The sequence below is a fragment of the Bradyrhizobium forestalis genome, from assembly GCF_002795245.1.
GTDB lineage: Bacteria > Pseudomonadota > Alphaproteobacteria > Rhizobiales > Xanthobacteraceae > Bradyrhizobium > Bradyrhizobium forestalis.
Map to the genome: position 1 here is coordinate 1 of NZ_PGVG01000024.1, position 52,096 is coordinate 52,096.

General features: G+C 64.9%; 68 protein-coding genes (1 of these 68 cut by a window edge). 29 read left to right on the plus strand and 39 right to left on the minus strand.

All coding sequences use genetic code 11. From position 1 onward, the window contains the following. The first annotated feature begins 63 nt into the window (after window positions 1-63). Entirely contained in the window at window positions 64-579 is a 516-nt protein-coding gene (locus tag CVM73_RS24960) for a ParB N-terminal domain-containing protein (RefSeq protein WP_100234499.1), read from the plus strand. A gap of 157 nt (window positions 580-736) precedes the next feature. Next, window positions 737-1,405 carry a phasin family protein gene (locus CVM73_RS24965; RefSeq protein WP_100234500.1) on the plus strand — a complete coding sequence of 223 codons (669 nt, stop codon included), beginning with the start codon at window positions 737-739 and terminating at the stop codon, window positions 1,403-1,405. Window positions 1,406-1,535: 130 nt separating this feature from the next. Here CVM73_RS24965 and CVM73_RS24970 read toward each other — a convergent pair whose 3' ends face one another. The 3 genes from CVM73_RS24970 to CVM73_RS40725 form a co-directional block, all read right to left on the minus strand. Then, window positions 1,536-1,814: a hypothetical protein gene (locus CVM73_RS24970; RefSeq protein WP_146006655.1), complete on the minus strand. Its 279-nt coding sequence runs from the start codon at window positions 1,812-1,814 to the stop codon at window positions 1,536-1,538. A gap of 165 nt (window positions 1,815-1,979) precedes the next feature. Continuing rightward, window positions 1,980-2,276 (minus strand): cytosolic protein, encoded by a 297-nt coding sequence (locus CVM73_RS24975; protein ID WP_100234502.1) that lies wholly within the window; start codon window positions 2,274-2,276, stop codon window positions 1,980-1,982. Between the two features lie 18 nt (window positions 2,277-2,294). After that, window positions 2,295-2,507 carry a hypothetical protein gene (locus CVM73_RS40725; protein WP_245452421.1) on the minus strand — a complete coding sequence of 71 codons (213 nt, stop codon included), beginning with the start codon at window positions 2,505-2,507 and terminating at the stop codon, window positions 2,295-2,297. A gap of 298 nt (window positions 2,508-2,805) precedes the next feature. On the opposite strand from CVM73_RS40725, the gene CVM73_RS24985 reads away from it, so the two are divergent. Next, window positions 2,806-3,831, plus strand: coding sequence for a hypothetical protein (locus tag CVM73_RS24985; protein ID WP_100234504.1), 1,026 nt, complete (start codon window positions 2,806-2,808; stop codon window positions 3,829-3,831). A 103-nt stretch (window positions 3,832-3,934) separates the two neighbouring features. Here the strand turns inward: CVM73_RS24985 and CVM73_RS24990 are convergent, their stop codons facing one another. The 7 genes from CVM73_RS24990 to CVM73_RS25025 all read right to left on the minus strand — a co-directional run bounded on the left by CVM73_RS24990 (window position 3,935) and on the right by CVM73_RS25025 (window position 9,081). Beyond that, window positions 3,935-4,975 (minus strand): acyl-CoA desaturase, encoded by a 1,041-nt coding sequence (locus CVM73_RS24990; RefSeq protein WP_100234505.1) that lies wholly within the window; start codon window positions 4,973-4,975, stop codon window positions 3,935-3,937. A 523-nt stretch (window positions 4,976-5,498) separates the two neighbouring features. Next, window positions 5,499-6,005: a hypothetical protein gene (locus CVM73_RS24995; protein WP_100234506.1), complete on the minus strand. Its 507-nt coding sequence runs from the start codon at window positions 6,003-6,005 to the stop codon at window positions 5,499-5,501. Between the two features lie 209 nt (window positions 6,006-6,214). Further along, window positions 6,215-6,496, minus strand: a complete 282-nt coding sequence (locus CVM73_RS25000; RefSeq protein ID WP_100234507.1) for a hypothetical protein — start codon at window positions 6,494-6,496, stop codon at window positions 6,215-6,217. Window positions 6,497-6,567: 71 nt separating this feature from the next. Beyond that, complete coding sequence (locus CVM73_RS25005; RefSeq protein ID WP_100234508.1) at window positions 6,568-7,104, minus strand: helix-turn-helix domain-containing protein; 537 nt, start codon at window positions 7,102-7,104, stop codon at window positions 6,568-6,570. Window positions 7,105-7,375: 271 nt separating this feature from the next. Next, complete coding sequence (locus CVM73_RS25015; RefSeq protein WP_100234510.1) at window positions 7,376-7,993, minus strand: cell envelope biogenesis protein TolA; 618 nt, start codon at window positions 7,991-7,993, stop codon at window positions 7,376-7,378. A 48-nt stretch (window positions 7,994-8,041) separates the two neighbouring features. Beyond that, complete coding sequence (locus tag CVM73_RS25020) at window positions 8,042-8,563, minus strand: VOC family protein (RefSeq protein ID WP_245452422.1); 522 nt, start codon at window positions 8,561-8,563, stop codon at window positions 8,042-8,044. 167 nt (window positions 8,564-8,730) lie between these two features. Then, the gene (locus tag CVM73_RS25025) at window positions 8,731-9,081 is read right to left on the minus strand and encodes a c-type cytochrome (RefSeq protein ID WP_146006656.1); all 351 of its coding nucleotides are present in this window, start codon (window positions 9,079-9,081) and stop codon (window positions 8,731-8,733) included. Between the two features lie 213 nt (window positions 9,082-9,294). On the opposite strand from CVM73_RS25025, the gene CVM73_RS40485 reads away from it, so the two are divergent. Both CVM73_RS40485 and CVM73_RS25030 read left to right on the plus strand, forming a co-directional pair. Next, window positions 9,295-9,468, plus strand: coding sequence for a hypothetical protein (locus tag CVM73_RS40485; protein ID WP_167407038.1), 174 nt, complete (start codon window positions 9,295-9,297; stop codon window positions 9,466-9,468). A gap of 110 nt (window positions 9,469-9,578) precedes the next feature. After that, entirely contained in the window at window positions 9,579-9,929 is a 351-nt protein-coding gene (locus tag CVM73_RS25030; RefSeq protein ID WP_100234511.1) for a zinc ribbon domain-containing protein YjdM, read from the plus strand. Window positions 9,930-10,024: 95 nt separating this feature from the next. Here CVM73_RS25030 and CVM73_RS25035 read toward each other — a convergent pair whose 3' ends face one another. The 3 genes from CVM73_RS25035 to CVM73_RS25045 form a co-directional block, all read right to left on the minus strand. Then, window positions 10,025-10,279, minus strand: coding sequence for a hypothetical protein (locus CVM73_RS25035; RefSeq protein WP_100234512.1), 255 nt, complete (start codon window positions 10,277-10,279; stop codon window positions 10,025-10,027). 170 nt (window positions 10,280-10,449) lie between these two features. After that, complete coding sequence (locus tag CVM73_RS25040; RefSeq protein ID WP_100234513.1) at window positions 10,450-10,653, minus strand: hypothetical protein; 204 nt, start codon at window positions 10,651-10,653, stop codon at window positions 10,450-10,452. A gap of 152 nt (window positions 10,654-10,805) precedes the next feature. Further along, complete coding sequence (locus CVM73_RS25045) at window positions 10,806-10,970, minus strand: Flp family type IVb pilin (protein ID WP_167407048.1); 165 nt, start codon at window positions 10,968-10,970, stop codon at window positions 10,806-10,808. Between the two features lie 305 nt (window positions 10,971-11,275). On the opposite strand from CVM73_RS25045, the gene CVM73_RS25050 reads away from it, so the two are divergent. Next, window positions 11,276-12,595: a M15 family metallopeptidase domain-containing protein gene (locus CVM73_RS25050; RefSeq protein ID WP_100234515.1), complete on the plus strand. Its 1,320-nt coding sequence runs from the start codon at window positions 11,276-11,278 to the stop codon at window positions 12,593-12,595. A 4-nt stretch (window positions 12,596-12,599) separates the two neighbouring features. Here CVM73_RS25050 and pdxY read toward each other — a convergent pair whose 3' ends face one another. Both pdxY and CVM73_RS25060 read right to left on the minus strand, forming a co-directional pair. Further along, the gene (gene pdxY / locus CVM73_RS25055; RefSeq protein ID WP_100234516.1) at window positions 12,600-13,418 is read right to left on the minus strand and encodes a pyridoxal kinase; all 819 of its coding nucleotides are present in this window, start codon (window positions 13,416-13,418) and stop codon (window positions 12,600-12,602) included. A 59-nt stretch (window positions 13,419-13,477) separates the two neighbouring features. Then, window positions 13,478-14,113, minus strand: a complete 636-nt coding sequence (locus CVM73_RS25060) for a TetR/AcrR family transcriptional regulator (protein ID WP_100234517.1) — start codon at window positions 14,111-14,113, stop codon at window positions 13,478-13,480. 97 nt (window positions 14,114-14,210) lie between these two features. On the opposite strand from CVM73_RS25060, the gene CVM73_RS25065 reads away from it, so the two are divergent. After that, window positions 14,211-14,876 (plus strand): O-methyltransferase, encoded by a 666-nt coding sequence (locus CVM73_RS25065; RefSeq protein ID WP_100234518.1) that lies wholly within the window; start codon window positions 14,211-14,213, stop codon window positions 14,874-14,876. 179 nt (window positions 14,877-15,055) lie between these two features. After that, the gene (locus CVM73_RS25070; RefSeq protein ID WP_100234519.1) at window positions 15,056-15,400 is read left to right on the plus strand and encodes a DMT family transporter; all 345 of its coding nucleotides are present in this window, start codon (window positions 15,056-15,058) and stop codon (window positions 15,398-15,400) included. Window positions 15,401-15,425: 25 nt separating this feature from the next. On the opposite strand, the gene CVM73_RS25075 is transcribed toward CVM73_RS25070, so the two are convergent. The 5 genes from CVM73_RS25075 to CVM73_RS25095 form a co-directional block, all read right to left on the minus strand. Further along, complete coding sequence (locus CVM73_RS25075; RefSeq protein WP_167407049.1) at window positions 15,426-15,743, minus strand: hypothetical protein; 318 nt, start codon at window positions 15,741-15,743, stop codon at window positions 15,426-15,428. A 73-nt stretch (window positions 15,744-15,816) separates the two neighbouring features. Further along, a complete protein-coding gene (locus tag CVM73_RS25080; protein ID WP_018322958.1) occupies window positions 15,817-16,023 on the minus strand; it encodes a hypothetical protein in 207 nt (68 codons plus the stop codon). A gap of 247 nt (window positions 16,024-16,270) precedes the next feature. Next, window positions 16,271-16,552, minus strand: coding sequence for a hypothetical protein (locus CVM73_RS25085; protein ID WP_167407050.1), 282 nt, complete (start codon window positions 16,550-16,552; stop codon window positions 16,271-16,273). 171 nt (window positions 16,553-16,723) lie between these two features. Continuing rightward, a complete protein-coding gene (locus CVM73_RS25090) occupies window positions 16,724-17,719 on the minus strand; it encodes an SH3 domain-containing protein (RefSeq protein WP_100234521.1) in 996 nt (331 codons plus the stop codon). A gap of 141 nt (window positions 17,720-17,860) precedes the next feature. Further along, complete coding sequence (locus tag CVM73_RS25095; RefSeq protein ID WP_167407039.1) at window positions 17,861-19,774, minus strand: FAD-binding monooxygenase; 1,914 nt, start codon at window positions 19,772-19,774, stop codon at window positions 17,861-17,863. Window positions 19,775-19,873: 99 nt separating this feature from the next. Here CVM73_RS25095 and CVM73_RS25100 point away from each other — a divergent pair, with 99 nt between their 5' ends. Together CVM73_RS25100 and CVM73_RS25105 are read left to right on the plus strand one after the other, a co-directional pair. Continuing rightward, window positions 19,874-20,338 (plus strand): MarR family winged helix-turn-helix transcriptional regulator, encoded by a 465-nt coding sequence (locus CVM73_RS25100; RefSeq protein ID WP_100234605.1) that lies wholly within the window; start codon window positions 19,874-19,876, stop codon window positions 20,336-20,338. Between the two features lie 117 nt (window positions 20,339-20,455). Then, window positions 20,456-20,887, plus strand: coding sequence for a COG4315 family predicted lipoprotein (locus CVM73_RS25105; RefSeq protein WP_100234523.1), 432 nt, complete (start codon window positions 20,456-20,458; stop codon window positions 20,885-20,887). A gap of 49 nt (window positions 20,888-20,936) precedes the next feature. On the opposite strand, the gene CVM73_RS25110 is transcribed toward CVM73_RS25105, so the two are convergent. Next, window positions 20,937-21,554, minus strand: coding sequence for a L,D-transpeptidase (locus CVM73_RS25110; RefSeq protein WP_167407040.1), 618 nt, complete (start codon window positions 21,552-21,554; stop codon window positions 20,937-20,939). Window positions 21,555-21,853: 299 nt separating this feature from the next. On the opposite strand from CVM73_RS25110, the gene CVM73_RS25115 reads away from it, so the two are divergent. Next, window positions 21,854-22,879 (plus strand): hypothetical protein, encoded by a 1,026-nt coding sequence (locus tag CVM73_RS25115; protein WP_167407041.1) that lies wholly within the window; start codon window positions 21,854-21,856, stop codon window positions 22,877-22,879. Window positions 22,880-23,471: 592 nt separating this feature from the next. Next, window positions 23,472-23,702 (plus strand): DUF6894 family protein, encoded by a 231-nt coding sequence (locus tag CVM73_RS25120; RefSeq protein WP_025035960.1) that lies wholly within the window; start codon window positions 23,472-23,474, stop codon window positions 23,700-23,702. A gap of 1 nt (window position 23,703) precedes the next feature. Here CVM73_RS25120 and CVM73_RS25125 read toward each other — a convergent pair whose 3' ends face one another. Further along, a complete protein-coding gene (locus CVM73_RS25125; RefSeq protein ID WP_100234525.1) occupies window positions 23,704-24,486 on the minus strand; it encodes an SDR family NAD(P)-dependent oxidoreductase in 783 nt (260 codons plus the stop codon). A 128-nt stretch (window positions 24,487-24,614) separates the two neighbouring features. Here CVM73_RS25125 and CVM73_RS25130 point away from each other — a divergent pair, with 128 nt between their 5' ends. Then, window positions 24,615-25,007 carry a hypothetical protein gene (locus CVM73_RS25130; RefSeq protein WP_100234526.1) on the plus strand — a complete coding sequence of 131 codons (393 nt, stop codon included), beginning with the start codon at window positions 24,615-24,617 and terminating at the stop codon, window positions 25,005-25,007. A gap of 110 nt (window positions 25,008-25,117) precedes the next feature. Further along, on the plus strand, window positions 25,118-25,366 hold the full coding sequence (locus CVM73_RS25135; RefSeq protein WP_100234527.1) for a hypothetical protein: 249 nt from the start codon (window positions 25,118-25,120) through the stop codon (window positions 25,364-25,366). Window positions 25,367-25,387: 21 nt separating this feature from the next. Here CVM73_RS25135 and CVM73_RS25140 read toward each other — a convergent pair whose 3' ends face one another. From CVM73_RS25140 to CVM73_RS25160, 5 genes are all read right to left on the minus strand, one after another. Then, the gene (locus tag CVM73_RS25140; RefSeq protein ID WP_100234528.1) at window positions 25,388-25,573 is read right to left on the minus strand and encodes a hypothetical protein; all 186 of its coding nucleotides are present in this window, start codon (window positions 25,571-25,573) and stop codon (window positions 25,388-25,390) included. Window positions 25,574-25,749: 176 nt separating this feature from the next. Next, window positions 25,750-26,031 carry a cell division topological specificity factor MinE gene (gene minE / locus CVM73_RS25145; protein WP_035703963.1) on the minus strand — a complete coding sequence of 94 codons (282 nt, stop codon included), beginning with the start codon at window positions 26,029-26,031 and terminating at the stop codon, window positions 25,750-25,752. After that, on the minus strand, window positions 26,028-26,843 hold the full coding sequence (gene minD, locus CVM73_RS25150) for a septum site-determining protein MinD (RefSeq protein ID WP_100234529.1): 816 nt from the start codon (window positions 26,841-26,843) through the stop codon (window positions 26,028-26,030). Before minD ends, minE begins: the two co-directional genes overlap by 4 nt. 21 nt (window positions 26,844-26,864) lie before the next feature. After that, window positions 26,865-27,563 carry a septum site-determining protein MinC gene (gene minC, locus CVM73_RS25155; RefSeq protein ID WP_100234530.1) on the minus strand — a complete coding sequence of 233 codons (699 nt, stop codon included), beginning with the start codon at window positions 27,561-27,563 and terminating at the stop codon, window positions 26,865-26,867. A gap of 265 nt (window positions 27,564-27,828) precedes the next feature. Continuing rightward, window positions 27,829-28,833: an ABC transporter substrate-binding protein gene (locus CVM73_RS25160; protein ID WP_100234531.1), complete on the minus strand. Its 1,005-nt coding sequence runs from the start codon at window positions 28,831-28,833 to the stop codon at window positions 27,829-27,831. 100 nt (window positions 28,834-28,933) lie between these two features. Here CVM73_RS25160 and CVM73_RS25165 point away from each other — a divergent pair, with 100 nt between their 5' ends. From CVM73_RS25165 to CVM73_RS25190, 6 genes are all read left to right on the plus strand, one after another. After that, the gene (locus tag CVM73_RS25165) at window positions 28,934-29,581 is read left to right on the plus strand and encodes a TetR/AcrR family transcriptional regulator (protein WP_100234532.1); all 648 of its coding nucleotides are present in this window, start codon (window positions 28,934-28,936) and stop codon (window positions 29,579-29,581) included. Window positions 29,582-29,665: 84 nt separating this feature from the next. Beyond that, window positions 29,666-30,436, plus strand: a complete 771-nt coding sequence (locus CVM73_RS25170) for an ABC transporter permease (protein ID WP_100234607.1) — start codon at window positions 29,666-29,668, stop codon at window positions 30,434-30,436. A 31-nt stretch (window positions 30,437-30,467) separates the two neighbouring features. Further along, entirely contained in the window at window positions 30,468-31,505 is a 1,038-nt protein-coding gene (locus CVM73_RS25175) for an NAD-dependent epimerase/dehydratase family protein (RefSeq protein WP_100234533.1), read from the plus strand. After that, a complete protein-coding gene (locus tag CVM73_RS25180) occupies window positions 31,492-32,313 on the plus strand; it encodes a GNAT family N-acetyltransferase (protein WP_100234534.1) in 822 nt (273 codons plus the stop codon). Before CVM73_RS25175 ends, CVM73_RS25180 begins: the two co-directional genes overlap by 14 nt. 6 nt (window positions 32,314-32,319) lie before the next feature. Further along, window positions 32,320-33,375 carry a dihydrodipicolinate synthase family protein gene (locus CVM73_RS25185; protein WP_100234535.1) on the plus strand — a complete coding sequence of 352 codons (1,056 nt, stop codon included), beginning with the start codon at window positions 32,320-32,322 and terminating at the stop codon, window positions 33,373-33,375. After that, complete coding sequence (locus tag CVM73_RS25190) at window positions 33,363-34,145, plus strand: ABC transporter ATP-binding protein (protein WP_100234536.1); 783 nt, start codon at window positions 33,363-33,365, stop codon at window positions 34,143-34,145. The genes CVM73_RS25185 and CVM73_RS25190 overlap by 13 nt, the downstream gene beginning before the upstream one ends. Window positions 34,146-34,293: 148 nt before the next feature. On the opposite strand, the gene CVM73_RS25195 is transcribed toward CVM73_RS25190, so the two are convergent. The 3 genes from CVM73_RS25195 to CVM73_RS25205 form a co-directional block, all read right to left on the minus strand. Next, entirely contained in the window at window positions 34,294-35,385 is a 1,092-nt protein-coding gene (locus tag CVM73_RS25195) for a TRAP transporter substrate-binding protein (RefSeq protein ID WP_100234537.1), read from the minus strand. A 121-nt stretch (window positions 35,386-35,506) separates the two neighbouring features. Further along, window positions 35,507-35,764: a hypothetical protein gene (locus CVM73_RS25200; RefSeq protein WP_027572180.1), complete on the minus strand. Its 258-nt coding sequence runs from the start codon at window positions 35,762-35,764 to the stop codon at window positions 35,507-35,509. 69 nt (window positions 35,765-35,833) lie between these two features. Beyond that, window positions 35,834-36,787 (minus strand): DUF2778 domain-containing protein, encoded by a 954-nt coding sequence (locus CVM73_RS25205; protein WP_100234608.1) that lies wholly within the window; start codon window positions 36,785-36,787, stop codon window positions 35,834-35,836. Between the two features lie 201 nt (window positions 36,788-36,988). Here CVM73_RS25205 and CVM73_RS25210 point away from each other — a divergent pair, with 201 nt between their 5' ends. Next, entirely contained in the window at window positions 36,989-37,426 is a 438-nt protein-coding gene (locus CVM73_RS25210; protein WP_100234538.1) for a DUF1810 domain-containing protein, read from the plus strand. Between the two features lie 3 nt (window positions 37,427-37,429). On the opposite strand, the gene CVM73_RS25215 is transcribed toward CVM73_RS25210, so the two are convergent. Together CVM73_RS25215 and CVM73_RS25220 are read right to left on the minus strand one after the other, a co-directional pair. After that, on the minus strand, window positions 37,430-38,206 hold the full coding sequence (locus CVM73_RS25215; protein WP_100234539.1) for a crotonase/enoyl-CoA hydratase family protein: 777 nt from the start codon (window positions 38,204-38,206) through the stop codon (window positions 37,430-37,432). Window positions 38,207-38,242: 36 nt separating this feature from the next. Then, window positions 38,243-38,725: a tautomerase family protein gene (locus tag CVM73_RS25220; RefSeq protein ID WP_100234540.1), complete on the minus strand. Its 483-nt coding sequence runs from the start codon at window positions 38,723-38,725 to the stop codon at window positions 38,243-38,245. Window positions 38,726-38,850: 125 nt separating this feature from the next. Here CVM73_RS25220 and CVM73_RS25225 point away from each other — a divergent pair, with 125 nt between their 5' ends. The 3 genes from CVM73_RS25225 (at window position 38,851) to CVM73_RS25235 (ending at window position 42,422) form a co-directional block, all read left to right on the plus strand. Then, the gene (locus CVM73_RS25225) at window positions 38,851-39,438 is read left to right on the plus strand and encodes a TetR/AcrR family transcriptional regulator (RefSeq protein ID WP_245452425.1); all 588 of its coding nucleotides are present in this window, start codon (window positions 38,851-38,853) and stop codon (window positions 39,436-39,438) included. 15 nt (window positions 39,439-39,453) lie between these two features. Then, a complete protein-coding gene (locus CVM73_RS25230) occupies window positions 39,454-40,239 on the plus strand; it encodes a 2-keto-4-pentenoate hydratase (protein ID WP_100234542.1) in 786 nt (261 codons plus the stop codon). A 101-nt stretch (window positions 40,240-40,340) separates the two neighbouring features. Next, window positions 40,341-42,422, plus strand: a complete 2,082-nt coding sequence (locus CVM73_RS25235) for a methyl-accepting chemotaxis protein (protein ID WP_100234543.1) — start codon at window positions 40,341-40,343, stop codon at window positions 42,420-42,422. Window positions 42,423-42,629: 207 nt separating this feature from the next. On the opposite strand, the gene CVM73_RS25240 is transcribed toward CVM73_RS25235, so the two are convergent. Together CVM73_RS25240 and CVM73_RS25245 are read right to left on the minus strand one after the other, a co-directional pair. Beyond that, window positions 42,630-43,220 carry an NADPH-dependent FMN reductase gene (locus CVM73_RS25240; RefSeq protein ID WP_100234544.1) on the minus strand — a complete coding sequence of 197 codons (591 nt, stop codon included), beginning with the start codon at window positions 43,218-43,220 and terminating at the stop codon, window positions 42,630-42,632. A 50-nt stretch (window positions 43,221-43,270) separates the two neighbouring features. Further along, a complete protein-coding gene (locus CVM73_RS25245) occupies window positions 43,271-44,218 on the minus strand; it encodes an AraC family transcriptional regulator (protein WP_100234545.1) in 948 nt (315 codons plus the stop codon). A 288-nt stretch (window positions 44,219-44,506) separates the two neighbouring features. Between CVM73_RS25245 and CVM73_RS25250 the strand changes: the two genes are divergently transcribed. From CVM73_RS25250 to CVM73_RS25260, 3 genes are read left to right on the plus strand one after another with little or no spacing between them, the layout of a single operon-like run. After that, window positions 44,507-45,613 (plus strand): DUF2336 domain-containing protein, encoded by a 1,107-nt coding sequence (locus tag CVM73_RS25250; protein WP_100234546.1) that lies wholly within the window; start codon window positions 44,507-44,509, stop codon window positions 45,611-45,613. Continuing rightward, entirely contained in the window at window positions 45,610-45,939 is a 330-nt protein-coding gene (locus CVM73_RS25255; RefSeq protein ID WP_100234547.1) for a PilZ domain-containing protein, read from the plus strand. The genes CVM73_RS25250 and CVM73_RS25255 overlap by 4 nt, the downstream gene beginning before the upstream one ends. A 36-nt stretch (window positions 45,940-45,975) precedes the next feature. Further along, window positions 45,976-47,097: an HD-GYP domain-containing protein gene (locus CVM73_RS25260; RefSeq protein WP_100234548.1), complete on the plus strand. Its 1,122-nt coding sequence runs from the start codon at window positions 45,976-45,978 to the stop codon at window positions 47,095-47,097. 30 nt (window positions 47,098-47,127) lie between these two features. On the opposite strand, the gene CVM73_RS25265 is transcribed toward CVM73_RS25260, so the two are convergent. Continuing rightward, entirely contained in the window at window positions 47,128-47,331 is a 204-nt protein-coding gene (locus CVM73_RS25265) for a hypothetical protein (RefSeq protein WP_100234549.1), read from the minus strand. Window positions 47,332-47,463: 132 nt separating this feature from the next. Beyond that, window positions 47,464-48,141 (minus strand): nitroreductase, encoded by a 678-nt coding sequence (locus CVM73_RS25270; protein WP_100234550.1) that lies wholly within the window; start codon window positions 48,139-48,141, stop codon window positions 47,464-47,466. A 118-nt stretch (window positions 48,142-48,259) separates the two neighbouring features. Between CVM73_RS25270 and CVM73_RS25275 the strand changes: the two genes are divergently transcribed. Next, window positions 48,260-49,225 carry an alpha/beta hydrolase gene (locus CVM73_RS25275; protein WP_100234551.1) on the plus strand — a complete coding sequence of 322 codons (966 nt, stop codon included), beginning with the start codon at window positions 48,260-48,262 and terminating at the stop codon, window positions 49,223-49,225. On the opposite strand, the gene CVM73_RS25280 is transcribed toward CVM73_RS25275, so the two are convergent. Further along, complete coding sequence (locus CVM73_RS25280; RefSeq protein WP_100234552.1) at window positions 49,222-49,686, minus strand: cupin domain-containing protein; 465 nt, start codon at window positions 49,684-49,686, stop codon at window positions 49,222-49,224. The two genes, CVM73_RS25275 and CVM73_RS25280, sit on opposite strands and share 4 nt — an antisense overlap. A 203-nt stretch (window positions 49,687-49,889) precedes the next feature. On the opposite strand from CVM73_RS25280, the gene CVM73_RS25285 reads away from it, so the two are divergent. After that, window positions 49,890-50,138 carry a hypothetical protein gene (locus CVM73_RS25285; RefSeq protein ID WP_100234553.1) on the plus strand — a complete coding sequence of 83 codons (249 nt, stop codon included), beginning with the start codon at window positions 49,890-49,892 and terminating at the stop codon, window positions 50,136-50,138. Window positions 50,139-50,321: 183 nt separating this feature from the next. On the opposite strand, the gene CVM73_RS25290 is transcribed toward CVM73_RS25285, so the two are convergent. Then, window positions 50,322-51,197 carry an MBL fold metallo-hydrolase gene (locus CVM73_RS25290; RefSeq protein ID WP_100234554.1) on the minus strand — a complete coding sequence of 292 codons (876 nt, stop codon included), beginning with the start codon at window positions 51,195-51,197 and terminating at the stop codon, window positions 50,322-50,324. Between the two features lie 71 nt (window positions 51,198-51,268). Continuing rightward, window positions 51,269-52,096, minus strand: the 3' portion of a protein-coding gene (locus tag CVM73_RS25295; RefSeq protein WP_100234555.1) for an ABC-F family ATP-binding cassette domain-containing protein. 795 nt of this gene lie beyond the right edge of the window; the window shows 828 of its 1,623 coding nt (coding positions 796-1,623); its start codon lies off the right edge, out of view; its stop codon occupies window positions 51,269-51,271.

Consider the following 52,096-nt stretch of genomic DNA (forward strand, 5'->3'; position numbering starts at 1 on the left):
CCCCTAAACTCCCACCCCCACCGGCATCAGTTCCGTCGGGCCCGGTAGAAGCGGAGTCAAACTATGCCCACACCGGAAAGCTTCCCGATCGAGAAGATCTTCGTTCCCACGAAGCAGAGGAAAGCCATCAAGCCCGAGATCGTCGCGGAGATCGCGGAAAGCATTCTGGAGATCGGACAACAGGCCCCCATTTCCGTTCGGCGCGACGGAGACCGCATCGTTCTGGTCGAGGGACTGCATCGGCTCGAAGCCTGCAAGGCGCTCGGCGAGACGACCATTCTCGGTGTCCTGGTCCCGGCCGAGCTTGCTCAACACAAGCCGCTGCTCGCCGAGCGACCGGAAGTCGAGGCAGAGCGCATCAAGATGGCGCGATTGAAGCAGTTGCGCCTGGAGAAGGAAGCCGCAGAGGCATCGACTTCTGCCTTGAAGGGCGTCAGGCAGGCGGAAGCGCCGCGCACCCGTCCGGCGAAAGGCGTCCGCGACAATCCGAAGGCATCATCGGGCCGGACTGCGAAATCGACACCGAAAACATTGTCGGACTGGATCACGCAGCAAAAGAGCAGCGGCGGCCGCTATTGATGGCCGGGAGCAGCTCGTAGGATGGGTTGAGCGGAGCGAAACCCATCAACAGCAACCAAGACAATGATGGGTTTCGCAAGGGGTCAACCCATCCTACGCGCTGGATCGGCTAGGTCTTGCCGGATGCATCGAAGGTGCAGCGGCAAAATCTCACCACATGGCCGCCACGCAAGCGACAGCCCACAATCGCGATTTCAGCGCAAACGCGGCGGAGGCTCGCGGCTTCATCGATATTCAGGAGCCATTTGCAATGTTGAGTGCGGTGGACAACAAGCCAACGGGAAAATCCGGCCGGCGCGGCGGCAAGAAGAAGGCCCGACATCGGACCGGGGCCGGCGAGCAACGCGCAAGTGCAGCGCATCAATTGCCGGATGCCTCGGCGGAGACCAGGCAAGAGAACGAGCAAGAGCCCGAGCAAGTGACCGAGCAAGAGCCGAGCCGCCACATCAGTGCGGAGATACCTTCGGCTGCAGCCTTGCCGGGCAAGGCTTCCGGGATGGAGATCGCTGCAAGCCCGCCCGTCGCACCGATCGAACCCTTCCAGGCCAGCACGCAGGCGATTGCCGACGCCTATAGCGGCTACATCAGGACGTCGCTCGAGCACGCCTGGAGCTTCCTGGGAAAGCTCGCGACGGCGCGCTCACCCGTCGAGGCCTTTGAGCTTCAGATGGAGTACGCGAAGCACGCGTGCGATTCGTTTGTCGCCGAATCCCAGAAGATCGCCGAGTTGCATGAACAACTGACCAGACAAAGGGTCATGCATCTTGAGGGGTTCGTGGCCAGGCTCACCCAGACGACGCTCGAAATCCGCGCGATACGTCAGTAACGACAGCTGCGTATTCCAGCGCCGCGGGGCCGGAAGCCCGTAGGATGGGCAATATCCTTGCGAAACCCATCATTCGTTGAGGGGCTTCGCTCCGCTCGACCACCCTACGCGCTTAAGGACCGCCTGGAGTTCAGTACCCTGACTTCGAGCCGGTGGTCGGCCTCGTGCTCGCGCCGGTGGTTTGACCTGGAGCGTAGCTCGACGCGCCGGGGCTGGTGCGCTTCGCGGACTTCGCGTGATGCTTCTTCTTATGCCCAGGAGCGTAGCTGGAAGCGCCCGGCTCGCCCGTCTTGGAACCCATTTGCTGCATCTCATGACCTGGCGTCTTGCTCGATACACCCTGAGCAAACACGGCTGGGGCTGTAGCCATGACAACGGCAGCCGAAAGCGCGATGATCGTTGCTTTCATGTTGTCCTCCTCTAACAAGCCCCCCCAAGAGAACGGAATGAGCCAGCGCCCGTTCCCCTCAGCGAACGTTCATGGCGAGACCAGCGCCGCTCAACTGGTCCCTTTCGCCGCCGCAACGCCATGAACGGGTTTTTCGAAACAGATCATGCCGCAAGGCAAAACCGATCACGACTGTTCGATCAGGATCGGTGAACCGAGCTCTTCGAAACGAAAGAGCTGAAACACCCGCTGGCCATTGAAGTCGAGCACTCTCAAATCATCGGTCTCGTGCAGGTTGCTTTCAACCGCCTGAAAGTGCCCGCCGTAGCGCTCCCTGGCGAGCGACAAGGGAACCTCGAACGCGACGAACTTGCCGATACCTTTTTGCCTGAGCACCCCAAGAAGCTTCAGGTCGTTCAGGGACTCGTGCGAGGTGAGAACAAGCAGCGGACCGCTCGCCGTAAGCAGCAAAAGCGATTTCATCGGATCCTCCTTTGCACCCTACCTGATCTTCGCCAGGCACTCCTTCAGGCGCTCCAGCTCCGTACGAACCTGTGCCTCCATGGCGTCTTGCAATGCGAGGATACCCCTGCTGGACAATTCTGCAGAGGCCTTTCTGTCCAGATTCTGCTTCCAATCCCGGATGCCTTGCTTGGTGGCCCGTAGGGCCTCCGACGTAGTCTTGGCGTATTCCTTCATGCAGGCGTCGGCCATTGAGCATGTCTGGCACTCCTGGGCGGCGGCCGGACTTGAAAGAAGCAGGGCGAGTATCGCGGTAGGGACCCTCATTGCGATTCCTCCCACGATAGCATAGCACGTCGTAGGGATACCTGGGGAAGCAGCCCCCGGCTGTTTCAGCGCCAGAAGATTCAAAGCGATCGCGCGACAGCGCCGTGTCGCGCATCGTGTGCCGAGCCCGCCATAATTTCTCCTTTGCACGCGCGTTGTGTCTGATAGCGGCGAGACCTATCCTTCCCAGCGATCGGACTGCCTCCCATTGACGCCCGACCGGATGGAGAGTGCATCGGTGCCTGAGACGAACGACCCCAAACCTGATACCGGCAAGCCAGATGCCGTCACGCCTGATGCCGTCAAGCCGGGCGAGGCGCGCGCCGACGGCGGGCTGGCGCGGGCCTACGACCGGATCAAGAGCGCAGAGGAAGACCTTGCGCGGCTGGACCGGCTGGTTTCCGGAATGGAACGCGACAACGAAGGCCCGCGGGCCTCGCACGCGAGCCTTGGTGCGATCGCAGCCGCCACTCCCGGAAACAAGGCGCCGACGCCGGATGCCGAGGTTCCGAATGCCAAGGTTTCAAATGCCAAGCCTCGCGATCAAGGCTTGAAGGGAGACCGGACCATGATGCGTGCCTTGGCCGGCCTCGTGCTGGCGGTCGGCCTGCTCGGTGCCGCCTTCGCTTCGCAATATCGCGATGAGGCCAGGTCGATCAGCATGTCGATCATGGCACGATGGGCTCCGCCGGCCGCGAGCAGCACCGCGCAAGCGTCCGCGGCGGAAGGTCCGGCGCAGCCGCCGGCCGTATTGCTGGCTGCTGCGGATGAGCCGAGCCCGGTGCCCGCGCCGCCGGTCGCCAAGGAAACGGACAGCACCCCAAAGCCCGGCGCCACGGCGCCTGAGGCGTCATCGTCCGAACTCGCGCAATCGCTCAAGGCCATCACGAGCGAGCTCGCGAACATCAGCGGCAAGCTCGAGCAACTGAAAAGCCGCAACGAGCAGACCCTGCGTGAGCAGGCCGACACCATCCAGCAGCTCAAGACGGCGCAGGAGAAGGATGCGGCGGACAATGCGCGCCTTGCCGCGCAGGTGCAGGCGCTGCAAACGCAACTGAGCGCGTCATCGGCATCATCGGCGCCTGCAGGCGCCAAGCCTGTCGTGCGCAGTGTGAACAACGATACGGCTGCGCGTGCCCGGGCGCACGTACCAGACGCTGCGCCACGGCGGCCTAGGCCGCCGCCGCGAGGCCCCTGGATGCCGCCGCCCTACATGGCCGATCCTTATTACGGCGATCCGGATTGGTGAGCCCGCAAGGCGCCGGCTTGTTTCCCGAACGTGCGATTGGATTTGAAACCTGACGAGCTGCGGCTTCGGCTCGCCTTCGATCGACGGCGTTATTCGCGCAAGCCTACCTTCCAGCCGAGCGAAGGTCTTCTGCGACGCCGTCGAATGCGTTCTGACTCGCGACGGCCCCACCCTGCTCCACATCGGTTGCTGTCGACTGCTGACGCTTGCCGACTCCAAAAATATCATGCACCAGCCCGAGCTTGCCCAGCCCGAGAATGATCAACCCATTCATATCGATCTCGTACCAGGCGTGCGACAGATACGCATCGCGCGGAAAGCGATGATGGTTATTGTGCAGCCCCTCCCCGAACGTCAGCAGCGTGGTCACCAGCTCGTTGGTCGTGCCGTCATTGGTCTCGAAGCGGCGGTAGCCGTAGCGGCCGTCGCTGTGGCAGACCGAGTTGACCAGCGAGGTGGCCATGGTCATGAGGTAGCTGCGGAACAGGCCGGAGAACAGGATGCAGCCGACCATCGTGTGCACGCCACTGAGGGCGTAGCCGATGGCGCCGGGAATGATCAGCGCCGACAGCGCGTACCAGTACCAGCGTGTCCTGGTGAAGAACATGGCGATCGGGTCGGCCAGGATGTCCTTGGCGTAGTAGGCGGCATCGGTGGTCTCGCGGTCCCACACCCAGCCGCCCTGCGCATGCGACATGCCCTTGGCGAAGCTGGTATAGGGATGGCCGGCGCCGTCATAATAGGGGCTGTGAACGTCGCCGGGCCTGTCGGAGTGAAGATGGTGCCGCCGGTGGTTGCTCACCCATTTCAGGATCGAGCCCTGCACCGCCATCGTCGCGAGCGCGGCGAAGATCGTCCGCATCACCGGACCGCAGCGAAAGCTGCGGTGCACGAAGTAGCGATGCATGAAGCCGATCCCGATCGTGGACAGCACGAACGTGCCGGCGAAGACCGAGACCTCCACCCGGCCGATGCCTTGCCAGAACGCCCAGACCAGCGCCGCGATCGAGCCTCCGATCATGATGGCGAACGAGATGTAGGAATCGCGAAACTTGGCGTCGACCACCGGGCCTTCGACAAGCACGCCCGGTGGCATTTTCGGCTCCGCCGCTTGCTCGGACGCCACGCTCTCAACCACGGTCATTTCAGCCGATCCATTCACGCAGATGCACTCTTCTGCGGTGCAGCGTACAGCCGGGGGTTGTTTCTCGCAAGGACCCGGGTCGGCCTTGGCAGCACGGAGCTGCGGCCTGAAACGACGCGGCCAGACAGAGAGGGCAATGCACCGTGGCGACGCCTGAACGCACGCCTCGTCCTTCGAGACGACCGCTTCCGCGGTCTCCTCAGGATGAGGCTACGCTGCACGGTGCCCGTTGAACCTGCTGTCACGCATTCCGTCCTCATCCTGCGGAGCCCGCCTCAAGCGGGCGTCTCGAAGGGATGGCCGCAGGACCCGCTCTCAAATGCGAGAGCTCGCCAGGGTCAACGCGATGAAGCGGCAATTTCTGCGGGCTTGCGGCGGACGACGGCGGTTGGATGACAAGCTGCAGGCCGCAGGATGGGTGGAGCGACTTGGCTCGACGAGCGAACGCAATCCGCATCGACGCGCGCGATGGCCGCTTCAGCCAGAGCTCAACCCATCCTGCGAGCTACACTCTACGCCCGCCTCACGGTATCTCGCTCATCGTCACCTTGGCGGCGATCCCGGTCAGCTCGGGCTCTTGCGGCGCAAGCTCCTCATCGGAGGATGGGCCGAACGAGACTTCGGTCATTCTGCGCTTGACCTGCTCGCAGGTCTTGCGGACGTCTTCGGTGAACAGCGCGCATTCTTCGATGCGCTTGAAGATCTTCCGTCCCTCTTCACGATACCCCGCCGCCGTTTCTCGCATGAAGGCGATCGCATCATGAACCTGGGCTGTCAGCGCCTCGCATTTTTGCGCGGCGTCGATCAACTCGGTGCCCATGGCCTCGATCTCTTTTGCAGCGGACTCATAGTCGCGAATGACCGCCTCTGCACTGAGCGCGCCGACGCGCGACACGCCCGCGGTGTGCTCGACGTAATCAGGTAGCGCAATTGAAGTAATAGAGCTTCCCGAGCGGATCGACGCAATGTCCGCTTCGAGTTGGACCAAGTTTACACCGTCCCGTCTGCGCAATTGTTCAACACTTGCCATGACTGATCCTCCCAATAAGCGCCCAGAACCCCAAGCAGCATTGGGTTTATTACGGGGATAAGTGCCGTTCTACCCCGATCTGTCCTTGACAGTCTCAGGTTTGCCGCTTTTCGAGAGCGCTGAACGCTGCACGCAGCGATGGTAGGGTTACAAGCGTAAACCTCTGGGAAGAAGGAAGGTTTCGCGCGAACTTGGAATGTGATCGTGACTCACCACCAGTACGGCCATCGCCATCCCTCATAGCGAACGTACGACGGCACCAGCGGCGGGCCGTACGGATCGACCCGGTCGTCTTCAGGGCGATAACGATATCGTGGAACGACATTGTAGTCCCACGGCGTCGGCCGCAGCACGGGCGCCGTGACGATCAGCCTCTGCTGCGGCTCACGAACGACGACAGCCTTCCGCGTCCGGGCTTCAGCACCCGTCATCCCAAGGCTGCCCAGCACCAGCGCCGTTCCGAGCGCACACGCGACGGTCTTTTTCTTCATGTGTTGGTCTCCTTCCCCAAGGAGAGTGCAAAAGGACGCGAGGCAAGGCAAGCCAATTCGCGCGCGAACGCCTACGCCGCATCCACATCCTCAGGCGCCGCGCCGGCAACGAGCTCATCGAGACCGACCATCAACAAATCTGCGATGTGCATCAGCTGGTAGAGCGGAATGTCCGCCTCGCCCTTCTCGGCCTGCGCCAGGAAGCCCGGCGCGACGCCGATGTGCTCGGCGAGCTGAGCCTCGGTGTAGCCGCGGGTCTCGCGCGCAGCCTTGACACGCGCACCGATGCCGAGCCGGTGCCGGGCCTGCTCCTCCGCGGTCATCATCACCGCCTGCTCGTCCGCGCCCGCATAGCCGTCGACGAACGCACTGCCGATCAGCCGGCCCTTGCGCCAGGCGACCCGGCAGTCCTTGCGCAGGCCGCTTCTGAAGATCAACGTGAACCGCTCGGCGACCCACAGCGACGAGTTGAGCTCGAGGCGCGCGCCGGTGCCGGAGACATCGCGGACCGTGCAGGGCACGCTGACGGTGCTGCCGCTGCCGTTGTCGAATTCGACCATGCCGGTCCTCAGCGTGTGATGCCTGACGGCGGCGCGATGATCGCTCATGACAGCTCCCAAAAGCTTGCGGCGGCGAAGGGCATATCCGACGCGGGCATATTCGGGGCAAAGGTACCGCAGAATTTTCCTGCAACTCTTAAACGGCAAGCGATGCGGCCGAGACCGGACGGCATGGTAAAGGAATTCCTCCCCATCTGCGTCACCTACTCGCGTGTCGCAGCCTCGTAGCCCGGATGAGCGCAGCGACATCCGGGGAATGGCGCGGCAACAAAGGTCCCGGATATCGCTTCGCTCATCCGGGCTACTTGCTACTTGCCGATCACTCTCGCGCGCGGCGCAGGGCCTCTTCCAGCTTCTTCCTCTGCTTGTCCCAGCGGGCCTGCTCGGCCTCGGCGCGCTCGTCGAGCGCGGCTCGCTCGGCTTCGATCTCCTCGGCCTTCGCTTCGTGCTCGCGCCTCGCCTTGGCCAACGCCGCTTCGGCTGCAGCAACCGCCTTGTCGCGGCGCGCGCGCTCCCTGGCGCGGGCGGCCTCGTCCTTGCGACGCTCGGCCTCGCGCCGCCGCTCCTCCTTCTCGAATGCCGCGGCCGCCTTGCGCGCGGCCCGATCGTCGATCTTGCGCGCTTGTTTCTTTGCGGTCTTGGCCGGACGCTTCTTGAGCTCACGTCTGGGCCTGGCCTCGCCCTCGCCGAGATCGGCCGGCAGCTCCGCGCTCTCGGTGAACGGACCGTCCGAGCCGATCGGACGCCTGAGCACGACACCCGGCTTCGCCATCGTCGCGGCGATGATATCAGGATCATCGGTCTCCTTGGCGACGCCCTGATGGAAGAGATTGGAGCTGGCGCCCCAGGCCTGAAGCGCCGCCTTCATCGAGGGGGCGGCGATCGCCTGATCGTAGAAGCCGAGCGAGGTCTGGTAGGTCTTCAGTTTCTTTGGCATGTCGCTCCGATTTGTAGCTTCGCTGTCCGCCAGCGATCGTAGCCCGGATTACGAGCTCCCAAGCAACGCGTCATACCCTTGCGCGCTGAACGCCAGCAGACAGAAGCCATGCCCGAACGGATCGGCCAGCATCGCGATCCGCCCATAGGGCGCATCGCGCGCGGGCGCCTCCAGGATCGCACCCGCGCCGAGCGCACGCGCAACGGCAGCATCGACATCGTCGACGACGACGTCGATATGCACAGGCGTCCAGTGCCGCTCATAGCGGCGGCGGTCGCCGCCGGCGCCGACCGTGCCGGCCTGCTTGGACAACAGATAAACCGGCGCCGGCCAGCCGAGCAGCTCGACGAAGTCGGCGCCGAAGCGGCGGCCGACCGTCAGGCCGAAGGCCTCGGTGTAGAAGGTTGTCGCTGTCCCGACATCCGGGACATCGATGTTGAGGAGGAAGGTCATGGCGGGCTCGTCGCGCGTTGCGGAGCGAGCGTAGCCCGGATGCAGCGTCAGCGTAATCCGGGATGGTGCCGCATCTTCAGTGCCGGATTTCGCTGACGCTCCATCCGGGCTGCGCATGAAATTCCTCGCCACCGGACAAGCGCCACCATGGCATCATGCCACTGTTTTGCCCGACGGAGCAAACGCTATTCGGAATCGCCGAAGTCCGAAAAAATCCCGAGCGATTCCAGAGCGATGTCTACTGTGCATGGGGTTGTTTTCGCCAAATTGGTCTGGCCGCGCCCTCAGTCCCCCCTCAGGCTCAGGATGTAAGCCGAAAGCGCCTCGGCCTGTTCCGGCGAGATCACGAGGTTCGGCATGTTCTGGTGGCTGGTCCGCCAGAACACCTTCAGCGACAGCGCGGTGGTGCCGTGCCGGTCGGCGATGGCCTGGAAGCTTGGGGCCTCGTCGAAGAAACCGGCCATGTGCGGTTCGACGGCGTGACACGACTGGCACCACGCCTGCGCCAGGCGATGGCCCTCGGCGATCGTGCGCGAGGAGGCCCCGGCGGCGGTATGGACGAGGCTGAAGAGAAACAGCACCGACAAGGCGATGAGGATGGCGATGCCAATGGAGATTCGAACACTGTGCGACATCGCCAAGCCTCACCGCGATTGACATTCTGAACCAGCCTAGATTTGCACCGCCAGGCCAGGTTGATCTGCGTCAAGGAAGCAGCGGATGGCTGCTCCCACCGTTTGATACGGCTCAACTCGCGAGGGCGACATTGCCTCATTGATCGGGCCGGTCGCCAAGATCACGGCGATCGCATAGGCTCAGCGCTCATGCGAGGGTCAGGAGACATCACCATGAACGGCAATCGCTATTACGGCGTCCGCGTCGAGGGCGCGAAATACGGCGTGGGATTCGGCTCGGCGCTCGCCATCGCGATCTCCTACACAGACAACCATTCGATCCTGTGGGCGATCATCCACGGCATCCTGGGTTGGCTCTACGTGATCTTCGTCGCGCTGTTTCGGTGATATCGCACCGGCAAGGCGAGACCAGCCGGCGCCGTTCGCAGCTTTTCCTTGCTTTCCCGGTCCCCGCCTCTACGGTCGCGCCGCGAACGAACCGCGAGACGAGACCAGTCATGACCGACACGATGAAATGCCCGACCTGCAACTCCGAGCACGCCTACCAGGACCGCGATCTCTGGGTCTGCCCGGAATGCGGCCATGAATGGAGCGGCGCGGCGGAAGCGGCCGCAGATACGGCGCAGGATGCCGGCGTGCGCGATGCCAACGGCAATGTGCTCGCCGACGGCGACAGCGTCATCGTGATCAAGGATCTCAAGATCAAGGGCTCGTCCTCGGTCGTCAAAGGCGGCACCAAGGTGCGCAACATCCGCCTGCAGGACGCCAGCGACGGCCACAACATCGCCTGCAAGATCGACGGCATCGGCGCGATGAATCTGAAATCGGAGTTCGTGAGGAAGGCGTAGCTCGCGCCAGCTTCACCGCTGCAACGTCGAAGAGGCACGTGAGGCAGTGGATCCCGCCTCTCCGCGGAACCCACCTGCCTTCACGCGATGTCAGTTCAGCGGGCCGCGCCCGTGGTGACGTCAGCGGTCTTCACCTTGCGCGGGCTGAGCACCTTCGCCTGGTGGGCGGAGGCGACCGTGGTGGGCGCCGCGACCTGCTGCTCGACATGCGCAGCACCGAGCACGCGCACCTGCATGGGGGAGACCGGGAAACCGTTGGCCTCATAAGTCGGCAGCTCGGCGGCGACCGCCGCGGTACCGCCCGCGATCGTCAGGATGGCGGCGACGATCGACAAAGTCTTCTTGTTCATTGGTGATGCTCCAAGGATGAGAGTCGGAGCATATTTAGGCGCGCTTTGCTGCAATGCGACATACTTTGTTGCATTGCAATACCGCACTAGATGCATGGCGATATGCCTAATGCGTACAAGGCCTTGGACGAATCACGCCGGCTGCGACATGGCGCTTTTATGGGCGGTGCTCAGCCACCGAGCACGTTGCCCCAGCCATCGAAGAGATAGGTCTTCCAGGCCACGGTTCCATCCGCGCCGGGCCGGCTGGCACGCCGGTAGTCATCGGCCTGATCGGCAGTCCAGGTGATGATCGTGTCCGAAAGACGATCATGCAGGATGGCGGGCTCGGTGGGATCGAAGTCGGTCATAGGACGAAGCGAGGAATGTGTCATGGCGCCTCCAACGCTCCGGCCGCCGCAAAGTTGCGGCAGGGCGTCGGGCAAAACATCGCATCAGACAAAGGCGAATTGAGCGATGCAACAGAACTGTCATTGCACGCGCAGCGACGCTGCGCGTCCATGACGCGAGGCGGAGGATGCCGAGCCTATTTCAACGCCGTCGCCAGTGATTGCAGCTTTGTGACGAGATCGGTGCCGAGAGCGTAGACGACCTCGATGATGGCGAGCGCGATTCCGGCTGCGATCAGGCCGTATTCGACCGCGGTGGCGCCGGATTCATCGGCGACGAATTTGGCCAATATGCATGTCAAACTCACAGGCGACTACAATCCAAGATTGCGTAAGTGCAATCGTTGCAAATTGACGACAATGCCGCGTGTAGCCGTCCTTTTCACACAGGTTCCGCCGGGACTGTCACGGAACCCGCGTTGCACCTTGGCAACACCCGCCGCGAAAAGCCCGCATTCGTCGATTTGCGCCATTGCGCTGCCACACCGTCCCCCGAACAATCGACGCGCTGCGTGCCTTTCCGTGCAAGCCTGTTTTCGTCAAGACTGTTTGCATCATGACTGTTCGGACCGGATGGTTCGAACAGAACCGTTTGGAGGCAGGGATCATGAACGATCGGCGGTCTCTTCTGGTGGCGGTATCGTGCCCCTCGGCCGTTCTCGCCGCCTGGTTGGCGTTTTCTCTCTCCGCCTATGCGCCTGCCCTGATCGAGAACAGCAGCGCCAATGCAGCTGCCGTCTCGCGCGCCAAGGATCGCGCCAAGGATCTCGGCCGCATCGACCTGGCCGACGTGCCGCGCGCTGCCACCATCGAGGACGGCATCGCCTTGACCGCAGACATCGCCGCCGCCGTCGCTGCGGCGCCTGCCCCGGCAGAGACAGCGCAGGCAACAACGAACGAGGGGCCCGCCTCCACCATCAAGCTCGCCTCGGCCGACCCTGTGCTGATCCTGCCGACGGAGGCGGCGCCCGCGCCGCAGATTTCGCCTGAACCGGAGTCCATCATCAGCGAGGCTGCCCCCGCCCCTGCGCCAGAACCCGTCAAGCTCGCATCAGCCGATCACACCGAGATCGTGACGACGGACACACTGTCCCCCGCGGCGATCGCGAGTGGCCCCGTCGCGCCTGCGAGCAACGCGTCACCGCCTGCCGACACCATCGCCGTGCTCGACGAATGCTTCATCGTCGATGCCTGCATCGACCGCTATCTCTGGGCGCTTTATCAGCGCACCGCCAAGGAAGACACGATCAGGGTTCAGGAGCGGCGCGCCGTCACCGTCAAGCGCAAGGGCAAGACCGTCACGGTGATGCGCAGCTTCACGAAGCTGGTCGATCAGGACTTCACCTGGAAGGATCCGAAGGCAGCCGAGCGCGCCGGCATGTCAATGATGGACTACGTCATCGGCGGCATGGACAAGAGTTTCAAGCAGAAGCTGTTCCGCACGCTGCTCGCGGCCGAAGCCGCGGGCCTGTCGCCTGGCATCACCAGCGCATTCCGCGACGATTACCGCCAGTCGATCGCGAGCGGCCTGAAGGCCGCCTCCGACCGTTCCTATCATGGCGGCAGCACACGGGGCGGTTATGGCCACGGCATGGCGGCCGACATCGTCAGCACCCAGGGCAATAACCGCGCGCAGCGCTGGGTCTCGACCGAGATCCTGTGGAAGTGGGTCGACGCCAACGGCAAGGCGTTCGGCATCGGCCGCCCCTATCTCGACCGCGATCCGCCGCATGTCGGCCCGATCGACGGCCAGGAATACATCTCGAAGCGTGGCACCTCCGATCGCAAGGAAGTTGCCAGCGCCAAGCCGAAGAAGCCGCGGGCTGTCGCCAGCGCCAGGCCGCCGAAGGCCCATGCCGCGCGCGAGCAGAAGAGCCCGGCCAAGCCGCAGAAATCGGCGCAATCCGCGACCAAGCGCGCAACCTGACCGGTTACGGCTTGCGTCCCGCCGTCGGCAACGGCACGAGCCGCATCTCGGCGGAGCCGGTCTCCTGCGTGCGCACCAGCACCGCAAAGATCGTGTCGACCGCAAGCCGTACCGCCGACTCCATCGCTTCGCCCTTGGCCAGATTCGCCGCGATCAGCCCGGTGAGGAGGTCGCCGGTGCCATAGGGGCGGATCGGCAGGCGCGGTGTCGCAAAGCGCGACAATCGCCCGTCGGCGCACAGGATCGTCTCCACCTGCCCCGCCGCCGTATCAGCGAGCGTGCAGCCGGTGGCGACGACGTCGGTGCGTCCCGCCCCTGCCAGCGCCGCGCACGCCGCACTCAGGCCCTTAGCATCGGCGATCGTGGCTCCCGAGAGCAATTCGAGCTCGAACTGGTTCGGCGTCGTGAGGTTCGCCGCCGGCAGCAGCCGGTGCCGGACAACGTCCAAAATGCCGTCCGCGACATAGACGCGGCCGTCGTCGCCGATCACGGGATCGCAGAGATAGACGAGCTTCGCATTCCGCGTGCGCGCCCGCTCGACGAAATCGGCGATCACAGCGGCATTGCCGGGCGAGCCGAGATAGCCGGTCACGAGCACGGCCGCCTCGTCGACGAGACCGCGCTCCTCCACGCCCTTCAGGAGATCGGCGACGAGCTCGGTCTCCAGCACCCGCCCGCGCAGGCTCGGATAGCGCGGATGGTTGGACAGCAGCGTGGTCGGCACCGCCGCAACATTCACGCCCTCCGCCTGCATGGCGTAGGCAGCCGCGCTGTTGCCGACATGGCCGTGGACCACTTGGCTCTGAATGGAGATGACGAGCATGAGAGAGGTCCGTAAGGTCAATCGTCAGACGACGCAAGAGCGCCCCGGTTCACGAAAGATCATACTGCGCGTGCAAGCTCCCCGAGATAGGCGCAGAACATGTCGGCCAGCCCGTCGGCATGACGCGCGATCTCGGCCTCGCTCCGCGGTGTTTCCGAAAATCGCTTGCCGATCTCGCTGAGCGTCGTCGTGATCAGCTCGCCGGCGAGGCTGCGCGTCGCATCGGAGGCTTTTGGCAGCGCCTCCCGCATGAAGGCATCGACGATGCCCTTGCCGGCCGCCCGCACCTCCTGCGCCTCGGGCGCGTCGCGATAGAGCGGCGCGGCGTCACTGAGGGCCGTGCGGATCGCAGCCTCCTCGCACACGGAGCGGATGAAGGCATGGACCAGCGCGCGCAAACGCGCCGGTGGCGGCTTGGCCTGATCCGCGAGGATGCCGCGCAGCAGCTCGCTGGTGCGCCGCCACTCGTCGCTCTGCAGACGAAACAGGATCGCGGCCTTGTTTGGAAAATATTGATAGAGCGACCCGACGCTCACCCCGGCCCGCTCCGCCACCCGCGCCGTGGTGAAACGCTGCGCCCCCTCCTTCGCCAGGACCTGAACAGCCGCATCCAGGATGGCCGCCACCAGCTCCGTCGAGCGGGCCTGTTGCGGCTGTTTTCGTGAGGAAATTGAACGGCTTCGACGGTCGGCCATGGCGCCTGCGAGCAATGCGAATAGGAAATGCGACGAATTAGTCGTATTTCCGTCTGCATGCAAGCACGCGCTTCGCCACGAACTCTGGAGACACCAAATGACCACATCAACCATCACATCGCTTGCGCCGCTGCTGGATCGACTGTTCGACGAGGCCGAAGCAGCAAGCGGCGCAACGCTGGCCGCCGTCACCGATCTGTCCGATGCCGACCGGGCGCGGATGATGCGGAGCAAGACCGAATATCGCCCCCTCTATGCACGCCTAAAGGACGCGCCGCTCGCGGTCTCGCGCGAAACCGGAGCGCTGCTCTACATGCTGGCGCGCAGCTCGCGCGCCCGATCCATCGTGGAGTTCGGCACCTCATTCGGCATCTCGACGCTGCACCTTGCCGCAGCCTTGCGCGACAATGGCGGCGGTCGTCTCATCACCAGCGAGTTCGAACCGTCCAAGGCAGCGCGGGCGCACGGCAACCTCTCGGCCGGCGGCTTGATCGACCTCGTCGATATCCGCGAAGGCGACGCGCTGAAGACGCTCAGCACCGACCTGCCCGATACGATCGATCTCGTGCTGCTCGACGGCGCCAAAGGGCTCTATCCGGATATCCTTGATCTGCTCGAGGACCATCTGAGGCCGGGCGCGATCATCGTCGCCGACAATGCCGACGACAGCCCCGACTATCTGGCACGCATGCGCAAGCCTGGAAGCGGCTACATGTCCACGGCCTTCGCCGACGACGTCGAGCTGTCCGTGCGAATCAGCTAGCGCCGCATCGAAGCATCTCGACGCCGCCGCACGATTCATCGCGGGGCGGCAATCGTGTTGCCTCGACCCAGGTCGACGAGTCCCGTCCGCATGATGTCGCAGGTTCGTCACCGACACATGATATCGGCTCGCGGCAAAAAGCCCGTCCCACGCGGTCTCTTTCTTACGCCGAGAGGCTCATGACCTCCGCCTTCAATGCCTACGCAGCTCTCGCCCTCGCCATCGTGTTCGAGGTCACCGCGTCGGCGTTGCTGCAGCAGTCCGCGCAGTTCACCCGTCCCTGGCCAACGCTGGCGATGGCGCTGTTCTACGTCGCCTCGTTCTACGCGCTGTCGGTGGCGATCCGGGTCATCCCGTTGAGCATCGCCTATGCGATCTGGGGCGGTGTCGGCATCATCCTGACCGCCACCGTCTCGTTCGTACTGTTCCGCCAGATACTGGACGCCGCAGCCTTCGTCGGCATTGCGCTGATCGTATCAGGGGTCGTGATCATCAACCTGTTCTCGGAGACTACGGTGCGTTGATGCCGGAACGCCGCGGCGCGCGCGGTTATTGGCTCTGCACCGGCTTGGGCGGACGCGGCGCAGAACGGGGTGCCTTTGCACCGGGCTTGGCTGCGGCCCGGAGCGGCGGCCCATCGACCGACTCCAGATAGGCGGCAAGTGCCTTGGCCGAGTCGGAGCTGGTCGCGTAATGGTCCTTCAGGAACCAGGACAGCGTCAGGTTGAAGCGCCCCTTGGCAAGACCGCGTGGGCTGCGATGGCAAGACGCGCAGCCGTCAGCGAAGAGCTTCGCGGGCGATTTGCCGGCGTCGAGATTCTGCGCGACGGCGGCGGTCGCCGTCAGCACTGCGGCTGCTAGAAGCATCAGGGGCGCGGTCAGCTCGCGCCCCGGTCGAAACAGCGACGTCAAATGTCGTCCCCCTCGCCCCGTCTTGCGATCAGGCTGCGGACAGCTGATCGAATTCGGGCGGCGCATAGGCCTTGCCGTCCTGGTCGGTGATGACGACCCGCCACCCCTCACTCGCCCACACTTTCGCCTTCGCCACGATGAGCAGCCGGCTCTCGCGGGCGAAACTGTACTTCTCGTTGTCGCGTTCTGCGACCATCTTGTAGGCCAATTCGCATCCCCTTGCGTCGCCCTGCACCCGGCCTCCTCGTGGCAGCGGGCTTTGGCGGCAATTCGCCGGGAGCGTGGCAATTTGGTGCCATCCGCAGGCGGTATGGCCGGCCCCGTGCCATTGGCAGCGGAGCCGATCCTGCTGCGTCGGATCGGCGCCAAAGCATGATCCGGCCCCGAAGGGCCGCGTCAGCGCAAGGTGCGGAGCGGTTTTCCCTCGCGACAAACGCGGAACGCGTTTGCGCGGAGGTCATGCTTAAAAAATGACCTAAGCGCTAGTGCACGCGGATAATATGGGGGCGGCCGAGATTGATCAGGCCTTGCACCGCCGAGAGGCGGTCATCGAGGGCTGCAATGGTGAGCAGCAGATTGTTGCGGCGCTCGTCGAGCAAACCCATCTCGGCGCCGGTGAGCTTCGTGCTCGCTCGTTCCTTGTGGATCGCTTCGAGGGATTTGCGCAGTCCGGCAATCAGGCCGGCCAGCTGTTTGGCCTCCTTGGTCATCGACCGCTTCGCGACATTTTGCTGACGGCGCGTCTCCGCTTGGCTCTGTCTCATCATCATCCTCCGGTGCCCCGCTGCCCCGAGTGGATGCGCACAGCTTTGGGTAGACATATTACGATCGATGAAATCTGCCCGCGAAGAACTTTCTTAAATTGTACGCGCACGGAACCCGGATCAAATCAGCAGAAAGCCCGGCGCCAGGGCCGGGCTTTCCTTGAGGCAGCGCTAGTGCTTCTCGTGACCGCCGCCATGACCGCCGGCCGGGCCTCCGCCGCCACGTGGCGCAGCATTGATGTGCGGAGCGCCGCCACCACCGCCGCGCGGCATGGCAGGTGCAGCCGCGCGCGGCGCCGGCATCTGCGCGCGCGCGTTCATCGGCACACCGTGACTCACATTCGGCTGCGCGACATGCGGCGTCTGGGGCCGTGCGGCAGGTGCAGCCGACACACGCGGCGCTTCGTGCGCGCGCGCCATCGGCTGGGCACGCACCGCAGCGCGGCTCGCGGCTTGGTCGTGCATCATGCGTGCCTGAGCATCGCGCGGATTGCGAGTCTGCACATTGGTCCGCTCATGCACGAGGCGCTCGCTCCGTCCGGCACGCGTCCGGTCGGCTGTCACTGCAGTGTCGCGCCTTGCGATCGCAGCGTCGCGCTTCGCGATCCCAGCGTCGCGCCCTGCGGTCGCGGCGTCACGTCTGGAGATTGCGGCCTCGCCCTTGCCGCGCACGCCGCTGCGTTCGAGTGCGACCGCCGCATCGCGCGTTGCCGCGCGACCGATGCGGGCCGCGCTCGGATCGAGCGTCATCCGCGTCGCGAAGCGCTGATGCGAGCTCCAGTAATTATTCCAATACGCATGGCGGTGGTACCAGGGACGTCCCGAATAGTAGCTCGACCAGTACGAGGTCAGCACGAAGGGCACGACGGGAACGTCGATCTCGTCGACATAGTCGGGGAGATAGACGTAGTGGTTGCGATAGAGATATTCGAGATATTGCGATGACACCCAGCCGCGATCGTCGGAGAAGCTGACGTCGCACCAGGCATTGCCGCGCAGGCAGCCATGGATGTTGACGCGGGCACCTCCGGGGATGCGATCGACCAGGGGAAAGCCCGTGCCCGGTCCGGCACGCAGGCCGGTCGAGACGGTGACGATGCCCGGCGCGGCCAGCGCGGCCGTCGGGACGAGCAGCAATGCAGCAAGTAAAACGCTCTTGAGTTTCATGGCGTGTTCCTCCTCTAGGAGGCGGAACGCGCAAGCGGAACGGGCGTTCCGCGCAGGGCGGTCGCAGCCGTCGAAAGATTGAGATGCAGGCCGCGCGCGGTTCAATATTCATTCGCCGTTCATCGGCACGCTGTCGGCCCGTCAATTCGCCTGCCGCATGAAGCCGTCGAAGTACGACGCAAGCGCGGCAAAGTCATCGAGCGGCAGCACGTTCGCGACAAACTGGTCTGGCCTCACCACGACCATGCAGCCGGCTTTTCGATCGATGCCGCGCATTGCGAAGACGTCGTGGCCGCCCTTGAGATCCGGACAAAACATCTTCTCGTAGTCGATCAGGCCATAGCGGCCCTTGCGCGGGAGCAGCAGCGGTGGCATCGCCGCGACAGCGAGCTCGCGATGATCCTGCTGGAAGATGGCGCGCAGGTCGATCACGCTATCGATGTCTGCGCCAACAGGCGTGTATCGCCTCATCGGCGATTCCCGGGCCTCGGCCAGGAAGTTGCACAGCGCGCGAATGGCCGATCCGCCAGCCGCGGGATCTTCCGCAGGCGAGAACGCGTAGATGCGGAAGCGGCCATCAGCCTGCGCCGCGTGGCCGAGATGCACCGGCTTGGCGTCCGCCAGCCGGATCACCGGCGCGGAATGGAAGCGCTTGCCGATGACGAGGCCTTGCGCGAGATGCTGATGCGACGCCGCACCGGTGAACACCGATGGCGTGTAATGCGTCGCCGTGCCCGCAGTGTAGCGTCCGTGCCGGACAAAATAGTCCTGCGTCTTCGCCGCATCGGCGCCGCCGGCCTTGGCGGCGGAAGCGAGAATTCCCGCCCATTCGCGATCGAAGTCGATCAGCTCCTTCGCGACCGCCTGGCGCTCCGCCGAATAGGAATGCAGCAAGCCCGGCGCACACTGCCTCCGCAGCACGGCGGCGAGCTTCCAGCCGAGATTGAAGGCATCCTGCATCGAGACGTTCATGCCCTGCCCCGCCTTCGGGCTGTGAGTATGGCAGGCATCGCCGGCGATGAAGATGCGCGGCAGGCGCGTATCGATCTCGGCCTCCGGCACGTCATCGAACCTGTCGGTGAGGCGCTGGCCGATCTCGTAGACCGACCACCAGGCGATTTCCTTCACCTCGAGCGTATGCGGCTTCAGGATCCGCTGCGCCTTGGCGATCACGTCGTCAGCGGTGATGTTGCGGCTCGCAACGCGCTCGCCGACATCGAGCTTGGCGAGCTCGACATAGATGCGGACCATGTAGCCGCCTTCACGTGGAATGATCAGCAGGCTGCCGTCCTTGGCCGACTGAATCAGGGATTTGAAACGGATGTCCGGAAAATCCGTCACCGCCAGCACATCCATCACGCCCCAGGCGTGGTTGGCGGAATCGCCATGCAGCTCGCGCCCGATCGACTTGCGCACCGTGCTGCGTGCGCCGTCGCAGCCGACGACGTAGCGTGCCCTGATCGTCTCGACCTTGCCCGCGTTCACGGCATCGACGCGTTCAAGGCGCACGGTCACGGCATGATCGGCGGCCGGATCGACATTCAGATCAAGCACGCGCCGGCTGTAATACGGCTCGAGCTTCGCCGGCGATTTGCGCATGACGTCGAGAAAGCAGTCATGGACGCGCGCCTGGTTGAGGATGACGTGCGGGAATTCCGACAGCCCGTCCTCGACGTCCTGCACCCGGCCGCTGCGCGTGATCTTCTCCGGCGTCCGCTCATCCGGCTTCCAGAACGTCGTTTCATTGACCCAATAAGCCTCCTTCAGCACGCGCTCGCTGAAGCCATAGGCATGGAACATCTCCATGGTGCGGCAGGCGATACCGTCGGCCTGACCGACCAGCAGGCGGTCCGGCTTCTGCTCGACGATACAGGTCTTGATGTCAGGGAATTGCGCAAGCTGGGCGGCGAGCGTCAGGCCGGCAGGCCCGCAGCCGACGATGAGAACATCGACCTCGCCAGGCACGGCGCCCGCCGCCCCCGATGCCTGGACGCGCGCGGCGGGATCGGCAATCTCAGGGTCGCCCGGCTGAAATCCATTCAGATGGAATTGCATGAGCACCTCTCCCGCGAGCGTTCTTGATATTGATCAGTATGCTGACTATCAGTATACTTGTCAACGATCGCGCATCTCCGGCCTAAGGAGCCGAACTCGGTGAAAGACAACAACGACATGCCCGGGCATCTGGCGCGCCGGTTCCAGCAGATCGCGGTCGCGGTGTTCCTGGCCGAGGTCGAGGATGCCGGCTTCGATCTCACGCCGGTGCAGTACGCCGCGCTCGCGACCATCAAGGCCAATCCGGGGCTGGACCAGGTGACGCTCGCCGGATTGATCGCCTACGATCGCACCACCATCACCGGCGTGATCGATCGTCTGGTCCAGAAGGGCCTCATAGAGCGCCGCCCTTCCAGCCGCGACCGCCGCGCGCGGGAGCTCGAGATCACCGACGAGGGCCGGCGCACGCTGCGCAAGATCACGCCGGCCGTCGAATCTGCGCAGCGCATCATGCTGCGTGGCCTCAGCGCGAAGGAGGGCGAGGAGCTGATGCGGCTCTTGCGCAAGGCCATCGCCGCCGGCAATGAGCTCAGCCGCGCCCCGCTCCGCGATGCGCAGGTCTGATCTCGCAACGTGTCCGTATTTGTCGCAGTGCACGAAACCAGGAACTAACCTTCGACTGCTAACGTCGGCCGCATTGGGCGCTTAACGCGCGATTAACTTTGCGGGGCGGAGTTTCGGATGTTCAGGTTCCTCGTTATGGCCGCGGCCATCGCGCTCTCGACCGGTCACGCGCTCGCAAACGGCCATGGCGGCGGCGATGCCCCGCCCCCGCCGAAACCCGAGGCGACGACAGCACCGGCGAAGGTGGTCCTGACCAAGCAGGGTCCCAAGCTCGTCGATCTCAAGGGCATGACGCTCTACACTTACGAACGCGACACCACCGGAAAGACATCGAACTGCAACGGCAAGTGCACCGAGAGCTGGGTTCCGCTGGCCGCGACGACTGATGCCAAGGCCGTCGGCGACTTCACCGTGATCAGCCGCAACGACGGCAGCAAGATGTGGGCGTACCGCTATCGTCCGCTCTACACATCGCCCGCCGACAAGGCGCCGGGCGATGCCAACGGCAATGCCACGACGCTGCAATGGCGGATCGCCCGGCCTGAGTAGCAGCGCATAGCAACGCACCAAAGCTCGAACTGACCAGTCGCGCAGCCCCTCACCCGCGCCAGCGCCCGCCCGTCTCGGCCTGCGCGTTCTGCCCTGGCGGCAGCACCACGACCATCGAATTGAGCTTCACCCGGTCGTAGAGATCAATGACGTCCTCGTTGCGCATCCGGATGCAGCCCGACGAGATCGCCTGCCCGATATATTCGGGCTGGTTGGTGCCGTGGATGCGGTAGAGCGTGTCCTTGTTGCCGGCATAGAGATAGATGCCCCGCGCGCCCAGCGGATTGGCGGGACCGCCGGGAACGCGCGCCGGATAGGGGCCGAGCCGCGCCTGGATATCCGCTGTCGGAACCCAGTCCGGCCATTCCGCCAAACGGCCGACCCGCGCGACGCCGGAGAACGCCATGGCTTCCTCACCAACCGCAACGCCGTAGCGGATCGCCTTGCCCTCGGGCAGCACGTAATAGAGGTAGCGCGCATCGGTATCGACCAGGATCGTGCCTGGTTGCTCCTTGCGGTGGTAGTCCACGATGTGGCGGAGATATTGCTCAGGCACGTTCGCCTGCGCGTAAGGCGTGTGCGTGAGCAACTGACGGTCGCGCGGCGTCATGCTCGCATCCGTCGATGGCGAAAGCGTCGCCTGCATGCAGCCGCCCAACGGCAACATAGCTGCGACGAACAAAACGAGTAGAGATCTTGGCACCACCGGCCCCCCGATAGCGCCCCCAGCATCGCCAGATGCTGCCCAAATCGTGCTGAAAACAAGGCAGAACGGAACAATTGCGCGTGTTCGATAGGCCGGGTTCCATCACCACAAACGGCGGAAGACTGTCGCATCATCTCCATCCCCTCGCCTTGCTTTGGTCAAACCCGGCTGGACTCGTGCGTGATGGGACTTTGGGATGGGCCCACCTCAACAGATCGGCTCGCGCCAATGCGAGCGACGAAGGCTTCAAAGGAGCTGCGATGCTCGCGACGCTGAATTCCAAGCAAATCGTCGATGAGATCGTGAAGGACACGGTCAAGGACAACGATCCGCACGACGCGGTTCAGATTTCGCCCGAGGTCGTGCTGGTCCCGCGCCCGGGGAGCGCGGCGCCAGCGTTGGCGCCTGACATCTCGCCCCGTCCTGAACCGAAGTTCGCTCCGACTTCGGTGCGCGCGACGGAGCCCACGTTCAACGTCGTTTACGGCAAACCCGCCGCGGCGGCACCGCCGATCGACACCGCCGTCCGTGTCACGGTCGGCGATGCTCCAAGCCGGCGGAAGCGCTCCGCGGTCGGCAAGTGGCTGCGCGGTGCATTCGTCACGTTTCTGTTCGCGGGCGCCAGCGCGGCGGCCACGATCGTCTGGGAGAAGCACGGCGACACCGCAAAGCAAATGTTCGCCGAATGGAAACCAGTGTTGGCGTCGTTGCTGCCTGCGACGTCGCAGACGCCGCCCGTTGCCACGGCGCAGGCCGCCCCTCCTGCCGCGCCAGCGGTCGCCGAGCAGACGCCGGATCAATCAGTGCCGCCGCCTTCCGCTCAAGCCGCGGTAACTCAAGCTGCCGCAACTCAAGTTGCCGTCGCGCCCGCAGCAACGCAGCCCGACACCGCGCAATCGGTGCAGTCGATGACGAACGATCTCGCCGCGATGGCGCAGCAGATCGAACAGCTCAAGGCCAACATCGCCGAGCTGAAGGCCGGACAGGAGCAGTTGGCGCGTGAGATGGCGAAGCCGCCTGCGCCGAAGCCGGTGGCTGCTGAGACGAGGCCGGTCGATCCGCGCCCGCGCGCTGCTGTGCTCCCGCCACAGCCTGCGGCGGCGCCGGTTCGCAAGCCGAAGCCGGCTGTGACGCGGACCTACATGCCGGCCTATTCGCCCGCGCCGCTTGCGCCCCCGCCGTCGCAGGCAGCCGCGGCCCCGCCGCCAGCAGCGCCCGTTGCGACGACGCAAGCCGTTGCCGATGACGACGGGCCCGTCGTGCGTCCGCCCATGCCGCTGCGCTAGCGCGGAATGGCTTTAGGTTCAATCGATAGCCGCGGTGGCTCGTTCACCTCTCCCGCTTGCGGGAGAGGTCGGCGCGAAGCGCCGGGTGAGGGTTTTCTCCTCTTGGGGATTGTCCCATTGCGGAAGCACCCTCTCCCGACCCTCTCCCGCAAGCGGGAGAGGGAGTGCTGCACCTCCGTTTTTGCAATCAAACCTGATCTCATCACGCTTTAGCGTAGCGTCAGGCGACGGCACCACGTCGCGACAGCGCGCACGCTGTCCGAGTCGGTGTGATGCGTTGAGTCCGGGCGATTACGGGAAGCGACGCCTTGGTCGCCTTCCGCTCAAGAGAAAAGGCCGTCGGGATCTATGCCGCCGGCCCTCTCTTGCAGCTGCCGGTTCCCGGAGCCCGGTTCTGCTGCAATTCCATGCTTCATGATCACGCAGACATATTTAATAAACTCTTAACGAGCCCGCACGTTGCACATCATTTCTGCGCCATAAGCCCAGACATTGCGCGGCCTGTTCATTCGGCAGGTATCGACTCAGTGGTACCATCCGACGTGTGTTGAGACTTGCACTGAAGCTCAGATCGTCACACCGGGGAATTCGGATGCCCTACTACTATTTCGATCTCGTGGTTGGTGAAGAGTTCAAGAACCAGGGTGGAATCATCCTCGAGGACATCGAGGTTGCCTCCGATCGCGCCGATCAATTGGCCTGCGAGCTGTCGCAGGTGAAGCCGGAGCTGCAGCAGAAGGGTTGCGCGGTGCGCGTCACCGATCGCGATCACAACGAGCTCTATCGCACGCCGCTCGATCCGGTGCCCGCCTGGCAGCGCTGAGCTAATCCAGCGCCGGCGGCTCGAACCAATTCGTCAGCGACAATCCGCCGTCGACGACGAAGGCTGCGCCGGTGACGTAAGCGGAAAGCTCGTTCGACAGCACCGTGAGCGCCATCGGCACGAGGTCCTTGGCCTCGCCGAGACGCCCGAGCGGAATGTGCCGCGCCAGCGCGGGATCCGCGACGAAGCCACCGGCTGCGATCGCGCCGGGCACCAGCGCGTTGACGCGGATATCATGGCGGCCAAACGTCTTGGCCAGCTCCTTCACCAGCATGCCCAGCCCCGCCTTCGCCGTCGAATAATGCGGCAGGTTGCGCGGGGTGCCCGCATGCAGCGAGGTGAGAAACAAGAACGAGCCCGGCCGCTTCGCCGCGATCAGCCGTCTTGCGAGCTCGCGCGCCAGGTGAAAGCCGGCATCGAGGTTGACGGCGTGCATCTCCTGCCACGTCCTGCGATCGACAGCGAGGGCATGATCGGCCTCGCGCCGCGGCGGCGAGGCGCTGTGGACGAAATGCGTGACCTCGCCCAGCGCGGCATATGCGGCAGCCAGCAGCTCATCGCTGGCCTCGAGCCTGGCGAGATCGCCGACCCAAGGCACGGCGAGACCAGGACTCTCGCTCGCGCTGATCGCGGCACGCACCCGCTCCTCGCTCACATCCGCGAACATGGTGCGGACGCCCTCACCGACCAAGCCTAGTGCGATCGCGCGGCCGATACCATTGCCCGCGCCGGTGACGAGCGCGGTGTCGCGTGCGGGATCGAACGGCGTGCTGAACAGGCTCATGTTGCGCTCCGAAGCTGGGGAGCGCCAGGTTAGCGCACCGCCCCGACGGACGACAATTGCGCTTCAGCCCCATTGCCGAGCGGCGCACCGGACGCTAGCCTCCCAAAAAAACGGAGGAGGTTCCAAGGATGCGCACCGGTTTTCTGATGACGGGCCTGTTGCTGCTGGCTGCGCCGGCTCAGGCGGGTGACGCGCCGCCGCGCGCGACCTATGTGACGATGGTCTTGCAGGCCTTCGCCGCCAAGGTCGAATGTCCGGGCACCGATCTCGTCTATCAGGACCTCGTGCAGAAGGCGCAGCAGATGCACCTGCCCGACGGCACCACCGAGAAGGTGCGCAAGGCGATCGCCTGGATGCACACCGGCGGCAAGATGGGCGAGAAGCAGGACGATGATCTGATGGCCGAGGTCGCGGTCGCGACCCAGGCGACCGACATGGACCAGCGCCGCCTCGGCATGCCCGGCTGGTGCGAGGCGCAAAAGACCAACCTCGCCGGCCTGATCCGCAGCAAGGGCGGCTAGCGAACCGGCTTCGCCGCATTAAGCACGCCGCGACGGAACCTCTGCTGCGGCCCAAAATCGTCACAATCCTCGAAAGCATGCGGCCTCCTAGAATTCGAGCAGGAGGCCTCATGCGGAGTATCCATTTCGTTTTCGTCGGCGCGATTGCAGCGGCCACGGTGCTGACTGCGCCCGCACTGGCGAGGAATTCCGACGCCCAGAAAGGCGAGGAAAAATCCACCTCGTCGTCCTGTAGCGCCTATCAGCAGGCGCCGGACGGCTCGTGGGAGCCATTGCCCTGCAAAGCGACAGGCGAGCGCGGGCAGCCGCAGACACAGAACCGCACTTCGTCGCAAGGCGCCGATCACGGGGAGCGTTGAAGGCGCTCGCGCTTACGAATGTCAGCTCTGGTGCGGACCGCGGATGATCTTCATGGCGTCCACGATGTGGCGCCACTCCTTGGCCTCATCGGCCTCGCCGCGGCCCTCGCAGGCCCGGGCCTGCTCGGCGGCCTTCGCGATCGCAGCAAAACCGTGCTGTTCGAGCATCTGCCGGGCAACGGTATGGACCTGGACCTCGGACATCATGGGCGCTCTCCCGTCTGACCAGCCGCGGTGCAACGCTCCCGCGGGTTGTTCACAACGATCGAAGCCCCGAGCCCGTTCCGTCCCATCGATGTGAGCCGCAAGACAAAGGCGGCCCGCCATGCCCGGCGGACCGCCTTCTCACCCACCCCAAAACTGCGGGTCGTCGGCCGCGTCCCCTACGCGACCGCCACCTTCTTGCGCTCGAAGTCGTTGGGCACCTCGATGTCGACCTCAAGGGTCGAGACCTCGTCGCCGCGCTCGAGCCGGACGATGACCTTGGTCGGGTCCAGCGTCACATGCTTGGACACGACGGCGAGAATTTCCTCACGCAGCACACCGAGCAGATCGGGCTGGCCGCGCATTCCGCGCTCATGGGCAAGCAGGATCTGCAGCCGTTCGCGAGCGACGGGTGCCGAGGCCTTCTTGCCGCGGAGAAGTCGAAGCAGACCCATGCTCATGCAGCCCTCCGTCGCAGCAGGCGATCCATCAGACCTCTGCGCTCGGCAGGAACATGCATCGTCACGTTCTCGCCGCAGAGGCGCTTGGCCGCATCCATATAGGCCCGCGCCGGCGCACCGTCCGCGTTGGACAGAGTCACCGGCGTGCCGACGTTGGAGGCCTTCAGCACGTCCTGGCTCTCGGGGATGATGCCGAGCAAGGGCGTGGCAAGGATCTCGAGGATGTCGTCGATGGTCAGCATCTCGCCGCGCGCGGCGCGCGAGGGATCGTAGCGGGTGATGAGAATGTGCTTCTCGACGCGCTCGCCCTTCTCGGCCCGCACCGTCTTGGAATCGAGCATGCCGATAATGCGGTCGGAATCGCGCACCGAGGAGACTTCCGGATTGGTGACGATCACGGCCTCATCCGCAAAGCGCATCGCCATGGAGGCGCCGCGCTCGATGCCGGCCGGGCTGTCGCAGATGACCCAGTCGAAACGGCCGCGCAACTCGGCGATGACCTTGCCGACGCCCTCTTCCGTCAGCGCGTCCTTGTCGCGGGTTTGCGAGGCCGGCAGCAGCCAGAGATTCTCCAGCCGCTTGTCGCGGATCAGGGCCTGCGGCAGCTTTGCGACGCCCTGCACCACGTTGATGAGGTCGAACACGACGCGGCGCTCGGCGCCCATGACGAGGTCGAGGTTGCGCAGGCCGACGTCGAAATCGACGACGACCACCTTGTCACCGCGCTGCGCCAGGGCAGCTCCCAGGGCGGCGGTCGTCGTGGTCTTGCCGACCCCGCCCTTGCCTGATGTCACGACCAGTACCTTACTCATCTGAAATGTCTCCTTTGCTGGTCAGTTCAGTGCTGTAATTCGCATGGTATTCCCCTGCAGCCAGGCCTGCGCCGGCTTGCCGCGCAGGGCGGCGTCGATGTCGTCGGCGGTCTGATAAAACCCATCGATTGCAAGCAGTTCGGCTTCGATCTTCTGACAATAGATGCGTGCGCTCGTGTGACCGTTCACGCCCGCCATGGCGCGGCCGCGCAGCGCGCCGTAGACGTGGATCGAGCCGCCGGCGACGACCTCGGCACCGGAGCCAACCGAGCCGAGAATGGTGACGTCGCCTTCCGGGAAGATCACGGTCTGGCCCGAGCGCACGGGGTTTTCGAGCAGCAGCGACGTCGGCTTGGTCTCGGTCTTCACTTCGGCCTTCTTCGGCGCGCTCGGCTCGACCACGCAGCTGCGCCCGCCCGACAGGAGTGGCGGCATCATGGGGGTCAGCCGGCCCTCCTCCACGCCCTCGATACCGAGCACGCGGATGTTGCGGTCCTGAAGGCTGGTGAGCAGATGGCCGATACCGGCCTGGCTGAGATCCACCGAGGACAGGTCGATCACCACGGGCCGGCCGGCGAAGAAGCCCGGCGAACGCGCGATCGTGGCATCGATCTCATGCAGCCAGTCCTGGACCGGAACCGTCGGCGTGAACACGAAAGCCACATAGGAGCGCCCGCGCAGGCGCACCATTTGACGTTGGACTTTTGCTGCAGCCTCCATGGCGGCCGACTCGTTCCCTGTTATTGAATGGTTAACGATGCGGCGGATTTGGTTAACGACCGGTTAATGTCTCCGTGGGGTTACGTGGGGTGGTGGCCAAGCGGTCTTGGGCTCTCGCTCGCCCCACACGCCGCCGTCATCGCCCGGCTTGACCGGGCGATCCAGTACTCCGAGACGCTTGTGAGTCGGTCGATAGGCCGCGGCGTACTGGATGCCTCCGGTCAAGCCGGGGCATGACACCGGTGTGCGGGACGAGCGGAGCCCCCTACTTCTTCACCTTGCTCGCATCCATCTTGATGCTGGGATCGAGCATCTTGGTCGTGAACGCCGTTGTCACGTCGAACGGCTTCTCCATGCCGAGATAGGTCTGGACCAGCTCGTAGTCCTTCTTCATCCGCTCGCCGTCGATCCAGCCGAGGCCCTTGGTGGTGGTGAACTCGTCCGTCATCAGGAACTTGATGCGCTCCCACTGGCGCTCCTGATTCTCCTTGTCGAGACCGGAGACCTGGTCGAGCAGCGCCTTCAGGCATGGTGTGACGTCGGCGACGCAGGCCGCGAAGGCCTTCTGAGTGACGCGCACGAACTCCTCGACCACCTTCGGATTCCTCTGCAAGTATGCGCCGTTGACGATCAGCGAATTGCCGTAGGGATTGAGCCCGATGTCCTTCCAGTTGACGTAGCCGAGATCGGGCCCGAACTCGATGACCTTCAGGTCGTGCTCGTTGTAGAAGTCGCTGATGATGTCGACCGTGTGACTCTTCAGCGCCGCGATCTTCGCGGTCGGTCCGACATTGACGAAGCCGACGGAGTCGGGCGCGAGCCCCGCGGCCTTGGCAAAGGCTGGCCACATCACGCGCGAGGCATCGCCGGGCGGATTGCCGATCTTGTGCCCGGCGAAATCCTTCACGCCGTTCACGCCGTAGCTCTTCAGCCAGTAGAAGGTCTGGCCGGTGTTGGCATAGACGCTCATCACGGCAACTGTGTCGGCGCCCTTGCTCTTGGCCACCAGCATGGTGGCGAGATCGGCAACGCCGAACGGCGAGCCGCCGGAGCCGACCTTGGCGGCGGAGACGCCGGAGCCCTTGCCGGTCTCGATGGTGAGGTCGATGCCCGCCTTCTCGTACCAGCCTTGCGCCTTGGCGTAATAATAGGGCGAGTGATCGGCGGTCGGCGTCCAGTTCAGGATCAGGTTGACCGCCTCGCCCGCACTTGCGGGCACTGCCGGCAAACCGAGCATCAGGGCCACAACAGCCGCCTGCAAACGCTTCATCGCATCCTCCTCATTGCCAGCGACCCGGCTTGTCGCTCTCCCCTTGTGAGGATACCAATGCAACAAGCCCGCCCCTCACTTGTCAACTGTTTGGTTGGAAATGCCCGCAAAACGATCTGGCGACACCGTGCCGCAGCGCCGCGACCCCGTCGCCACCCGCAAGAAGCTGCTGACCGCGGCCCGCCAGGAATTCGCCCGGCACGGACTTGCGGGCGCCCGTGTCGACGAGATCGCCGAGCGCGCCGGCGTCAACAAGCAGCTCGTCTACCACTATTTCGGCGACAAGGACGCGCTGTACCTCGCGGTGCTCGAATGGGTCTATGAGGACATCCGCGAGCAGGAGCGCAGGCTCAATCTCAAGGGCCTGCCGCCGGAGAAGGCGATCCGCAAGCTGATCGAAGCCTCGTTCGATCACCTGGCGGCAAACCCCGATTTTATTGTGCTTTTGAACGACGAGAACCGCGGCGGCGCCCGCCATGTCCGCGGCTCAACGCGGCTGGAAGCGATGCACTCGCCGCTCGTGAGAAGCGTCTCCCACATCCTCAACGAGGGGGTGCGCTCGGGCGTGTTCCGCAAGGGGATCGATCCCGTCCAGCTCTATATCTCCATTGCGGGCCTCAGCTATTTCTTCTTCTCCAACACGCCGACGCTGTCGGCGATCTTCGGCAAGGACCTGTCGAGCCGTGCCCAGCGGCGCGCCCGGCGGCGACATGTCGCCGACCTCGTGCTGCAGTCGCTCCGGCCCTAATCAACCAACTGGTTGAAACTTCCCTCAAGGACGGCTAGGCTTGCGACCTGCGGCAGGGTGGTGGCCGGCAACAGGGAGCAGTCGGTGGCAGGAGACAGCGCACGTAGCTCGCGCAGCTTTGCGATCATCCTGATCGTGCACCTCGCCGTGCTCGTGCTGTGGCAGGTTGCGGTCGACGCCTTCCACGTGCCGAAATTCATCCTGCCCTCCCCGCTCGCGACAGTGCAGACGCTGGGGACCACAGGTTACGCCTGGGGCGCCAACACGCTGGTGACGGCGATCGAGATCCTCGGCGGCTTCGCGCTCGGCGCATTCGTCGGCGTGGCGCTCGCGGTGATCTTCAGCTGGGCGCCGCTGCTGAGCCTCGTGCTGTTGCCGCTGTTCGTGACGCTGAACATGATTCCGAAGGTCGCGCTCGGCCCGCTGTTCATCGTCTGGTTCTCCTACGGCATCGTGCCGAACATCCTGATCGCCTTCAGCATCTGCTTCTTCCCGATCCTGCTCACCACCGCCCGCGGCCTGCGCGAGGTCGAGCCGGACCTGCTCGATCTCGTCAAATCGCTGCGCGGCTCGCGCTGGACGCTGTTCCGCAAGATCCAGCTGCCGGGATCGCTGCCTTACGTGTTCTCCGGCATGAAGGTCGGCGCCATCCTCGCGGTCGCCGGCGCCATCGTCGGCGAGTTCATCGCCTCCGAGCGCGGGCTCGGCTACCTCATGATCCAGGTGCAGTCCTCGCTCGACACGCCCGCGATGGTAATGGCGGTCGTGCTGCTGACGCTGCTCGGCGTCGCTCTCTACGGCCTAGTCCTGGCCCTCGAACGCATGTTCGTGGTCGGCGACGCAAGACAGACCTGACAACGGCAGAACTAGGACCAGGGACAAATCCATGCTGCTCACCCGCCAGACGTTGCCGAAGACCATCCCTGATATCGCGGCGCTCGACGAACTCTTGTGCCGGCCGACGCAGGCGCTGATCGACGACCTCAAGAAGGTCGAGGGCGACATCATGATCCTCGGCGTCGCGGGCAAGATGGGCCCGACGCTGGCCGGGCTCGCGAAGGCCGCCGTTCCGGATCGCCGCATCATCGGCGTCGCGCGCTTCAGCGACCCGAGCGTGAAGGATTGGCTGCACGCGCGCGGCGTCGAGACCATCAACTGCGACCTGATGGACGAGAAGGCGATTGTGGCGCTGCCCAAGGCGCCGAACATCATCTTCATGGCCGGCCGCAAGTTCGGCGCCGAGGGCGATCTGTCGCTGACCTGGGCGATGAACGCGCATGTGCCGGCGCTGGTCGCGCAGGCGTTCCCGTCCTCGCGCATCGTGGCGTTCTCGACCGGCTGCATCTATCCGTTCGTCCCCGTCGGCGGCAAGGGCTCGACCGAGGACATGGCGCCGAACCCGCCCGGCGAATACGCCCAGTCCTGCGTCGGCCGCGAGCGGATGTTCGAATATTTCTCGCGCAAGTTCGGCACGCCGGGCCGGCTGTTCCGCCTCAATTACGCGATCGACATGCGCTACGGCGTGCTGCACGATATCGCCACAAAGGTGCTGACGGGCACACCGATCGACGTCAGCCTCGGCCATGTCAACTTCATCTGGCAGGGCGATGCGTCGGCCCAGGCGCTGCGCTGCCTCGCCCATTGCACGACGCCGACCGCGCCGATCAATGTCAGCGGCCGCGAGATCTTGGCGGTGCGCGATCTCGCCCAAAAGTTCGGCGCAAGGTTCGGCCGCGCGCCGGTGCTGACGGGCAAGGAGGAGCCGACGGCGTGGCTGACCGACACGTCGAAAGCGGTCGCGCTGTTTGGCCTGCCCGTGGTCGACACCGAGCAGCTGATCGCCTGGACTGCGGACTGGGTTTCCCGTGCCATGCCGAGCCTCGGCAAGCCCACCAAATACGAGGTGCGCGATGGACGCTACTGATGGGCCGCCGGTCCTCAAGCTCGGCGTGCAGGACGCGATCGCCGGGCTGGCGCTCTCGACGGAAGCGCATTGGAACCAGACCGAAGAGGACTGGCGCATCTTCCTGCGCGATGGTGTCGTGTTCGGCATCCGCGACGGCGCGCGACTGGTCGCCACCGCAGCCCTCTTGCCCTATTCCGGCAACAATGCCTGGATCAGCATGGTGTTGGTATCGGGCACGCACCGCCGCCGCGGCCTTGCAACGCGCCTGGTCGATGCCTGCCTGGAAACGGCGCGCAAGAATGGCCTGACGAGCTGGCTCGATGCCACCCCCGACGGCGCCGCCGTCTACGGGCCGCTCGGGTTCACCCCGACCCTGCAACTGCGCCGGCTGAAGCTGGAGAATTCCGCGCAGGCATCCGCGCCGGTGCCATCAGCCGCAACGCTCGGGGCGCTGTGTGCCCGCGACCGGCGCGCCACAGGTTTCGACCGGACTGCCCTGCTGACCGCCTTCGCACGGCGCTCCGGGTCACGCATCGTCGCAGCAAGCGGATGCATCGCGCTGATCCGCGACGGCAGAACTGCGCGCCAGATCGGCCCGTTATTCGCTGACCATGCCGCCGAAGCGCTGGCCCTGGTTCGCGCGATTGCGCAGTCCGAAAACGGCCCGCTCCTGCTCGACGCCGTCGCGTCGCAGGCTGCGTTTCTGGAGGGATTGACGACGTCCGGCTGGACCATCGAGCGGCCGTTTCAGCGCATGCGGTTCGGCCCCGCCACCATCGCTGCCGAGGAAACGCCATTCGCCGTCGCCGGCCCCGAATTCGGATAGGACATCATGCACCACAGCCAGATCGACAGCGACATCCGCAGACTGATCGCCGAGGGCACCGTGCTGCCGGCACACCCCCTCGCACTCACCGCCGAGCGCCAACTTGACAAGACGCATCAGCGCGCGCTGACGCGCTACTACATCGACGCCGGCGCAGGCGGCCTCGCCGTCGGCGTCCACACGACCCAGTTCGCGATCCGCGACGTCGGCCTCTACCGCCCCGTGCTCGAGCTTGCCGCCGAGACGGCCGCAAGCTGGACCACGCGCCCGCTGGCGATGGTCGCAGGCCTTGCCGGCCCGACCAGCCAGGCAACCGCCGAAGCCCGCACCGCGCGCGACATCGGCTATCACGCCGGCCTGCTCAGCCTTGCCGCGATGAAAAGCGCCTCCGAGGACGAGATCATTGCGCACTGCACGGCGGTGGCCGCCGAGATTCCTCTGGTCGGCTTCTACCTCCAGCCGGCCGTCGGCGGCGTCATCCTGTCGAGCCGGTTCTGGCAGCGCTTCGCCGCGATCGACAATGTCATTGCCATCAAGATCGCGCCGTTCAACCGCTACCGCACGCTCGATGTTCTGCGCGGCGTCGCGGCGGCCGACGCGCTCGACCGCGTCGCGCTGTACACCGGCAATGACGACCACATCCTGCTCGACCTGATGCTGCCGTTCGATCTCCGCGACAAGGGCATCACGACGCGGACTTATTTCAAAGGCGGCCTGCTCGGCCATTGGTCGGTGTGGACCGCCAGCGCCATAAAACAGTTCGAGCGCTGCAAGGCGGCGCGGCACAAGGACACCGTGCCCGCGGACCTGCTCGCGCTCGATGCCCGCGTCACCGATTGCAACAGCGCCTTCTTCGATGTCGCCAACAATTTTCACGGCTGCATCGCCGGCTGCCACGAAGTCTTGCGGCGCCAGGGCCTGATGCGGGGCCTGTGGTGTCTGGATCCGAACGAGGGCCTCAGCCCAGGCCAGAAGGAGGAGATCGACCGCGTCACGCGCGAGCACGCCGACCTCAGCGACGATGCCTTCGTCGCCGCGAACTTGAGCAAATGGCTGGCATGAGCTCAGACCCGTTCATCAGCCTGCAAGGCGTCCGCAAAGCCTATCGCAGCGGCGGCACCGAGTTTCTCGCGGTGTCCGACGTCACCATGGACGTGCAGGAGGGTGAGCTGGTCTCGCTGGTCGGCCCGTCCGGCTGCGGCAAGACCACGGTGATGAAGATCCTGGCCGGCCTGCATGGCGCCGACGGCGGCACCGTAAAAATCGGGAATGCCAGAAGCCCGTTCGATCCGACCCGCGATATCGGCATGGTGTTCCAGCAGGCGCTGCTGCTGAAATGGCGCACCATCCTGGACAACGTGCTGCTGCCGGCCGAGATCGTCGGACTGCCGATGAAGGCCGCGCGCGAGCGGGCGCGCGACCTGCTCAACCTCGTCGGGCTCGCCGGCTCCGAGCAGAAATATCCTCAGCAGCTGTCCGGCGGGATGCAGCAGCGCACCGCGATCGCGCGCGCCTTCATTCACGATCCAAAGCTGATCCTGATGGACGAGCCGTTCGGGGCACTGGATGCGTTGACGCGCGAGCAGATGAATCTGGAGATGCTGCGGATCTGGCGCGAGAGCGGCAAGACCATCATCTTCGTCACGCATTCGATCCAGGAAGCCGTGTTCCTGTCCTCGCATTGCGCCGTGCTGACGGCGGGACCTGCGAAGATGGCCGATTATTTCGCGATCGACCTGCCCTTCCCGCGCGACCTGCCGCTGAAGACGACGGACGCGTTCGGCGCCTATGCACGGCGGATCTATGCGAAGCTGGGGTTAGGCGCGGCGTAAGGTACCTCTCCGCCGTCATTCCGGGGCGCGACGAAGTCGCGAGCTGCGATGCGCAATTGCGCATCTGAGAATCCATTGGGCGGCAATACACGAGGTGAGATGGATTCCGGGTTCGCGCCAAGAGGCGCGCCCCGGAATGACGTGGCGATCAGCTCCTGTTGCGCGTCTTGCTGAGCAGATAGTTGTCGTAAAAATTCTCCGCGATCTGCGTGTAGAACAACAGCTCCTTCATATACGCGTCGTGGCTGTCCTTGGTCCGCTTGAATAGGTCGCTCTTGGCGGCGAGCTCGTTCAGATGCTCCTGGGTCGCGTTGTAGCAGGCCTCCAGCACCGGCTGCGGGAATGCCTTCAGCTCCGCACCGTTGGCGATCAGGCGCTTGAGCGCCGCCGGATTCACACTGTCGTACTTTTCGAGCATCCAGGCGCCGGCCGCCGAGCCCGCCTGGTTGACGATCGCCTGATATTGCTTCGGCAGCGACGCCCATTTCTCGTCATTGACGATCATGTGCAGCATGGCGCCGCCTTCCCACCAGCCAGGGAAGTAGTAGTACTTGGCGACCTTCTGGAAACCGAGCTTCTCGTCGTCATAGGGGCCGACGAACTCGGCGGCATCGATCGTGCCCTTCTCAAGGGCCGGATACACATCGCCACCGGCGATCTGCTGCGGAACGACGCCGAGCCTTGCCAGCACGTGGCCGCCCATGCCTGCAATGCGGAATTTGAGACCTTTGAGGTCGTCGACGGTCTTGATCTCCTTGCGGAACCAGCCGCCCATCTGGGTGCCGGAATTGCCGCAGAGAATGGCGTGCGCCTTGAACGGTTTCAGCGCCTCATTGGTGAGGTCGGCGCCGCCGCCGAAATGCCACCAGGATTCCTGATGGCGATGGTTCATGCCGAACGGTGCGCCGGTGGCATAGGCCAGCGCCGGCTCCTTGCCGATGTAGAAATAAAGCGGCGTCTGCGCCATCTCCACCGATGCGGTGCTGACGGCATCGAGCGCCTGAAGGCCTGGAACGATCTCGCCGGCCGCAAAGGTCTGGATCTGGAATTTATTGTCGGTGGCCTCGGCGACGTACTTCGCAAACGTCTGCGCCGTGCCGTAGATGGTGTCGAGCGACTTCGGGAAGCTCGAGGTCAGGCGCCATTTGATCTCGGGCGCGCTCTGCGCGATCGCAGGTGCGGCAACCAGCGTGGCTGCGCCGGCGACTGCGCCACCCCTAAGGAATGTGCGGCGTTTCATGATGGGCAATCTCCCGTGAAGTCAGTTTCAAACATATGGCTTTGCGGCGACGGTCGTCGCGGACCGTTTGCCCGTTCCTAAAGCAGAGTTCAAGATGCGACAGAACGGCCTGTAGCCCGCGTCAAAGCAATTTCGCGCTGACGAACAGCGCGCGCACGGCGTTGGTCGCCTGCACCGCCAGCATGGCGTTACCAGCGGCACCTTCCAGAGCCGCGATGGCGTCCTCGTGCAGGGAGCGAAATTCCATCCACTCGACCGACTTGAAGTTGGTGAGGAATTGATAGGCCTGGCCGACGGTCGCGATCGCCAACGTGTCACCGTTCAGCTTGATCTTGAACGTCGTGCGCAGCGGAGTCTCGGAACTTGATGGATCACTCATGGGCTGCTTCTGGAGGAGGACGGCTTAACGAAGGGGAAACGGCAGCACCCCCGCCGTCGCGGGCGAATATCAGGAATCGGTGCTGGCGCGCTGCGAGGCGGTCGCCGCCCCGCGCAGGTTCGGCACCACGACCAGGCGGTTGAACTCACCATTGTCGTAGGCCTTGAGGAAGCGATCATAGTCCTTGATCGAGACGCAGCCGTTGGAATCGCCGCGCGGCCCGAGCATGTAGTTGTGCGTGAGCAGACCGACGCGGCCGAGCGCGCTGGTGCCCTCGGCCGGCGTCATGCGCAGCGCCCGCACGCCGTGGAACAGCTTTTCGCGCGGCTTGAGATCGTAGGTCGCCGGCGGGGTCGCGCCGACCATGCGCTGGTCGACATGCTCGGGGTCGTCCATCAGCGCGCCCATGCCGGAATGGGCTTCCAGCGTCGCGCCGCTCGGCAAGTACACCGCCTTGGCCGAGATGTCATAGACCGCGGTCCGCGCATCGTAGCCGAGGGCGGCAAGATCCGGCGCCTTGCCGAACAGGCCGTCGCCGGGCGTCAGCGAGGCCAGCTTGATCTTATCCGTGAATTTCTCGAAGAAGTTGCGGTTATCGACCCTGGGGGTGGTCTCCGCATAGGCTTGGCTGGAGGCGATCTGGGCCGAGAAGTCCGCCTGGACCGGGCGCGAGCGCGGCATCGGAACGACATCGGCGCGCTGTTGCGAGGGCCTCGCCTCCTCGACCGTGGATTGGTCGTCTTCGGTCAGGATCGAGCGCCAGTCGTCGTCCTGGAGCCTCTGGGCGAGCATCGCCTTGGCGTCCCGCAGCTTGAGCTGGACCGCATTCACGGCGGAGCGCTCCAGCGCCCGCAGGCCGAGCTCGCGGGGCGACGGGCTGCCGGAGGCCGACGCGAAACGGTCATTGAAGGACGGGGAATTGGCCGGGGGCAAGGCGGCGGAGACCAGCGGAGTCGAGCCGCCCATATCCGCGACCCACGCGGCGGTGCCAAGCGCCAGCGCGATCACGGCCAGAGACAGCAGAATCGTTTCGGCCCGCCCAACACGGCGGCGCGACAACAGCCTTTCGGCGTGCGCTGCGTCGGAAACCATCAGATCCCCAAATCGACCCCCGGGGGCAACCCACCCCCACCCGGAGACTCTATACCAGCTACCATATTGGGAGCCAAAAGTTAGGCATAATCGCGGCCGGCAAGGGTCCGGTAAGGCCCCCTAAGGTATCCAATGACCGATCTTTTCGATCTCAACCGCTTTGTCCGGGCCCAGGACCCGGTCTATCGCGACGTCCAGGGCGAGCTGGCCCGGGGCCGGAAGCAGACTCACTGGATGTGGTTCATCTTCCCGCAGGTCGCGGGCCTCGGCTTCAGCGCCATGTCGCAGCGCTACGCCATCGGGTCCCGCGCAGAGGCCGAGGCCTATCTCGCCCACCCCGTCCTCGGGGTGCGCCTGATCGAATGCACGCGGCTCGTGCTCGCGGTCGAGGGCCGGACCATCAACGCGATCCTCGGCGCGCCGGACGACGCGAAATTCCGCTCGTCGATGACGCTGTTCGGCGCGGTGTCCGATGAGCCCGTTTTCGGCGAGGCGCTCGCCCGATATTTCGCAGGCGAGCGCGATCGCGCCACCATGGAGATTCTGGCGAAGCTCGATAGGCAGGCGTAGCGATCAGCGCCCTTGGAAGACGGCCGCGCGCCGCTCGATGAAGGACTGGATGCCTTCCTTCGCATCCGCGCTGCCGAGCACGCGGTCGCGAATCCTCGGAATGTACGCGATCGCCGCCGCCTCACCGCTCTCGACATATTTGGCAGCCGCTTCCTTGGTGACCTGGATGCCGAACGGCGCGTTGCGTGCGATGACGGCAGCGAGTGCCATCGCCCGCTCGACCTGCTCTCCCGGCGGCACGACCTCCTGGACGAGACCGATCGCCTGAGCGCGCTCCGCGGAGAATTCGTCGCACAGGAACAGGTGGTACATCGCGTCGCCCCAACCCGCGCGCGACAGAAAGCGGAAATGCGCGCCACCGAGCGGCGCGATGCCGCGCTTGGCTTCCATTTGGCAGAAGCGTGCATCGGAGGCCGCCACCACGATGTCTCCGGCGAGCATAAGCTCGATGCCAATGGTGAACACGATGCCCTGCACGGCTGTGACGACCGGCTTGCGGCAACGCTTGGCAAGGCCGCACGGATCGACATTGCCCTCCTTGATGTTGCGCTTCTCGGCGGAAGGCCCGAAGAATTTCGGCATGTCGAGACCGGCGGTGAAATCCCTGCCCTCGGCGCAGATCACGCCGACGCGGTAGATCTCGTTGTCGTGCAGCTCGGTCAACGCATCGGACAATTGCTCCATCATCATCGGCGTGAACGCGTTCTTCTTTGCGGAATTGTCGATGACGATCTTGAGCACGTGGCCGTGCACTTCGGTGTGGATGTGTCCCTCGCTCATGCGCTTCTCTCCGGATGGATCGGTATTGGGAGCAAGTTAAGCCGGCCGCTGAATCGCAGCGCGAATGGCGCTGATCCGCTCCGGCGTGAACACGCCGGAGTCCAGGAGCTGAAGAATGGAGAGCACGCCGCCTCGCGATCCCCAGCTTCCCTCCTGAATGATCTCGAAATTGACCCACCAGGTCGGTGACGGCGCCGGCATGCCGCAGGCCTCCGCGAGCCGGGCGAGCACGTTGCGTATGACCGCGGCCCGCACCTCCGCCGGCCAGGCCGCATTCATCACCGCGATGTTGATCGTCATGATGTCGCGAGGGGAGTCCTGGTCGGACAGGAGGTGCCCGCCGATCGCCATGCAATCCGCCGGCAAGTCGTGGAAATGAACCTGGAACCCCATTCGCGCCGCCAGTGCGTGCTGGCCGACTTCCGGCTCGAGCACAGCGTCGGTCAGGCTTTCCGCCAGAAGGCGGCGCTGCGCCAGGCCGAGCCGGCCAGCGGGCGCGGTCACGGTGATGATGGTCAAAGGACGCCCCTTTCAATGACTATGACGATTGTCATATTTCAGCGCCTCTTGCCTATGTCAAGCGTCATAGTCTAGATGAGACGCCACATGCGGGACTTCTGATGACCACCACCACGCGCGACAAGATGATCGCGGGCGCCGCCGATCTGATGAGCCGGCGCGGCGTCAACGCCACCAGCATGCGCGACGTCGTGCGCCATACGGCAACGCCGCGCGGCTCGATCAGTCACCACTTTCCGGACGGCAAGCGACAGTTGATCGCCGAAGCCGTGACTTTCGCCGGCAAGCAGGTGTCCATTCCCCTGGAGAAGGCCATGAACGACCGTGGCGTGATCGGTGGCCTCAAGGCTTTCATTGCATCGTGGCGCCGCCAGCTGGAAGCCACCGGCTTCGAAGCCGGTTGCCCGGTGCTCGCGGTCGCCGTCGACCGCTATGTCGGCGAAGCCTCCGACCGGGACGACGAGGCTGCGCAGCAGCATCTGCTCGACCTCGCCGACGGCGTGTTCGCCGATTGGCGACAGATCATGCGCGCCGCCCTGCTGCGCGAAGGACTGACTGCGGAACGCTCCGAGCGACTGGCAACGCTCGTCGTCGCCTCGATCGAAGGGACGGTTGCGATGTGCCGTGCCAGCCGCAGCGCTGACCCGCTCGATCATGTCCAACAGGAGCTGGAAATGGTGCTGACCGCCGCTCTCAGCCAAGCAACCAGATAGATTGGATCCACAGCGATGGATTTGTCACGAGAACGCGAACTCGCCCGTCATCTCGCCACTTTGCGCCGCGAGGGACGGCAACAAAGCGGCCTCGACGAGCGGCTGGTGCCGCCGGACGCCGATGCGGCCTACCGCATCGCGCAGATGGTGGAAGAGGAACTCGGCTGGGATGTCGTCGGCTGGAAGATCGCCGGCATGAAGTCCGGGCTCCAGCGCCAGCTTCGCATCTCCTCGCCGATCTACGGGCGGGTGTTCGCGCCGCTGATCATGGCTTCGCCCGCGAAGGTCGAGCACGCCCGACAATGCAGCCCGATTCCGGAAATCGAGTACCAGGCGCGTCTCGGTGCCGACCTGCCGCCGCGCGCAAAGCCCTATACGGTGGACGATGTCGGCGATGCCGTTGCTTCGCTGCATCCCGGCATCGAGCTCGCCGAATGTCGCTTCATTCACGACGCGGCATTTCCGCCGATGCCCGCGATCATGGCCGACGGCTCCGGATCGGGAACGATCGTTCTTGGAGAGCCCATCGCCGACTGGCGCAACCGCGACATCGCCAATCAGGACGTCGTTCTCAATTGCAACGGCACTGAGCGACGCCGCGGAAGCGCTGCGGAGGCGATCGACCATCCCCTGATGCCGCTCGCCTGGCTCGCCAACGAGCTGTCGCGAACCGGCATCGGCCTCAAGGCCGGCCAGACCATCAGCACGGGCACCCTCACCGGCATGCTCCGGCCGAAGGCGGGCGAGACTTACGTCGCCGATTTCGGTCCTCTGGGAACTGTCAGCGCGACCTACGCCTAAAGGCGCGGCAATCGCGGCCACCAGCGTAAACCCGGGATTAACATCGCCTGCCTATCTTCCGAGCAAAATATTTCTCCCCGCGCCAATTTGCCGGACAGATCATGAAAATCGGTACGCTCCTGACCAGCGCCATCGTCTCGCTCTCGACAGTGGGCGGTGGCCTCGCCGTTTACGTCGCCGTGACGAAGTACCAGACGATGGAGCGCATCTCCGAGGCGCAAGGCCGGCTCGCGATCGTCCGCGCCGTCAGCGACATCCCGCGCTACCTCAATCCCGAACGCGGCTTTTCCACCAACATCCTCTACGGGCCTGCGACCATCGATCCCGCGCTGCTTACCGGGCAGGACAAGCTGCGCAAGCAGACCGACGGCGCCCGCGACAAGATGAACGCGCTGCGCAAGGAGCTGCCCGGCCCGTTCGACGACGGCACCACCATCGGCAGCAACATCGACGGCATCAATGCGAAGTTCACCGCGCTGCGCGAGGCGATCGACAAGGCGCTGGCAGGGCCGGCGGAGGCGCGCAAGGATGCCGCCAAGAAGATCGTTGCCGACAACGCCGTGCTCAACGGCGGCGTGACCGCGCTGCTCAACGAGCAGGTCCGCCGCATGGCGATCCTCAACGGCGACGCCTACCGGCAGGCGAGCTACGCCAACACCGCCATGACATTGCGCGACGTCGGCGGCTTCAACTCCAGCCTGCACAAGAATCTCGTCGGCGGAAAGAAACCGGCGACCGACGCCGAGAAGGCCGACATCGGCCGCTCGCAGGGTCGCAACGATCAGCTCGTGATGGCGTTGCTGGAATTACGCGGCAATCCGGCGACGCCGGCCAACGTCGCCGCGGCGCTGGAGAAGTTCAATTCGATCTATGTCGAGGAGTTTGGCCGCGAGCTCAAGCTGGTGAAAGACGGCGCTGTCACCGGCAAGTACGAGCACGACATGGACACCTATTACGCCGCCACGCAGCGGGGCCTCGGCACCATCATCGAGGTCCGCGACGCCTTCTACGACAATGCCGAGCAGATCCTCGCCGGGGCTTCCTCGGCCGCACGTACCAGCTTCACGATCGCACTCGGCGGCCTTCTCGCCGTGCTGATCGCGAGCGCCGGCCTCATCGTGATGGTTCGCCGCCGCGTCTGCGCGCCGATCGTGACCCTGACGACGCGGATGTCACGGCTCGCCGACGGCGAGGTCGCGGAAAGCATTCCCGGCGCCGAGCGTTCCGACGAGATCGGCGCGATGGCCGCGGCGGTTCAGGTGTTCAAGGACAACATGATCCGGGCCGACCGGCTCGCCGCCGAGAAGCAGGCCGAGAACGACGGCAAGATGCGCCGCGCACAAGCGCTCGACGACCTCACCCGCGCCTTCGAGGCCAAGGTCACCGAGCTGGTCGGCGGCCTGTCCCGCGCCTCCTCCACGATGGAAAGCACGGCGCAGTCGATGACCTCGACGGCGGCCCAGACCAACAGCCAGGCCGCAGTCGTCGCCGCCGCCTCCGAACAGACCTCGACCAACGTGCAGACCGTCGCCAGCGCCACCGAAGAGCTGACCTCCTCGATCGCGGAGATCGGCCGTCAGGTCGCCCAAAGCACCGAGATCGCCGCCCGCGCCGTCGACAACGCCCGCCGCACCGGCGATACCGCCCGTGCCCTCGCCGAGGGCGCGCAGAAGATCGGCGACGTCGTCACGCTGATCCAGAGCATCGCCGAGCAGACCAACCTGCTCGCGCTGAACGCGACCATCGAGGCCGCCCGTGCCGGCGATGCCGGCCGCGGCTTCGCCGTAGTTGCCTCCGAAGTGAAGTCGCTGGCCGGCCAGACCGCCAAGGCCACCACGGAGATATCCGAGCAGATCACGGCGATCCAGACCGCGAGCGACGAGACCGTGGCCGCGATCCGCAACGTCGCCGACGTCATCGCCGAGATCGACCAGATCGGCACAGCAATCGCCGCGGCGATCGAGGAGCAGGGCTCGGCCACCAAGGAGATCGCCCGCAGCGTCCAGGAGGCCGCCCGCGGCACCCAGGAGGTCAACAGCAACATCTCCGGCGTGCAGCGCGCCGCCGATGACACGGGAGCCGCCGCGAGAGAGGTGCTGGGCGCCGCCGAGCAGCTCTCGACGCAGTCGCGCGATCTCGCCGGACAGTTCGACCGCTTCCTCGGCGAGGTCAGGGCGGCGTAAGAGCGGCTCGCGAAATGACCGAAATATCCGCCGCGGAGTTCGTGCACTCTCCCGTAGGGAGAGGTCGGAGCGTAGGGAGAGGTCGGAGCGCATCGTAAGATGCGATCCGGGTGAGGGGCTAAGGTCTCGCGGGACGCCGCGGCCCCTCACCCGGATTGCTTCGCAATCCGACCTCTCCCCGCTGGGGAGAGGTGATGCACCGCCCGCTCAATAAGGCGGCGCCTTGCGCGCCCGCTGCGCCTTTGCCGCCTCGATCCACCACGTGAGATCCTCGGCGAATCGCGGGAACGAGCGCTCCAGGGCCTTGCCTCCGTCGCCGATCGGCTCGCCGTCGGCCGACAATGTCTGCGCGATCGGACCGACACCGATGGTGCTCGACACCACCACCATGCCCATCTCCGACAACGTGCCGTGCCAGGCCGTCGCGGCGCGCGCGCCAGACAGCCGGCCGGCCGAATAGCTCACGATCGCGGCCGGACGCCAGAACCACTCTTCGAGGAAGTGGTCGGTGAGGTTCTTCAGGCCGGGCTGGATGCCCCAATTGTACTCGCCGGTGACGAAGACGAATCCGTCGGCGTCGCGGATCTGCCCGGCCAGCTTCTCCAGCTCAGCGGGCGCCGAGCCCTTAGGGTATTCCTTGTACATGCGGTCGAGCATCGGCAGGCCGATCGCCTTGGCGTCGATGAATTCGACCTCCTCGCCGCGGCCCCGCAGCCGATTGATGACGAAATTCGCAAGGCGGATGCCCATGCGGTCGGAACGGTAGGAACCGTAGAGGACGAGAATGCGATTGCTCATGGCCGAACGGTAGCACGAAACCGGCGACAGGCCCTACTCGATTTGTCGCACTATCGTCCACGACCGCGGTCCAGCGTTTGCGACGGCGTCTCGCCGAACTGGTCGCGGTAGCTTCTGGCGAAATCGCTGAGATGCCAGAAACCGAACGCCAGCGCGACCGCCTTGATGCTGTCGGCCCCGGCAAGAAGCCGCCGGCGCACCAGCCACAGCCGGCGCAGACGCAAGTAGCGATGCAGGCTCATGCCGCGATAGCGGCGGACGACGTCGTGCATGGTGCGAACCGACAGGCCGAGCCTGCGCGCGATCTCGTCGCTGTAAATCGGCTGCGACAGGTCGTCAGAGAGCAGCGCGCGGATTTCCTGGAACATCCTGAAATTCCGTCCGTCGTTGGGGCCCAGGGTCCAGCGGGCCGAAACGACGCTTTCGAAGGCCTCGTCGACGGCTCCGAGCAGGGACTCCTTCATCGCCGCACCCTTCAATAAAAGCTCCGGTGCCTCGACCGCGCCGGACGCCTCCGCCAGCACCTCGCGAACCACGCTGCGCAGCCGGTGCAAGCCGGCCGCGGAGATTTCAAAAATCTTGAAGCTCGTGAGCGTGTGCGGCCAGCCACGATCCCGTACCTCCGGCCTGAAAACCACCGAGGCGATTTGCCTCTGCACCTCCTCAATGGTGGTGTAGGCCGCGCCGCCGCTGCCGATGACCACGACCGGTCGCGCACGTTGCGAGCCGTTGAAACGAATTGGTACGTTGAGGTCGTCCATCGTGAAGCCGATCGCCGTGCAATTCTCGGCGAGCTGTGCATCAACCACGCGCGGAAACGCGTGCGTCAAATTCACGTCGCAGCCGGGTAACGACAGGATCGTCTGCTCGGCCGAAATCTTCCGTACGAAAGGCGTGAATTCGAAATTCAGCCCGCGTATCGCGCTTCGAAATTCGTCGGCATCTGAAAAACGAAATGTCTTGAGTGCCACCCCGGGCACATCACCAATGCTGTTCATGGCAATAAGAAAACGCAGCGTCGTGTTTGACGTGCGTCCGGCAGCGTGCCGCTTCCCCCCGTAGTTTTCCGTTGCACCGAAACAATCAAGCTTGTCCTGGTCAATTGAAGATGGGTTCAATTGAAAAAACACGCTGGGACGTCATGTCTCGCCAAATTTCGATAGCATTTCCCGAAATTTGGCGGTGCATTAATACCCCAGCATTTATTTTTCAAAATTAAAAATTAACGGATTTAAGGCGCAATAATAGACGTTGTACAGTCAAATTTTTCAATTCAGGCTCCTGCCATGATGGCAAATCCGCCTGCGGACATTCTTGTCGAGTTGGAAGACGCAGTCGCAACGTGTCCGCTGGACCGCTGCACTCGCATCCTCTCCGGGATCTTGCAGCTGCTCACCAGCAGCCGCGGCCGGCCTCAGGAATTGCTCGCCAATGTCGCCGACGGCGTTCTGCTGCGATTGACGGAGCGGGTTGAGGCCAGTGCGCTGATCGATCTCAGCACGACCATCGCGGAGCTCAAGGCGGCTCCGCCGAAGACCGTGCGACGCCTCGCCTCGCACCACGATCCGGAGGTGGCGTGCCCTGTCTTGCTCAGATCGCAGTCACTGTCCGCGGCCGATCTCAAGTCGATCGCGGCCGCGACCGGCGAACGGCAGCAATGTGCGATCGCCGCCCGCGCGCCCATCGATCCGCTGGTGATCGAGACACTGATCAAGGGCGGCGCCCGCAGCGTCTGTATTGCGCTGATCGGCAATACAGAGGCGCGCTTCTCTGATGCCGCTTACGTTGCGCTCGTTGAGAGGTGCCTGACGGATGGTGAACTCACGAAGGCGCTGGCGCTCAGGCCGAACACGCCCGACGCAGTCATGCGGGAGCTCCTGTCGGCCTCGGCAGCGCCGAAATCCGGCATGGGGAAGGCCACCGTCTCGCTTCAAGCCGCAACGGTCGCGCCGATCGCCCCCAAGCTGCCCTGCTCGGCCGACTATGCAGGCGCGCGGCCGGAGATCGTCGCGCTCAACCGCGTCGGCAAGCTCAACGATTCCACGGTAAACCGCTTCGCCATCCGCGGCGAGACCGCCAACCTCGTTACGGCGCTATCGGTGCTTTCGGGGGCTCCCATCGAGATCATCGAGCATGTGATGACCGACGACGATTGCGAGGGCCTGGTCATGGCCTGCCGTGCCTCGCGGCTGAACTGGCAGACCACGTTTGCCATCCTGAGCAACCGCTGCGGCACAAGGCTTTCCTTCACCGAGCGCGAACGCGCGCAGCACATTTTCGAGACGCTGCTTCTGTCGACCAGCCAGTGGACGGTGCGTTGGGGGGAAATTGCCGCAAACGCCAAGGAGAGCAGTCGGGAAAATGGCGGCGTAAGGATGGGGGTTAGCCGATGAAATTCAGCGGTCGCAAAGCCTTTCGCGTGAAAATGGACCACAGGCGGTCGGTCAATCTCATGGGTTCGGACGGCACCTGGCGACGCAGCTGCGTCCTGCTGGACGTGTCGCAGACCGGCGCCAAGATCGAGGTCGAGGGCACGCTCGACGTGCTCCGGGCCAAGGAGTTCTTCATGCTGCTGTCGTCGACCGGCCTCGCCTACCGGCGCTGCGAACTGGTCTGGATCGACGGCACCACGGCTGGCATCCATTTCATTACCGTTGGCGGCAAGAAGAAACCGGAATGCGCACCAGCGCCTGCGCAGAACCCGGTTCAGAGCAAGTAGATTCGAACGTTCCACCCCACTGTTTTGAGTCAGGCCGTGCAGCACGAGCGAACCAGATCCGGCCACGTCAATGGTGACGGCGGCATCCGAGAGGAAGGGACGGTTCGTCCCTTCCTGCACGTGCTGGCCGACACGTCCGACAAGCTCTCAGGCGTCTGCTCGATCCTCGAGGAAAAGTTCACCGTTGCGGGCGAACGACTCGACGCCGATTCCAAGCTGTCGCAGACGCCGGTCGCCATCGTCATCCGCGCGGAGTTGCGCGACGTCGACAATATCGCCGCCATCAAGAAGCGGGCCGGCAAGCTGGCGAAGGCCAGGAAGCGCATCTTCCTGCTCGAGCACATCTCCCACGTCTGCATTTCGCAAGCCTACGCGCTCGGGGCGACGCTGGTCCTTCCCAGCACGGTCGGCCGGGCCAAGCTGCTGGCGGCACTGACCGATCCGGCCGACGGATCGTCTGCTGCGTCAGGCGACGCACTGCAACCGGACAACGCCGTCGAGGCGGCGGCGACCGCCGTCGCATCGATGTTCACGGCTGTGACCCTGGGCCAACCACTTGACGTAGACGGCACCAGGGAAGCCGGTCGCCAGATCGCCGATCGCATCACCCAGCATGGCCTGACGGAGTGGCTCATGACGGTGCGGCGCCATCACGAAGGAACCTATCAGCATTGCCTGCTCGTGACCGGCATTACCGTCGACTTCGGACTGAGCCTCGGCGTCGGCAGAGCCGACCTGGAACGTCTGTACTCGGCTGCCATGTTCCACGACATCGGCAAGGCGCGGATTCCGCTCGCCATCCTCGACAAGCCGGGCCGCCTTGATGCCGCGGAACGCACGCAGATCGAGACGCATCCGACCGCCGGCTACGAGTTTCTCAAGGACCATGACGGGATCTCGCCGGAGATACTCGATGCCGTTCGCCATCATCACGAGTACCTCGACGGGAGCGGCTATCCCGATGCGCTCTGCGCCGAGAGCATTGGCGACATCGTACGGATTCTAACCATCTCGGACATTTTCGCGGCGCTGATCGAGCATCGGCACTACAAGCCCACCATGCCGCGCGCGGAGGCTTACAACGTTCTGTGCGGGATGAATGGGAAGCTGGAAAAAGCGCTGGTCCACTCGTTCAAGCAGGTCGCGCTCACGCGGTAAAGCGCGCGGCAGACCGGTCTCGAACGCGGCCTAATGCGTCGCACGATAGCTGGCGCGGCGCGGGATCGAGCGGCAGGCCAGCCCCTCGGCCAGCAGCTTCATGTCCTCGTGCCGGCCGCTGCGAATCAGCCGGCCGAATTCTTCAGGGGTGAAAGGTAGACTTGGATCATCATCGATCGTGTGCCGCAGTCGCGGACCGAAGAACCGCCGAACCAGGCTAGCCAGCCGCCGCATGTCAATTCCCTCGCGCCAGCAACAAACCTCTCAGTCCGCGTATTGTTCCTCCCGCACCTTCGAGATTGCAAGAGGCCGCACGCGACACCGCACCAAAAATTTCCGGCAGAGAATAATCTCCTCTTGCTCGTGCTAATCGGCAAAACCCACGTAACGCACGAACTCGTCGTTGTGCTCGCGGTCCGAGCGAACCGCGTTCGCGGCAAAGCCGTCGTCGGGATAGCCCATCGCGACGCAGGTCATGATGACCTCGTCCTCCGGAATCCCGGCGACCTCGCGCACGATGTCGGAGCGCATGATGCCCTGCCCGTTGATGACCGAGCCGAGACCGCGGTCCCACGCCGCGAGCACGATGCCGTAGCAGAGCGCACCGAGATCGAAATGGCAGACCGCGCCGGGATCGAGCACGCGATCATAGGTCAGGACCAGCGAGACCGGCGCATCGAACTGGCGGAAGCCGCGCAGCACCCAGTCCTGCCGCATCGGCTTGTCGTCGCGCGCAATTCCCATCGCGCCGAACAGCTTCTTGGCGATGTCGACCTGCCGGGTGCGATGCACGCCCTGGTACTCGCCGTGGCTGATGATGTCGCGCTTGACCCTGGCGCCGCCGGCCATCTCCTCCATGTTGCGGCGGCGCACCTCTTCCAGCGGATGACCTGTGAGCACGTGGACATGCCAGGGCTGGGTGTTCATCGACGACGGCGCCCGCTTGGCGCTCTCGATGATCGCCTCGATCACCGCGCGCGGCACCGGCTCGTTCCTGAAGCCGCGCACGCTGCGGCGCGACTGGACCAGCGTTTCGAATTCCACTTCATGAACCTCCCTGCCCGTTCATCCGCCTGCATCAGGGCACGACGCCGTTGCCGATGCGGCGCGCAAAACCTATGCTAACGGCCAAGCAAGACCAAGAACCCTGTGAGGAAATCCCATGGCCGCACCGCTCGATCCCGTCATCGCCCAGATCATTCCGCTCATGCCGATGCGCGATCCCGCGGTCATGACGCCACAGAGCGCCCGCGATTCCTTGCGCGCACTGGCTGCCTCGCGCGCCGCCATCCCGCCCCCGCCTGTCGACAGCGTGCAGGATATCAAGGTGAAAGGCGGCGCCGGCCCGCTCGACGCACGGGTCTACCGGGCCGGCACCACGCCGGCACCGACCGTGGTGTTCTTTCATGGCGGCGGCTGGGTCGCGGGCGACCTCGAAACCCACGACCGCCAGGCGCGCAACCTCGCGATCGAGACCGGCGCGGTCGTCGTCTCCGTCGACTATCGCCGCCCGCCCGAGACGCGCTTTCCCGGCGCCTTCGAGGACGCCTTCGGCGCGGTGCGTGACATCCTCGACCGCGTCGCGGGATTTGGCGGCGATGCGGAACGCCTCGGCGTTGCCGGCGACAGCGCCGGCGGCACTCTCGCGGCGACCACCGCGATCGCCTGCCGCGATGCCGGCATCAAGCTCGCCGCGCAACTCTTGGTCTATCCCGTGACCGACGTGCGCGGCACTTACGCCGACGCGCGCGAGAACGCGCGCTATCCCTCGCGCGCCGAGAATGCCGACGGCTACTTCCTCACGCGCGCGACGATGGAATGGTTCTGCGGCCACTATCTCGCCGATCCCGCTCACGCGAGCGACTGGCGCGTCTCGCCGCTGCGGGCCGCCTCCCTGGCGGGCGTCGCGCCCGCGATCGTGACCACCGCCTGGTTCGATCCCCTGCGCGACGAAGGCGCCGCCTATGCGCGGGCACTGGAAGCCGCCGGCGTACGCGTCAAGCACCACGAGGGCCCCGGCCTGATCCATGGCTATTTCGGCATGGGCGATGCCTCGGACGTCGCGCGCGCCGAAGCGCAGCGCGCGCGGGCCGACTTCAAGGCGTTGCTCGCGCGGGGAGCTCTTTAGCTGCGACGGGCGCGCTGCGCGTCTGTGTGCCCCCAGGTTTCGTCCCAATCCTGCCCTGAGGCGTCGACCACGCGGCCATCGGCTTCAAAGAACTTGTTCGGCACCTGGAAGATCGCCAGGATCAAGGCGCCCTCCGGGCACCAGGCGGCATGCCGGCTGCCGGCCTCGCGCCAGATGAATTCGCCGGCCTTGCAGGCGATGCCCTTGGCCGGCCCCTCCTTGTCGACGAGCGTGCCTTCGATGACCCAGCTCTGCTCGATGCCGACATGCTCGTGATCGGGCAGCACCGATCCCGGTGCAAAGCGCATCAACGCAGTCATCAGGCCCGTGCGGCGATCGAACAGCAGCGTCTTGGCCTCACAGCCGGGAAAGCGCGTCTTCTGCCAGTCCATGTTTTGCGGCTGAACCAAGTGAGAATGACGATCGGCGGCTTTCTCGCCCTTCGGGGTCGCGGCGTCCATCACGATACTCCCTCCATCTCGACCGCCCGAAATTAGCAGGATTGTCCGGCCGGGTCAGCGAGCGGTGCAACAGGCGGGGGGCATTTGCCGATCGGGCTCGAAAAATCGGCAAGCAGACGGACGTCTAGGCGCCGATCCTGCTTGATTGCGCCATGATTCCCGGCTCCAATCCGCCCCGCCATTTCTGGTTTAGGGAGACACCCATGATGAAGCGGATTCTTCTCGCAGCGATCGTTGCCGCCTTTGCAGCGGGCTCGGCCTTTGCGCAAGAAACCTGCGAGAGCAAAGCCGTCGGCAAGGACGGCAAGCCGCTGGCCGGCGCCGCCAAGACCTCGTTCCTGAAAAAGTGCAAGGCGGATGCCTGCGCACCCAAGGCCGTCGGCTCCGACGGCAAGCCGCTCGCCGGCGCCGCCAAGAACAGCTTCATGAAGAAGTGCGAGACCAGCGCGTAAGGCGCGCTGTGGCACTCTCGTGCCCCGGACGCAGCGCAGCGCACTTCAGCGATGCGCTGCAGAGCCGGGGCCCATGCAACTGCACAGCGCTCCGATAGATGGGTCCCGGCTCAGCGGAGCGGCACTGCGTGCCGCACCGCGTCCGGGACACAAGACTGATAACTCCATGAGCTCGGTGACGCCTCACCCCCGCCTGAACCGATAATCGAACGCGCCGCCCAGCGGCTTGATCCATCCCACCGTCGGCGCCGGAAAATGCACCGGCAGGATCAGCGTGTCGGTGTCCGCAACGGAGGCGAAGAACTTCCGCCGCGACGCCGCCGACTGCTTCGGATCCCAATCGGGCCGCGCCGACCAGTCCGGCTCGCGGCACTGGATCTGGTGATGCATGAGATCACCTGCGACCACCGCGCGCTGGCCTTTCGAAAATATGTTCACGCAGCAATGGCAGGGCGAATGCCCCGGCGTCGGCGTCAGCGTCACGGTGTCGTCAAGCGCGTAGTCGTCATCGACCAGGAGCGCCTGCCCGGCCTCGACGATCGGCAGGCAATTGTCGCGAAACACGGTGCCGGGCGGGTTGCTGCCCTTGGCGTGCTCGGCCTCCCAGGCCGCATACTCGCCCTTGTGGAAGACGTATTTCGCGTTCGGAAACGTCGGCACCCAGCGGCCGTCGCGCAACGTCGTATTCCAGCCGGTGTGGTCGATGTGCAGATGGGTGCAGAACACGTAGTCGATCTGCTCGAAACCGACGCCGAGCGCGAACAGCTCGTTGCGCCAGCGCTCCTTGCCGGGAAAATCGAACGGCGGCGGATGGCCCTTGTCCTCGCCGGTGCAGGTGTCGACCAGAATGGTGTAACGCGGCGTGCGCACGACGAAGGTCTGATAAGTGATCACCATCATGCCGCGCGCGGCGTCGAACACCTCCGGCTCCATCGTCGGCAGATGGCGCTTGAACACGCCCTCGTCGTAAGCCGGGAAGAAATCCTGCGGCCGCCGCCACGGCCCCTCCCGCTCGATCACCGCATCGATGGTGATATCGCCGATCCGCAGTTGCTTCACGATTGCTTCGCTCCCCTTTTTCGAGGGAGCGTAGCGCGAGACATCAACCCGTCAAGGCATGGACCGGAATGCTAGCTCCGCAACCCCGGCGCCTCCTGCCCGGTGCGCGCGACATATTTCGTGTAGCCGCCGCCGTACTGATGGATGCCCTCGGGCGTCAGCTCCAGCACGCGGTTCGACAGGACGCTGAGAAAATGCCGGTCGTGCGAGACGAACAGCATGGTGCCCTCGAAATCCGACAGCGCGGTGATCAGCATCTCCTTGGTGGCGAGGTCGAGATGGTTGGTCGGCTCGTCCAGCACCAAAAAGTTCGGCGGATCGAACAGCATCTTGGCCATCACGAGCCGCGCCTTCTCGCCGCCCGACAGCACCCGGCAGCGCTTCTCGACGTCGTCGCCGGAGAAACCGAAGCAGCCGGCGAGCGCGCGCAAAGACCCCTGCCCCGCGGTCGGAAACGCGTCCTCCAGCGACTGGAACACGGTGCGCTCGCCGTCGAGCAGATCCATCGCGTGTTGGGCGAAATAGCCCATCTTGACGCTGCCCCCGAGCGCCACCGTGCCCTCGTCGGGCTCGCTCGCACCGGCGACGAGCTTGAGCAGCGTCGATTTGCCGGCGCCGTTGATGCCCATCACGCACCAGCGCTCCCGACGGCGGATCATGAAGTCGAGCCCGTCATAGATGCGCTTTGAGCCGTAGCCCTTGTGCACGTTCTTCAGTGCGACGACGTCCTCGCCCGAGCGCGGCGCCGGTGGGAAGTCAAACACAACGCTCTGGCGGCGGCGCGGCGGCTCGACCCGCTCGATCTTGTCGAGCTTCTTCACCCGGCTCTGCACCTGCGCCGCGTGAGAGGCGCGCGCCTTGAAGCGCTCGATGAACTTGATCTCCTTGGCGAGCATGGC

Coding starts and splice junctions, on each gene's coding strand:
- CVM73_RS24960 (WP_100234499.1), top strand. CDS start 64: ATGCCCACACCGGAAAGCTTCCCGATCGAGAAGATCTTCGTTCCCACG.
- CVM73_RS24965 (WP_100234500.1), top strand. CDS start 737: ATGGCCGCCACGCAAGCGACAGCCCACAATCGCGATTTCAGCGCAAAC.
- CVM73_RS24970 (WP_146006655.1), bottom strand. CDS start 1,814: ATGAAAGCAACGATCATCGCGCTTTCGGCTGCCGTTGTCATGGCTACA.
- CVM73_RS24975 (WP_100234502.1), bottom strand. CDS start 2,276: ATGAAATCGCTTTTGCTGCTTACGGCGAGCGGTCCGCTGCTTGTTCTC.
- CVM73_RS40725 (WP_245452421.1), bottom strand. CDS start 2,507: ATGGCCGACGCCTGCATGAAGGAATACGCCAAGACTACGTCGGAGGCC.
- CVM73_RS24985 (WP_100234504.1), top strand. CDS start 2,806: ATGGAGAGTGCATCGGTGCCTGAGACGAACGACCCCAAACCTGATACC.
- CVM73_RS24990 (WP_100234505.1), bottom strand. CDS start 4,975: ATGACCGTGGTTGAGAGCGTGGCGTCCGAGCAAGCGGCGGAGCCGAAA.
- CVM73_RS24995 (WP_100234506.1), bottom strand. CDS start 6,005: ATGGCAAGTGTTGAACAATTGCGCAGACGGGACGGTGTAAACTTGGTC.
- CVM73_RS25000 (WP_100234507.1), bottom strand. CDS start 6,496: ATGAAGAAAAAGACCGTCGCGTGTGCGCTCGGAACGGCGCTGGTGCTG.
- CVM73_RS25005 (WP_100234508.1), bottom strand. CDS start 7,104: ATGAGCGATCATCGCGCCGCCGTCAGGCATCACACGCTGAGGACCGGC.
- CVM73_RS25015 (WP_100234510.1), bottom strand. CDS start 7,993: ATGCCAAAGAAACTGAAGACCTACCAGACCTCGCTCGGCTTCTACGAT.
- CVM73_RS25020 (WP_245452422.1), bottom strand. CDS start 8,563: ATGCGCAGCCCGGATGGAGCGTCAGCGAAATCCGGCACTGAAGATGCG.
- CVM73_RS25025 (WP_146006656.1), bottom strand. CDS start 9,081: ATGTCGCACAGTGTTCGAATCTCCATTGGCATCGCCATCCTCATCGCC.
- CVM73_RS40485 (WP_167407038.1), top strand. CDS start 9,295: ATGAACGGCAATCGCTATTACGGCGTCCGCGTCGAGGGCGCGAAATAC.
- CVM73_RS25030 (WP_100234511.1), top strand. CDS start 9,579: ATGACCGACACGATGAAATGCCCGACCTGCAACTCCGAGCACGCCTAC.
- CVM73_RS25035 (WP_100234512.1), bottom strand. CDS start 10,279: ATGAACAAGAAGACTTTGTCGATCGTCGCCGCCATCCTGACGATCGCG.
- CVM73_RS25040 (WP_100234513.1), bottom strand. CDS start 10,653: ATGACACATTCCTCGCTTCGTCCTATGACCGACTTCGATCCCACCGAG.
- CVM73_RS25050 (WP_100234515.1), top strand. CDS start 11,276: ATGAACGATCGGCGGTCTCTTCTGGTGGCGGTATCGTGCCCCTCGGCC.
- pdxY (WP_100234516.1), bottom strand. CDS start 13,418: ATGCTCGTCATCTCCATTCAGAGCCAAGTGGTCCACGGCCATGTCGGC.
- CVM73_RS25060 (WP_100234517.1), bottom strand. CDS start 14,113: ATGGCCGACCGTCGAAGCCGTTCAATTTCCTCACGAAAACAGCCGCAA.
- CVM73_RS25065 (WP_100234518.1), top strand. CDS start 14,211: ATGACCACATCAACCATCACATCGCTTGCGCCGCTGCTGGATCGACTG.
- CVM73_RS25070 (WP_100234519.1), top strand. CDS start 15,056: ATGACCTCCGCCTTCAATGCCTACGCAGCTCTCGCCCTCGCCATCGTG.
- CVM73_RS25075 (WP_167407049.1), bottom strand. CDS start 15,743: ATGCTTCTAGCAGCCGCAGTGCTGACGGCGACCGCCGCCGTCGCGCAG.
- CVM73_RS25085 (WP_167407050.1), bottom strand. CDS start 16,552: ATGAGACAGAGCCAAGCGGAGACGCGCCGTCAGCAAAATGTCGCGAAG.
- CVM73_RS25090 (WP_100234521.1), bottom strand. CDS start 17,719: ATGAAACTCAAGAGCGTTTTACTTGCTGCATTGCTGCTCGTCCCGACG.
- CVM73_RS25095 (WP_167407039.1), bottom strand. CDS start 19,774: ATGCAATTCCATCTGAATGGATTTCAGCCGGGCGACCCTGAGATTGCC.
- CVM73_RS25105 (WP_100234523.1), top strand. CDS start 20,456: ATGTTCAGGTTCCTCGTTATGGCCGCGGCCATCGCGCTCTCGACCGGT.
- CVM73_RS25110 (WP_167407040.1), bottom strand. CDS start 21,554: ATGTTGCCGTTGGGCGGCTGCATGCAGGCGACGCTTTCGCCATCGACG.
- CVM73_RS25115 (WP_167407041.1), top strand. CDS start 21,854: ATGCTCGCGACGCTGAATTCCAAGCAAATCGTCGATGAGATCGTGAAG.
- CVM73_RS25120 (WP_025035960.1), top strand. CDS start 23,472: ATGCCCTACTACTATTTCGATCTCGTGGTTGGTGAAGAGTTCAAGAAC.
- CVM73_RS25125 (WP_100234525.1), bottom strand. CDS start 24,486: ATGAGCCTGTTCAGCACGCCGTTCGATCCCGCACGCGACACCGCGCTC.
- CVM73_RS25130 (WP_100234526.1), top strand. CDS start 24,615: ATGCGCACCGGTTTTCTGATGACGGGCCTGTTGCTGCTGGCTGCGCCG.
- CVM73_RS25135 (WP_100234527.1), top strand. CDS start 25,118: ATGCGGAGTATCCATTTCGTTTTCGTCGGCGCGATTGCAGCGGCCACG.
- CVM73_RS25140 (WP_100234528.1), bottom strand. CDS start 25,573: ATGATGTCCGAGGTCCAGGTCCATACCGTTGCCCGGCAGATGCTCGAA.
- minE (WP_035703963.1), bottom strand. CDS start 26,031: ATGAGCATGGGTCTGCTTCGACTTCTCCGCGGCAAGAAGGCCTCGGCA.
- minD (WP_100234529.1), bottom strand. CDS start 26,843: ATGAGTAAGGTACTGGTCGTGACATCAGGCAAGGGCGGGGTCGGCAAG.
- minC (WP_100234530.1), bottom strand. CDS start 27,563: ATGGAGGCTGCAGCAAAAGTCCAACGTCAAATGGTGCGCCTGCGCGGG.
- CVM73_RS25160 (WP_100234531.1), bottom strand. CDS start 28,833: ATGAAGCGTTTGCAGGCGGCTGTTGTGGCCCTGATGCTCGGTTTGCCG.
- CVM73_RS25165 (WP_100234532.1), top strand. CDS start 28,934: ATGCCCGCAAAACGATCTGGCGACACCGTGCCGCAGCGCCGCGACCCC.
- CVM73_RS25175 (WP_100234533.1), top strand. CDS start 30,468: ATGCTGCTCACCCGCCAGACGTTGCCGAAGACCATCCCTGATATCGCG.
- CVM73_RS25180 (WP_100234534.1), top strand. CDS start 31,492: ATGGACGCTACTGATGGGCCGCCGGTCCTCAAGCTCGGCGTGCAGGAC.
- CVM73_RS25185 (WP_100234535.1), top strand. CDS start 32,320: ATGCACCACAGCCAGATCGACAGCGACATCCGCAGACTGATCGCCGAG.
- CVM73_RS25190 (WP_100234536.1), top strand. CDS start 33,363: ATGGCTGGCATGAGCTCAGACCCGTTCATCAGCCTGCAAGGCGTCCGC.
- CVM73_RS25195 (WP_100234537.1), bottom strand. CDS start 35,385: ATGAAACGCCGCACATTCCTTAGGGGTGGCGCAGTCGCCGGCGCAGCC.
- CVM73_RS25200 (WP_027572180.1), bottom strand. CDS start 35,764: ATGAGTGATCCATCAAGTTCCGAGACTCCGCTGCGCACGACGTTCAAG.
- CVM73_RS25210 (WP_100234538.1), top strand. CDS start 36,989: ATGACCGATCTTTTCGATCTCAACCGCTTTGTCCGGGCCCAGGACCCG.
- CVM73_RS25215 (WP_100234539.1), bottom strand. CDS start 38,206: ATGAGCGAGGGACACATCCACACCGAAGTGCACGGCCACGTGCTCAAG.
- CVM73_RS25225 (WP_245452425.1), top strand. CDS start 38,851: ATGATCGCGGGCGCCGCCGATCTGATGAGCCGGCGCGGCGTCAACGCC.
- CVM73_RS25230 (WP_100234542.1), top strand. CDS start 39,454: ATGGATTTGTCACGAGAACGCGAACTCGCCCGTCATCTCGCCACTTTG.
- CVM73_RS25235 (WP_100234543.1), top strand. CDS start 40,341: ATGAAAATCGGTACGCTCCTGACCAGCGCCATCGTCTCGCTCTCGACA.
- CVM73_RS25240 (WP_100234544.1), bottom strand. CDS start 43,220: ATGAGCAATCGCATTCTCGTCCTCTACGGTTCCTACCGTTCCGACCGC.
- CVM73_RS25245 (WP_100234545.1), bottom strand. CDS start 44,218: ATGAACAGCATTGGTGATGTGCCCGGGGTGGCACTCAAGACATTTCGT.
- CVM73_RS25250 (WP_100234546.1), top strand. CDS start 44,507: ATGATGGCAAATCCGCCTGCGGACATTCTTGTCGAGTTGGAAGACGCA.
- CVM73_RS25255 (WP_100234547.1), top strand. CDS start 45,610: ATGAAATTCAGCGGTCGCAAAGCCTTTCGCGTGAAAATGGACCACAGG.
- CVM73_RS25265 (WP_100234549.1), bottom strand. CDS start 47,331: ATGCGGCGGCTGGCTAGCCTGGTTCGGCGGTTCTTCGGTCCGCGACTG.
- CVM73_RS25275 (WP_100234551.1), top strand. CDS start 48,260: ATGGCCGCACCGCTCGATCCCGTCATCGCCCAGATCATTCCGCTCATG.
- CVM73_RS25280 (WP_100234552.1), bottom strand. CDS start 49,686: ATGGACGCCGCGACCCCGAAGGGCGAGAAAGCCGCCGATCGTCATTCT.
- CVM73_RS25285 (WP_100234553.1), top strand. CDS start 49,890: ATGATGAAGCGGATTCTTCTCGCAGCGATCGTTGCCGCCTTTGCAGCG.